43 protein-coding genes (1 of these 43 only partly in view) are annotated in these 44,560 nt (G+C 69.8%); 32 read left to right on the forward strand and 11 right to left on the reverse strand.

Features of this window, described 5'->3' with window-relative positions:
• The 3 genes from smc to ftsY all read left to right on the forward strand — a co-directional run.
• Positions 1-3,491: the 3' portion of a chromosome segregation protein SMC gene (gene smc, locus ACI3ET_RS06560; protein WP_405032183.1), read on the forward strand. The gene continues 109 nt to the left of window position 1, outside the view; 3,491 of the gene's 3,600 nt are visible here — the last part of the coding sequence; the start codon falls outside the window, past its left edge; it ends in the stop codon at positions 3,489-3,491.
• A 143-nt stretch (positions 3,492-3,634) separates the two neighbouring features.
• On the forward strand, positions 3,635-3,994 hold the full coding sequence (locus ACI3ET_RS06565; protein ID WP_405032184.1) for a hypothetical protein: 360 nt from the start codon (positions 3,635-3,637) through the stop codon (positions 3,992-3,994).
• Between the two features lie 110 nt (positions 3,995-4,104).
• The gene (gene ftsY, locus ACI3ET_RS06570) at positions 4,105-5,289 is read left to right on the forward strand and encodes a signal recognition particle-docking protein FtsY (protein ID WP_405032185.1); all 1,185 of its coding nucleotides are present in this window, start codon (positions 4,105-4,107) and stop codon (positions 5,287-5,289) included.
• Positions 5,290-5,294: 5 nt separating this feature from the next.
• Here ftsY and ACI3ET_RS06575 read toward each other — a convergent pair whose 3' ends face one another.
• The gene (locus ACI3ET_RS06575) at positions 5,295-6,215 is read right to left on the reverse strand and encodes an oxygenase MpaB family protein (RefSeq protein WP_405032186.1); all 921 of its coding nucleotides are present in this window, start codon (positions 6,213-6,215) and stop codon (positions 5,295-5,297) included.
• An 80-nt stretch (positions 6,216-6,295) separates the two neighbouring features.
• Between ACI3ET_RS06575 and ffh the strand changes: the two genes are divergently transcribed.
• On the forward strand, positions 6,296-7,951 hold the full coding sequence (gene ffh, locus ACI3ET_RS06580; protein ID WP_405032187.1) for a signal recognition particle protein: 1,656 nt from the start codon (positions 6,296-6,298) through the stop codon (positions 7,949-7,951).
• Positions 7,952-8,017: 66 nt separating this feature from the next.
• Here the strand turns inward: ffh and ACI3ET_RS06585 are convergent, their stop codons facing one another.
• Positions 8,018-8,704, reverse strand: a complete 687-nt coding sequence (locus ACI3ET_RS06585; protein WP_405032188.1) for a hypothetical protein — start codon at positions 8,702-8,704, stop codon at positions 8,018-8,020.
• Between the two features lie 97 nt (positions 8,705-8,801).
• Here ACI3ET_RS06585 and ACI3ET_RS06590 point away from each other — a divergent pair, with 97 nt between their 5' ends.
• Positions 8,802-9,905: an amidohydrolase family protein gene (locus tag ACI3ET_RS06590; protein ID WP_405032190.1), complete on the forward strand. Its 1,104-nt coding sequence runs from the start codon at positions 8,802-8,804 to the stop codon at positions 9,903-9,905.
• Between the two features lie 21 nt (positions 9,906-9,926).
• On the opposite strand, the gene ACI3ET_RS06595 is transcribed toward ACI3ET_RS06590, so the two are convergent.
• Together ACI3ET_RS06595 and aceA are read right to left on the reverse strand one after the other, a co-directional pair.
• Positions 9,927-11,522 carry a malate synthase A gene (locus tag ACI3ET_RS06595; protein ID WP_405032191.1) on the reverse strand — a complete coding sequence of 532 codons (1,596 nt, stop codon included), beginning with the start codon at positions 11,520-11,522 and terminating at the stop codon, positions 9,927-9,929.
• A 150-nt stretch (positions 11,523-11,672) separates the two neighbouring features.
• On the reverse strand, positions 11,673-12,983 hold the full coding sequence (aceA, locus tag ACI3ET_RS06600) for an isocitrate lyase (protein ID WP_405032230.1): 1,311 nt from the start codon (positions 12,981-12,983) through the stop codon (positions 11,673-11,675).
• A gap of 128 nt (positions 12,984-13,111) precedes the next feature.
• On the opposite strand from aceA, the gene ACI3ET_RS06605 reads away from it, so the two are divergent.
• The 5 genes from ACI3ET_RS06605 (at position 13,112) to trmD (ending at position 16,945) form a co-directional block, all read left to right on the forward strand.
• Positions 13,112-14,629 (forward strand): helix-turn-helix domain-containing protein, encoded by a 1,518-nt coding sequence (locus ACI3ET_RS06605; RefSeq protein ID WP_405032192.1) that lies wholly within the window; start codon positions 13,112-13,114, stop codon positions 14,627-14,629.
• A 174-nt stretch (positions 14,630-14,803) separates the two neighbouring features.
• On the forward strand, positions 14,804-15,346 hold the full coding sequence (rpsP, locus tag ACI3ET_RS06610; protein WP_405032193.1) for a 30S ribosomal protein S16: 543 nt from the start codon (positions 14,804-14,806) through the stop codon (positions 15,344-15,346).
• 2 nt (positions 15,347-15,348) lie between these two features.
• Complete coding sequence (locus ACI3ET_RS06615; RefSeq protein WP_405032194.1) at positions 15,349-15,591, forward strand: RNA-binding protein; 243 nt, start codon at positions 15,349-15,351, stop codon at positions 15,589-15,591.
• Positions 15,592-15,704: 113 nt separating this feature from the next.
• The gene (gene rimM / locus ACI3ET_RS06620; protein WP_405032195.1) at positions 15,705-16,229 is read left to right on the forward strand and encodes a ribosome maturation factor RimM; all 525 of its coding nucleotides are present in this window, start codon (positions 15,705-15,707) and stop codon (positions 16,227-16,229) included.
• A 2-nt stretch (positions 16,230-16,231) separates the two neighbouring features.
• Entirely contained in the window at positions 16,232-16,945 is a 714-nt protein-coding gene (gene trmD / locus ACI3ET_RS06625) for a tRNA (guanosine(37)-N1)-methyltransferase TrmD (protein ID WP_405032231.1), read from the forward strand.
• 7 nt (positions 16,946-16,952) lie between these two features.
• Here trmD and serB read toward each other — a convergent pair whose 3' ends face one another.
• Positions 16,953-17,831, reverse strand: coding sequence for a phosphoserine phosphatase SerB (serB, locus tag ACI3ET_RS06630; RefSeq protein ID WP_405032196.1), 879 nt, complete (start codon positions 17,829-17,831; stop codon positions 16,953-16,955).
• A 223-nt stretch (positions 17,832-18,054) separates the two neighbouring features.
• Here serB and rplS point away from each other — a divergent pair, with 223 nt between their 5' ends.
• From rplS to ACI3ET_RS06650, 4 genes are all read left to right on the forward strand, one after another.
• On the forward strand, positions 18,055-18,429 hold the full coding sequence (rplS, locus tag ACI3ET_RS06635) for a 50S ribosomal protein L19 (protein WP_405032197.1): 375 nt from the start codon (positions 18,055-18,057) through the stop codon (positions 18,427-18,429).
• A 133-nt stretch (positions 18,430-18,562) separates the two neighbouring features.
• Positions 18,563-19,342, forward strand: coding sequence for a signal peptidase I (gene lepB, locus ACI3ET_RS06640; RefSeq protein WP_405032198.1), 780 nt, complete (start codon positions 18,563-18,565; stop codon positions 19,340-19,342).
• The gene (locus tag ACI3ET_RS06645) at positions 19,339-20,058 is read left to right on the forward strand and encodes a ribonuclease HII (RefSeq protein ID WP_405032199.1); all 720 of its coding nucleotides are present in this window, start codon (positions 19,339-19,341) and stop codon (positions 20,056-20,058) included. Before lepB ends, ACI3ET_RS06645 begins: the two co-directional genes overlap by 4 nt.
• On the forward strand, positions 20,055-20,378 hold the full coding sequence (locus ACI3ET_RS06650; protein ID WP_405032200.1) for a DUF2469 domain-containing protein: 324 nt from the start codon (positions 20,055-20,057) through the stop codon (positions 20,376-20,378). The genes ACI3ET_RS06645 and ACI3ET_RS06650 overlap by 4 nt, the downstream gene beginning before the upstream one ends.
• 13 nt (positions 20,379-20,391) lie before the next feature.
• Here the strand turns inward: ACI3ET_RS06650 and ACI3ET_RS06655 are convergent, their stop codons facing one another.
• Positions 20,392-21,738, reverse strand: a complete 1,347-nt coding sequence (locus ACI3ET_RS06655) for a glycoside hydrolase family 15 protein (RefSeq protein WP_405032201.1) — start codon at positions 21,736-21,738, stop codon at positions 20,392-20,394.
• A gap of 584 nt (positions 21,739-22,322) precedes the next feature.
• Between ACI3ET_RS06655 and ACI3ET_RS06660 the strand changes: the two genes are divergently transcribed.
• Genes ACI3ET_RS06660 through ACI3ET_RS06670 form a run of 3 tightly spaced genes read left to right on the forward strand, consistent with a single transcriptional unit; the run spans position 22,323 to position 25,086 of the window.
• Entirely contained in the window at positions 22,323-22,703 is a 381-nt protein-coding gene (locus ACI3ET_RS06660) for a YraN family protein (RefSeq protein ID WP_405032202.1), read from the forward strand.
• The gene (locus ACI3ET_RS06665; protein ID WP_405032203.1) at positions 22,703-23,650 is read left to right on the forward strand and encodes an ATP-binding protein; all 948 of its coding nucleotides are present in this window, start codon (positions 22,703-22,705) and stop codon (positions 23,648-23,650) included. Before ACI3ET_RS06660 ends, ACI3ET_RS06665 begins: the two co-directional genes overlap by 1 nt.
• A gap of 5 nt (positions 23,651-23,655) precedes the next feature.
• The gene (locus ACI3ET_RS06670) at positions 23,656-25,086 is read left to right on the forward strand and encodes a recombinase family protein (RefSeq protein WP_405032204.1); all 1,431 of its coding nucleotides are present in this window, start codon (positions 23,656-23,658) and stop codon (positions 25,084-25,086) included.
• 505 nt (positions 25,087-25,591) lie between these two features.
• On the opposite strand, the gene ACI3ET_RS06675 is transcribed toward ACI3ET_RS06670, so the two are convergent.
• Positions 25,592-25,996, reverse strand: coding sequence for an NINE protein (locus ACI3ET_RS06675; RefSeq protein WP_405032205.1), 405 nt, complete (start codon positions 25,994-25,996; stop codon positions 25,592-25,594).
• Between the two features lie 1,974 nt (positions 25,997-27,970).
• On the opposite strand from ACI3ET_RS06675, the gene ACI3ET_RS06680 reads away from it, so the two are divergent.
• From ACI3ET_RS06680 to ACI3ET_RS06695, 4 genes are all read left to right on the forward strand, one after another.
• Entirely contained in the window at positions 27,971-28,177 is a 207-nt protein-coding gene (locus tag ACI3ET_RS06680; RefSeq protein WP_405032206.1) for a helix-turn-helix domain-containing protein, read from the forward strand.
• 515 nt (positions 28,178-28,692) lie between these two features.
• Positions 28,693-28,917 (forward strand): hypothetical protein, encoded by a 225-nt coding sequence (locus ACI3ET_RS06685; protein WP_405032207.1) that lies wholly within the window; start codon positions 28,693-28,695, stop codon positions 28,915-28,917.
• Between the two features lie 154 nt (positions 28,918-29,071).
• Positions 29,072-29,767, forward strand: coding sequence for a hypothetical protein (locus ACI3ET_RS06690; RefSeq protein WP_405032208.1), 696 nt, complete (start codon positions 29,072-29,074; stop codon positions 29,765-29,767).
• Between the two features lie 507 nt (positions 29,768-30,274).
• Positions 30,275-31,348, forward strand: a complete 1,074-nt coding sequence (locus ACI3ET_RS06695) for a hypothetical protein (RefSeq protein WP_405032209.1) — start codon at positions 30,275-30,277, stop codon at positions 31,346-31,348.
• Between the two features lie 82 nt (positions 31,349-31,430).
• Here the strand turns inward: ACI3ET_RS06695 and ACI3ET_RS06700 are convergent, their stop codons facing one another.
• Positions 31,431-31,832, reverse strand: a complete 402-nt coding sequence (locus ACI3ET_RS06700; protein ID WP_405032210.1) for a hypothetical protein — start codon at positions 31,830-31,832, stop codon at positions 31,431-31,433.
• A 419-nt stretch (positions 31,833-32,251) separates the two neighbouring features.
• Between ACI3ET_RS06700 and ACI3ET_RS06705 the strand changes: the two genes are divergently transcribed.
• The 9 genes from ACI3ET_RS06705 (at position 32,252) to ACI3ET_RS06745 (ending at position 39,533) form a co-directional block, all read left to right on the forward strand.
• Positions 32,252-32,638: a hypothetical protein gene (locus ACI3ET_RS06705; protein WP_405032211.1), complete on the forward strand. Its 387-nt coding sequence runs from the start codon at positions 32,252-32,254 to the stop codon at positions 32,636-32,638.
• Between the two features lie 164 nt (positions 32,639-32,802).
• Positions 32,803-33,234, forward strand: a complete 432-nt coding sequence (locus tag ACI3ET_RS06710) for a sigma factor-like helix-turn-helix DNA-binding protein (RefSeq protein ID WP_405032212.1) — start codon at positions 32,803-32,805, stop codon at positions 33,232-33,234.
• Between the two features lie 451 nt (positions 33,235-33,685).
• Positions 33,686-34,816, forward strand: a complete 1,131-nt coding sequence (locus tag ACI3ET_RS06715) for a hypothetical protein (protein WP_405032213.1) — start codon at positions 33,686-33,688, stop codon at positions 34,814-34,816.
• Positions 34,817-35,345: 529 nt separating this feature from the next.
• The gene (locus ACI3ET_RS06720; RefSeq protein WP_405032232.1) at positions 35,346-35,984 is read left to right on the forward strand and encodes a S1 family peptidase; all 639 of its coding nucleotides are present in this window, start codon (positions 35,346-35,348) and stop codon (positions 35,982-35,984) included.
• A 151-nt stretch (positions 35,985-36,135) separates the two neighbouring features.
• Positions 36,136-36,759 (forward strand): ATP-binding protein, encoded by a 624-nt coding sequence (locus tag ACI3ET_RS06725; protein WP_405032214.1) that lies wholly within the window; start codon positions 36,136-36,138, stop codon positions 36,757-36,759.
• A complete protein-coding gene (gene dprA, locus ACI3ET_RS06730; protein WP_405032215.1) occupies positions 36,756-37,874 on the forward strand; it encodes a DNA-processing protein DprA in 1,119 nt (372 codons plus the stop codon). Before ACI3ET_RS06725 ends, dprA begins: the two co-directional genes overlap by 4 nt.
• A complete protein-coding gene (locus ACI3ET_RS06735; RefSeq protein WP_405032216.1) occupies positions 37,871-38,431 on the forward strand; it encodes a M23 family metallopeptidase in 561 nt (186 codons plus the stop codon). The genes dprA and ACI3ET_RS06735 overlap by 4 nt, the downstream gene beginning before the upstream one ends.
• 23 nt (positions 38,432-38,454) lie before the next feature.
• A complete protein-coding gene (locus ACI3ET_RS06740) occupies positions 38,455-38,919 on the forward strand; it encodes an SRPBCC family protein (RefSeq protein ID WP_405032217.1) in 465 nt (154 codons plus the stop codon).
• Complete coding sequence (locus ACI3ET_RS06745; protein ID WP_405032218.1) at positions 38,916-39,533, forward strand: DinB family protein; 618 nt, start codon at positions 38,916-38,918, stop codon at positions 39,531-39,533. The genes ACI3ET_RS06740 and ACI3ET_RS06745 overlap by 4 nt, the downstream gene beginning before the upstream one ends.
• Positions 39,534-39,623: 90 nt before the next feature.
• Here ACI3ET_RS06745 and ACI3ET_RS06750 read toward each other — a convergent pair whose 3' ends face one another.
• From ACI3ET_RS06750 to ACI3ET_RS06760, 3 genes are read right to left on the reverse strand one after another with little or no spacing between them, the layout of a single operon-like run.
• Positions 39,624-40,547: a tyrosine recombinase XerC gene (locus tag ACI3ET_RS06750; protein WP_405032219.1), complete on the reverse strand. Its 924-nt coding sequence runs from the start codon at positions 40,545-40,547 to the stop codon at positions 39,624-39,626.
• A 4-nt stretch (positions 40,548-40,551) separates the two neighbouring features.
• A complete protein-coding gene (locus tag ACI3ET_RS06755) occupies positions 40,552-41,181 on the reverse strand; it encodes an RDD family protein (protein ID WP_405032221.1) in 630 nt (209 codons plus the stop codon).
• 13 nt (positions 41,182-41,194) lie between these two features.
• A complete protein-coding gene (locus tag ACI3ET_RS06760) occupies positions 41,195-42,358 on the reverse strand; it encodes a pyridoxal phosphate-dependent aminotransferase (protein WP_405032222.1) in 1,164 nt (387 codons plus the stop codon).
• Between the two features lie 263 nt (positions 42,359-42,621).
• Here ACI3ET_RS06760 and rpsB point away from each other — a divergent pair, with 263 nt between their 5' ends.
• Together rpsB and tsf are read left to right on the forward strand one after the other, a co-directional pair.
• On the forward strand, positions 42,622-43,617 hold the full coding sequence (gene rpsB, locus ACI3ET_RS06765; RefSeq protein WP_405032224.1) for a 30S ribosomal protein S2: 996 nt from the start codon (positions 42,622-42,624) through the stop codon (positions 43,615-43,617).
• A gap of 40 nt (positions 43,618-43,657) precedes the next feature.
• On the forward strand, positions 43,658-44,485 hold the full coding sequence (gene tsf, locus ACI3ET_RS06770; protein ID WP_405032225.1) for a translation elongation factor Ts: 828 nt from the start codon (positions 43,658-43,660) through the stop codon (positions 44,483-44,485).
• Positions 44,486-44,560: the final 75 nt, after the last annotated feature.

The following is a 44,560-nucleotide window of genomic DNA, read 5'->3' on the forward strand; positions in this document are numbered from 1 at the left end:
AGTCCAACGTCGTCGACGCGCTGGCCTGGGTGATGGGGGAGCAGGGCGCCAAGAGCCTGCGCGGCGGCAAGATGGAGGACGTCATCTTCGCCGGCACCTCGGGCCGGCCACCGCTGGGCCGCGCCGAGGTCTCGATGACGATCGACAACACCGACGGGGCGCTGCCGATCGACTACTCCGAGGTGACGATCACCCGGACGATGTTCCGCTCCGGGGGCTCGGAGTACGCCATCAACGGCACCTCGTGCCGGCTGCTCGACGTCCAGGAGCTGCTGTCCGACTCCGGGATCGGCCGGGAGATGCACGTCATCGTCGGGCAGGGTCAGCTCGACGCCGTGCTGCGGGCCACCCCCGAGGAGCGGCGGGGCTTCATCGAGGAGGCGGCCGGCGTCCTCAAGCACCGCAAGCGCAAGGAGCGGGCGCTGCGCAAGCTGGAGACGATGGAGGGCAACCTGACCAGGCTCTCCGACCTGACGACGGAGATCCGCCGTCAGCTGGGTCCGCTGGGACGCCAGGCGGAGACCGCGCGGCGGGCCGCCAGCATCCAGGCCGAGGTGCGGGACGCCCGCCTGCGCATCCTCGCGGACGACCTGGTCCAGCTGACCAGCGTCCTCGCGCAGGAGCTGGCCGACGAGCGGGCCCTCGTCGCCCGGCGCACGGCCGCACAGGCCTCCCTCACGGTGGCCGAGACCACCGTCGCCGAGCTCGAGCACGAGCGCGCGGAGGCGGCCCCCGCGCTCACCGAGGTCCAGGACAGGTGGTACACCCTGTCCTCGCTCATCGAACGGTTGCGCGCGCTGCGCGACCTGGCGGCCGAGCGGGTGCGCCTGCTCGGTGCCGAGGAGGAGGAGCTGCGGGCGGAGGAGTCCGGCGGCCGCGGTGGGGGACGGGACCCCGAGCAGCTGCGGGCGCAGGCCGAGCAGGTGCGGGCCGACGAGACAGCCCTGCTCGCCCGGGTCGCCGACCTCGCGCGCCGCCTGGCCGAGGTCGAGGAGGAGCGTGCAGCGGCGGAGGCCGCGCACGCGGAGGAGCAGGGGCGGCTGCAGCGGCTCGCCCGCGCAGCGGCCGACCGCCGTGAGGGGCTGGCGCGCCTGGCCGGCCAGGTGGCCGCGCGGCGCTCGCGGATCGAGGCCGGCGAGGGGGAGATCACGCGGCTGCAGGAGGTCGCCCGGGCGGTGCTGGGGCGCGCGGCCGCGGCGGAGCGGGAGTTTGCCGCGCTGGAGGCCACCGTCCTCGACGTCGAGCACGGCGAGGAGAGCCTCGACGCCGACCACGACTCGGCCGAGTCCGAGCGGGCGTCGGCCGAGGACGCGGTGGTGCGGGTCACCGAGCAGCTGCGCCTCGTGCAGGCCGAGCAGGCCCGCCTCCAGGCGACCGTCGAGGCGCTGTCGATGAGCCTGCGGCGGGGCGACGGCGCGAGCGCGCTGCTCTCGGCGGACGTCCCCGGGGTGCGGGGCACGCTCACCGGCCAGGTGCAGGTCGAGCCGGGCCGCGAGGCGGCCGTGGCGGCGGCGCTCGGCTGGGCGGGGGAGGCGCTGGTCGTCGAGGGGCTGGGCCAGGCCGGGGACGCGCTGGGGTGGCTGCGGGAGCAGGACCAGGGCCGTGCGGGCATGCTGGTGCCCGAGTCGGCGGTCGACACCGACCGTTCCGCGTGGCCGGACCTGCCGGGGTATGCCGTGTGGGCCGCGGACGTCGTCCGCACCGACGACGTGGCGCTGGGGAAGGCGGTGACCGGTCTGCTGGCCCGCGTCGCCCTCGTCGACGACGACCGCGCCGTCGAGCTGGTCCAGGCGCTGCCGGGCCTGACCGTGGTCACGGCCGACGGCGACGTCTACGGTCCGGGGTGGGTGCGGGGCGGGTCGTCCTCGGCCCCGAGCCTGCTCGAGCTGCAGTCGGCGCTGGACGGGGCCCGCGAGGGTGCCGTCACGGCGACGGCGCAGGCCGAGCGGCTGACCTTCGAGCTCGCTGCGGCGCGCACCACGCTGGAGCGGGCGACCGAGGCGGCCGACGCGACCCTGGACGCCCTCCATGACTCCGACGCCCGGATGACCGCGGTCGCCGAGCAGCTGGCGGCACTGGGCCAGGCCATGCGCTCCGCCCGCGCCGAGCACGAGCGCACCGCGGCCGCCATCGCGACCGCCGAGCAGGGGCTGGGGACCACCCGCGGCGAGCTCGCAGACCTCGAGCAGCGGCTGGCGGACGCTGAGGCCACCGCCTCCCAGTCCGGCGAGGACCAGGAGCCCGACACCACCGAGCGCGAGCGGCTGGCCGAGGCCGCCGCCCGCGCCCGGTCCGCCGAGACGGAGGCACGGCTGGCGCTGCGGACGCAGGAGGAGCGGGCCCGTGCCCTGACCGGCCGCGCCGAGGGCCTGGAGGCAGCGGCCCGCAACGAGCTTGCCGCACGGCAGCGGGCGGCTGCGCGTCGTGCCCGCCGCGCCGAGGAGAGGCGCACCTCCGAGGCCGTCGGCACCGGTGCCGTCTACCTGCTCGGGCGGGTCGAGAGCCTGCTCGCCGCCGCGACGGCGGAGCGTGAGCGGGCGCGCGCCGAGCAGACCGAGCGTGACCAGGCGCTGGCGGGCGCGCGAGCACGGAGCCAGACGCTGGCCGCCGAGCTGCGCGAGCTCACCGACTCGGTGCACGCCGACGAGATCGCCCGGGCAGAGCAGCGGCTGCGGATCGAGACGCTGCAGACACGGGCGCTCGAGGAGCTCGGGGTCGATCCGGAGACGCTGGTCGAGGAGTACGGCCCGCACCAGCCGGTGCCCCACGTGGCCGGACCGGGCGAGGCCGTCGACGACGCCGACTTCCCCGAACCGACGCCGTTCGTGCGCGAGGTCCAGGACAGGCGGCTGCGCTCCGCCGAGCGCAGCCTCGCCCAGCTCGGACGCGTCAACCCCCTGGCGCTGGAGGAGTTCGCGGCGCTGGAGGAACGGCACACCTTCCTCGTCGAGCAGGTCGAGGACCTGCGCCGCTCCAAGGCAGACCTCCTGGAGATCGTCAAGGAGGTGGACGAGCGGGTCGAGCGCGTCTTCGCGGAGGCCTTCCACGACACCGCGGCGCAGTTCGAGCGCGTCTTCTCCCGACTGTTCCCCGGCGGCGAGGGGCGGATCACCCTGACCGACCCGGGCAACATGCTGACCACGGGCATCGAGGTCGAGGCGCGGCCGCCCGGCAAGAAGATCAAGCGGCTCTCGCTGCTCTCCGGCGGCGAGCGGTCGCTCACGGCCGTCGCCCTCCTCGTCGCGATCTTCAAGGCCAGGCCGAGCCCGTTCTACATCATGGACGAGGTCGAGGCGGCGCTCGACGACACCAACCTCGGCCGTCTCATCACCCTTTTCGAGGAGCTGCGCGACTCCAGCCAGCTCATCGTCATCACCCACCAGAAGCGCACGATGGAGATCGCCGACGCCCTCTACGGCGTCTCGATGCAGGGCAACGGAGTCACGACCGTGGTGAGCCAGCGGGTCCGGGACGTCGCGCCGGCCGTCTGAGGCGTGCCGGTCGTGTGAGGGATCTCACCTCGGCGCTGTGACCGGCGGAGCCGCAGCCGCTCCCGCCCGAGCGCACCCGGGCGGGCGGGGCTCCCGGCGCGCCGAGTTCGTCGACGTGGGGGTGGGCAGGGGAGACTGGACGCATGCTCGCTCTTGTTCTCGCCCTGCTCTTCTGCTTCGTCGTCGGGGCCGGTGTCGTCGGCTACGTCGTCGTCGAGGCACGCCGGGAGGGACGCGGCGACTTCTGGACGCCGGAGGGCGAGGAGCTGATCGCCGGGGCGCGCCGGACCGGGGAGAAGGTCCGCACCCGGGGCGGGCAGCTCGGCCGCACCGCAGCCGGCCGCACAAAGGACCTGGCCTCCAGGCTGCCCGAGCGCGGTGCTGGCGCGGAGTCGCGGCCCGGGCCCGCAGAGGCCGACGTCGACGTGGAGGCCGACGACGCGCGCGAGGTGGACCCCGCCGGGACCGGTGGGCGAGAAGGCGACTTCCGCGCCGCGAGCTGACATCAGGCGTGGGCTGACGCCGGCCCGCGCCGAGGGGCCGACCGGCCCTGGGAGACCTGACGTCGCACCGTCACGGAGCGACGACCGACACCGTCTGGGAGACTGCCCGCGTGGGACCGATCGATGAGCTCTGGGAAATTCTGACCCTCGTCAGCGTGGTGGCCGTGGGTGGCCTGGCCATGCTCGTGGCCCTGGTCCGCGGACGGGGGGGTGCGACGAGGCAGGCCCCCCGTCCGCCTCAGCGGCCCTCCGACCGCGACCGCGACGGTGATGGCCGCACCGCCGGTGCCGACGAGGACGTCGCCGACCGCGGCGGCGGCGTGGCCGTCGACCTCGAGCCGGAGCCGATCACACCCACGCTGGAGCGACCGGAGTCCGCACGGGGGCGGCTCCAGCGGCTGCGTGCCCGGCTGGCCCGCTCCAACTCGGCGATGGGCAACGCCCTGCTCGCCCTGCTCTCCCGCGGCGGGCTGAGCGAGACCGACTGGGAGGACGTCGAGGACACCCTGCTCGCCTCCGACCTCGGCGTCGAGGCCACCGAGGAGCTCGTCTCCTCGCTGCGCACCCAGGTCAAGGTGGACGGCACGACCGACCCCGAGCAGGTCCGCAGCTGGCTGCACGAAGACCTCCTGCGCCTCGTCGACCCGTCGATGGACCGCAGGATCGCCGCCAGCCGCACCGGTGGGCACCCGGCCGTCATCCTCGTCGTCGGCGTCAACGGCACCGGCAAGACCACCTCCGTCGGCAAGCTCGGCCGGGTCCTCGTCGCCGAGGACAAGGACATCGTCTTCGGCGCCGCGGACACGTTCCGGGCCGCCGCCGCCGACCAGCTCCAGACCTGGGGCCAGCGGGTCGGGGTGCCCACGGTCCGCTCCGACCAGGAGGGTGCCGACCCCGCGTCGGTCGCCTACGACGCCGTCACGGCCGCGGTGGAGCTCGAGGCAGACGTCGTGATCATCGACACCGCAGGCCGACTGCACACCAAGCGCGGCCTCATGGACGAGCTCGGCAAGATCAAGCGCGTCGTCGAGAAGGTCGCCCCCGTCGGGGAGGTGCTGCTCGTCCTCGACGCGACCACCGGCCAGAACGGCATGCGTCAGGCCGAGGAGTTCGCCAAGGAGGTCGCCATCACCGGCATCGTGCTCACGAAGATGGACGGCACCGCCAAGGGCGGCATCGTGGTCAACGTGCAGCGCAAGCTCGGTGTCCCGGTCAAGCTGATCGGGCTCGGCGAGGGCCCGGACGACCTCGCGCCCTTCGACCCCGAGGCCTTCGTCAGCGCGATCATCGGCTGACGGGCTCAGCCGACCGCCGAGCTGCCCTCCGCGTTGCGCAGGTCGGTGGGGTCCGCCAGGGCCCACCCCACCGCGGCGGTGCCGAGCGCACCCAGCGGCCCGGCCGCATACCGCAGCAGGGGTTCCTCCAACGGGCCCAGCGGCGAGGGCAGGTGCAGGTCCAGCAGATCGCGCGCGTGGTCGGGGAGCATCTCCAGCGCACCCGCGACCAGCATCCAGAACCCGGGTCTGGCCACCCACGGCAGCGGCGGCTCCGCCAGGAGGAAGCGGGCGACGTCCCTGGCCCCCCGGCTCGTCTCCAGCTCGGGCTCGAAGGAGCGCAGCTGCGCGTGCAGGTCGGCGACCGTCCGCGGCGGGTCGGGAACACCGAGCTCGCCCGCCACCCAGGCGGTCTGGTCGACGTAGCGGTCGGCCTCGGCGTCGGTCAGCGGGGTGCGGGAGTAGCGCTGGTGGGCGGTCAGGAAGCTGTCGATCTCCGCCACGTGCACCCAGCGCAGCAGGTGCGGGTCGGTGGCGCTGTAGGGGCGGCCGTCGGCGGCGGTGCCGACCACCGTCATGTGCACCCGGTTGATGCGGTCGAGGATCCTCTGGGCCCCCTCGACCGGGCCGAACGTCGTCATCGCGAGGAACTCGCTCGTCCGCTGCAGCCGGCCCCACGGGTCACCCCGGAACCCGGAGTGCTCGCCGACGCCCGCCATCGCCAGCGGGTGCAGCGACTGCAGCAGGAGGGCGCGGACGCCACCGGCATACATCCCGGCGTGGCCGTGCACCCGGCAGATCGGGTCGTCGGCAGCGAACCGGCGTTCGCCGGGTGCGAGCCAGATCGCCCGTGCGCGCCGCTCGGCGTCCGGGCCGGCGACCCGTCGGCGCAGGGCCTCGTTGAGGCGACCGCGCGCCGCTGAGGAGAGTCGGTGCAGGGGCGTCACCGTCCCAGTATGGAGCGGCGCGGGTGGGTGTCCGTCGGCGGCGGGTGGGGGGCCCTCGGTCCGGCACGTATCCTTGCCGGGTGTTCACCAGCCTGTCCGACCGCCTCGCGCTGACGTTCAAGAACCTCAAGCGCAAGGGAACGGTCACCGAGTCCGACCTCAACGCGACGATCCGTGACATCCGGGTCGCGCTGCTCGACGCCGACGTGGCCCTGCCGGTGGTGAAGCACTTCACCACCCGGATCCGGGAGCGGGCCCTGGGCGTCGAGGTCCACGGCGCGCTCAACCCGGCCCAGCAGGTCGTCAAGATCGTCAACGAGGAGCTGGTCGCCATCCTCGGTGGCCAGACCCGGCGCCTCCGGCTGGCCAAGAACCCGCCGACGGTCATCATGCTCGCCGGCCTGCAGGGCTCGGGCAAGACGACCTTCGCCGGCAAGCTCGGGCACCTGCTCAAGAGCCAGGGCCACACGCCCCTGCTCGTGGCCGCCGACCTCCAGCGACCCAACGCGGTCACCCAGCTCGAGGTCGTCGCGCAGCGCGCCGGCGTCGCGGTCTTCGCGCCCGAGCGCGGCAACGTCTTCGGCCACGACGCGGCCCAGGAGACCGGAGAGGGCACCCGGTCCTTCGGCGACCCGGTCGACGTCGCGATCGACGGCGTCGAGGAGGCCCGCCGCAGGGGTCACGACGTCGTCATCATCGACACGGCCGGCCGGCTGGCGATCGACGTCGACCTCATGCGGCAGGCGAGCGACATCCGCATCGAGACCAACGCCGACGAGGTCCTCTTCGTCATGGACGCGATGATCGGCCAGGCGGCGGTGGAGACGGCCAAGGCCTTCGCCGACGGCGTGGGCATCACCGGCTCGGTGCTGACCAAGCTGGACGGCGACGCCCGCGGTGGTGCCGCGCTGTCGGTGGCCAGTGTGACCGGGCAGCCGATCCTCTACGCCTCCACGGGTGAGGGCGTCAAGGACGTGGAGCTGTTCCACCCGGACCGGATGGCCTCGCGCATCCTCGACATGGGTGACGTGCTGACCCTCATCGAGCAGGCCGAGAAGGCGTTCGACCAGGTGCAGGCGCGGGAGATGACGCGCAAGTTCCTCTCCGACGAGGACTTCACCTTCGACGACTTCCTCGAGCAGATGGCCGCCATCAAGCGGATGGGAAGCCTGAAGCAGATGCTCGGCATGATGCCCGGCATGCAGGGCATGCGTGCCCAGCTGGACTCCCTGGACGAGCGCGAGTTCGACCGGGTCGAGGCGATGGTGCGCTCGATGACCCCGTTCGAGCGCCACCACCCCAAGCTCATCAACGGTTCCCGGCGGGCACGCATCGCCCGCGGCTCGGGGGTGCAGGTCAGCGAGGTCAACCAGCTGCTCGAGCGCTTCGGCGAGGCGCAGAAGATGATGCGTCAGCTCAAGAAGGGCGGCGGGATCCCGGGCATGCCGGGGATGCCCGGGATGGGCGGGCCCGGCGCCGGCACGCGCGGCAAGCAGGTGGCGAAGAAGAAGGGGAAGTCGGGCAACCCCGCCAAGCGCGCCCAGCAGGAGCGGGAGGCGGTCGCCAAGGAGAGCGCCGCGCGGGAGGCCTCCCTCGACAGCGCGTTCGGCGCGGGGGCCCTCGGGCAGGGTGACGGTGCGCCGTCCGGGCAGGGTGACGACCTGTCGGGGCTCAAGCTGCCGCCCGGCTTCGAGAAGTTCCTGTCACCAGGTGAGGGAGACCAGAAGCGACCCTGACCGTCGAGCTCCACTGCACCGGGGTGCTGCCGCGCGGACGGGAGCTGCTCGCCGCTCGCCGACCGATCAGGGACGCTCCGGTCGCCACAGCTGCTCCGAGCCCACCGGCACGAAGCCGCGGCGCAGGAAGAACCGCAGCGACCGCGCGTTGCCCGGCGTGACGGAGGCAAGCAGGACCTCCCCGTCGGGCACCAGCGCCCGGACCCCCTCCAGCAGGGCGTCCGCGTGCCCGGCCTCGGCCTGGATGCCGATCTCTGGCAGCCCGGCGATGCCGCGCGAGAGGGTGACGAGCGAGTCGACCGCCGGGTCCGGCAGGCCGTAGACCCGCACGTCCTGGCGCCACTGGCGCGCGTGCTGCACGCGGTCGGAACGGGCCAGGTCGGGCCGCTCCACGAGCGTGCTCGGCCCACCCCACCCCGTGGACACGAGCAGGACGTCCAGCACGCCGATCTCCCCGCGGCCGGCCAGGGCCAGCGCCACCGCCGGTTCGTGGGCCCCTCCGAGCCCGTGGACGCCCAGGTCGAGGAGCTGCTGGTCGGTGACGTCGTCGCCCACGACGAGCACGGCGTGCCCGGTGAGCGCGACGGCCCCCTCGATGCCGACGCTCCACGGGCTCGAGCGGGAGAAGCTCCCGTCGGTGTCGGGGAAGCGTCCGTGAGCGGCGGCGCGGAGCACGGCCGCGAGGTCGACGCGCGGCACGGGACGGGCGTCGGCGAGGGTGGTCGCAGGGACGGGGGTCACGGGGTCGGGCACGGGCGTCCATGCTACGCGGGCCAGGCGCCCTCCCCGCCTGCGAGCACGGCGCCGGGTGCGCCCCGCTAGCCTGACGGCATACCCGCGAGGAGGCGAGATGAGCGCACCGGTGCTGCACGTCCGTGGTCAGGTCCTGACCGGTCCGGAGGAGGTGCTCGAGGAGATCTGGGTGATCGACGGTGTCGTCAGCCTCACCCCGCCGAGCTCCGGGGAGGTCGAGACCGTCGAGGGGTATGCCGTGCCCGGGCTCGTGGACGCGCACTGCCACGTGGGGCTCGAGGCCCACGGTGCCGTGGACGACGCGCGGGCCGAGGAGCACGCGCTGGCCGAGCGCGACGCGGGTGCCCTGCTGCTGCGCGACGCGGGCAGTCCTGCGGACACCCGCTGGGTGCAGGAGCGCGAGGACCTGCCGCGCCTGATCCGCGCGGGGCGGCACATCGCGAGGACCCGGCGCTACCTGAAGAACTTCGCGTGGGAGATCGAGCCCGAGGACCTGGTGGCGTACGTGCGGCAGGAGGCCCGCAACGGGGACGGATGGGTCAAGCTGGTCGGGGACTGGATCGACCGGGAGACCGGTGACCTGGGGATCTGCTGGCCGGTCGACGTCCTCACCGAGGCGATCGCCGCCGCGCACGAGGAGGGTGCACGGGTGACCGCGCACTGCTTCGGTGAGCAGTCGCTCGTCGACTTCGCCGCGGCCGGCACCGACTGCATCGAGCACGCGACGGGACTGGTCGACGAGACGATCGACACCTTCGCCGAGCAGCAGATCGCGATCGTGCCCACGCTGGTCAACATCGACAACTTCCCGGCCTTCGCCGACGCAGGTCGGGGCAAGTTCCCCACCTACGCCGACCACATGATGGTCCTCTACGAGCGCCGCTACGAGACGGTGGCCCGCGCCCGGGAGGCCGGCATCCCCGTCTACGTCGGCACCGACGCGGGCGGACAGCTGCCCCACGGGCTGGTCGCGCGGGAGGTGGAGGCCCTCACCAGGGCCGGGTTCAGCACGACCGAGGCGATCGGGGCGGCCAGCTGGGCGGCGCGGGAGTGGCTCGGGCGGCCGGGCATCGCGGAGGGCGAGTCGGCCGACCTCGTCGTCTACCGGGACGACCCGCGCGAGGACGTCCGCACGATGGCCGACCCGCACCGGGTGATCCTGCGTGGCGTGACCCGCCCCCACTCGGGCGCGCGCGGCTGAGGCGGAGCCACGGGGAGCGGCTCAGGCGGCGGGGTCGCCCTCGGCTGCTGCCGAGAGGTCCAGCGACATCAGGACCTCGTAGGCGCGCACCGACAGGAAGGGAGGCGGCTCGTCGGCGACGACCGAGTCGCGCAGCAGGTCCACGGCGTGCTGCAGCAGGTCCTCGCGGGCACCGCGCCGGCGCATCAGGGCGATCTCGTCCTCGAGCATCCGGTCCAGGAGGCGGGTGGACATGGTGGGTCCCTCGGCGAAGCGCTCGCCGTGGGTCATCCACTGCCACAGCTGCATCCGCGCCAGCTCCACGGTCCCGAAGTCCTCGATGTGGCCGGCGACGGTGAGCGTGCCCACGCCGCCGAGCCAGCCCGTGAGGTAGGCCAACGACGAGCGCAGTGCGGTGCGCATGCCGCTCAGCGTCGCGGTCCCCGGCAGCGTGCTGACGTCGCGCAGGGCGTGCGGGTCGATGGGGGGCTGCTGCTCCGGGTGCTCCCGGTCCCGCAGCCGGTCCTGTGCGCCGGAGCCGGCGAGGCGGTCGCGCTCCTCGAACGGCGCCCGGACGATCGGCACCAGGGCGGGATGCAGGGCCCACGCCCCGTCGAAGCCTTGCTTGGCCTCGCGGGCCTTGTCACGGTTGACCCGGGCGTGCGTCATCGCCACCGACTCGTCGAACGGGCCGCTGGCCGCCAGGGCGATCGGGCCGCCGATCGCCTGCACGCCGCGACGGTGGCAGGTGCGGACGATCAGGTCGGTGTAGGTGCGCAGGAACCTGGTGTTCATCGTGACGGCGTCCCGGTCGGGCAGCGCGTGGTCGGGACGGTGGCCGTAGGTCCGCAGGTGGGAGAACACGTAGTCCCATCGGCCCGCGGCCAGGCCGGTCACCCGCTCGCGCAGGGTGTGCAGGATCTCCTCGAGCTGGTAGGCCGCCTGCACGGTCTCGACGAGCACGCTCACCCGCGTGCAGCCCGCCGGCAGCCCGAGGGCGGCCTCGGCCCGGGACAGCAGGTCCTCCCACCAGCGCGCCTCCTGCCAGGTCTCGAGCTTGGGGAGGTAGAGGTACGGGCCGGTGCCGTTGTCGAGGAGGACCCGTCCGGCCCGCGCCAGGAAGACGACGACGTCGACCACCGACGCGCTGGCCGGCTGCCCGTCGACCTCGAGGTAGGCCTCGGGCAGGTGCAGGCCCCGGGGTCGCACCATGAGCGTCGGGACCCCTGGCTTCGCGTCGCCCGTGCGGGTGCTCGCGACCTCCTCGATGACCTGGTGGGCCACCTGCAGCCGCCCCGAGGTCGGCACCAGCATGTCCTCCAGGTCCGCGACCCAGACGTCGGCACCGGCGCTCAACGCGCCCTTGGCAGCCTCGGCGGTGGCCGGGGTCGCCAGCTCCACGAGCCGGTAGGTGAGGTCGGCCGGCGGGGGCGACACCCGCCAGCCGTCGTCCTCGCGCACCGACCGGGTCTCCTCCAGGGGGGCCAGCTCCCGGCCGGCGTGCACCTCACGGGCGAGCTCCTTGCGCGCCTGCAGCAGGGCAGCACGCTCCGCGCGCAGCTCCCGCTCGAGTCCGCGCAGCACAGCCAGGGCGTCGTCGTCCAGCAGGTGCTGCAGGTAGGTGTCCTGGCGGTCCATGGGGTGCTGTCCTCCTGTGCGAGCCGGTACCTGCAGGGTATGCCGTGCCGTGCCGTGGCGGCTGAGCGGATGGGGGCCGACGCACCCGGTGACCAGCCCGTGCGGGACCGGTCACCGGGTGTGCGTCGTGCGCGGGTCGGTGCGGACCCGTCAGTGCGTGAACTGCTCGGCCTCGGTGGACCCCGAGAGCGCGGTGGTCGAGGAGTCCGGGTTGACTGCGGTGCTCACTGCGTCGAAGTAGCCGGTGCCGACCTCGGTCTGGTGGCGCACGGCGGTGTAGCCGCGCTCCGCGTCGGCGAACTCGGCCTCCTGCAGCTCGACGTAGGCGCTCATGCCGTTGCGGGCGTAGCCGTGCGCCAGGTGGAACATGCCGTGGTTGAGCGAGTGGAAGCCGGCGAGGGTGATGAACTGGAAGGCGTAGCCCAGCTCGCCCAGCTTGTCCTGGAACTCGGCGATCTCGGTGTCGGACAGCGCGGCCTTCCAGTTGAAGGACGGCGAGCAGTTGTAGGCCAGCTTCTGGTCCGGGAAGTCCTTGTGCAGCTCCTCGGCGAACTCGCGGGCCAGGCCCAGGTCCGGGGTGCCGGTCTCGACCCAGATCAGGTCGGCGAAGGGGGCGTAGGCCTTCGCGCGGGCCAGCACGGGCTCGATGCCGTTGCGGACGCGGTAGAAGCCCTCGGAGGTGCGCTCCCCGGTCGTGAACTCCTGGTCGACGGCGTCGACGTCGCTGGTGAGCAGGTCGGCCGCCAGCGCGTCGGTGCGGGCGATGACCAGGGACGGGACGCCGAGCACGTCGGCCGCCAGGCGGGCGGAGCTGAGGGTCCGGACGTGCTGGGAGGTGGGGACGAGGACCTTGCCGCCCAGGTGACCGCACTTCTTCTCGGAGGCCAGCTGGTCCTCCCAGTGCACGCCGGCGGCGCCGGCCGCGATCATCGACTTCATCAGCTCGAAGACGTTGAGGGGGCCGCCGAAGCCCGCCTCGGCGTCGGCGACGATCGGGACGAAGTAGTCGGTGTCGGTGTCTCCTTCCATCCAGGCGATCTGGTCGGCGCGCTTGAGCGCGTTGTTGATCCGGCGGACGACGGCCGGGACGGAGTTGGCGGGGTAGAGGCTCTGGTCCGGGTAGGTCTCGCCGGCCAGGTTGGCGTCCGCGGCGACCTGCCAGCCGGAGAGGTAGATGGCCTCCAGCCCGCCCTTGACCATCTGGACCGCCTGGTTGCCGGTCAGCGCGCCGAGGGCGCGGGTGAACGGCTTCGTCTCGATGGCCTCCCACAAGCGCTCCGCGCCGCGACGGGCCAGGGTGTACTCCTCGACGACGGAACCCCGCAGCCGGACGACGTCCTCGGCGGAGTAGCGGCGCTCGATGCTCGCCCAGCGCGGGTTCTCCGCCCAGTCGCGCTCCAGGTCGAGGGCCATCCCGGCCGGCGTCATCTGGGACTGGTCGTGGTGCGAGGTGGTGGTCATCATCGATCCCCTTCGTGTGGTGGTGCAAGGTGGTGGTGCCCTGTTGTTGACAACTCTGTCGCGTCGTCGACACCCCTGACCCCGATCTAGGTTGTCAATAAACCTGGTTCTTTCGCTATTGTGCAAGCATGACGACTGTGCACGAACGGGTGCTGCCGTTCCGCCCCACCTCCCTCGACGACGGCGGCCACGACGGTGCCGCGTCCGGCGGAGGCGGGTCCGACCCGGTGGCGCTCGGGCGCCGTCTGCGCCATCACCGACGGGCGGCCGGACTGACACTGGCCGACGTGGCCACGCGGGCCGGGCTCTCGGCCTCGGCGCTGTCGCTGCTGGAGAACGGACGGCGGGAGACGAAGGTGTCGACGCTGACCGCGCTCGCCGGTGCGCTCGCCGTGGACGTCCAGCAGCTGCTCAGCCCCGGCGCACCCAGCCGCCGGGCCGCGCTGGAGGTGAGGTGGGAACGCGCGCAGCGGTCCCCCGGGTTCGAGACCCTCGGTATCCCCTCGGTCCGCGTGGGCCCCGGGCTGGCCGACGACGCGCTCGAGGCACTCGTCGGGCTCTACGAGTCGGTCGTCGGCCTGCAGCAGCACCGGACCGCCACGCCCGAGTACGCCCGTCTCGCCAACGCCGAGCTGCGCCGGCTGATGCGCGAGGCCGACAACTACTTCCCCCACATCGAGACGCTGGCCGCCGAGCTGGTGCGGGTCGTCGACCACTCCCACGGCCCAGTGACGCGGGAGGCCGTCAGCCGCATCGCCCGCCACGCCGGCTTCGAGATCGAGCAGGTGCCGGACCTGCCGGCCTCCACCCGCACCGTGACCGACCTGGAGCACCGCCGCATCTACGTCCCGGTCCGCGGCGGGCACGACCTCCGGGCCACCGCGCTGCAGGCGCTGGGCCACGTCGTCCTCGAGCACGAGCCGCCGCGCGACTACGCCGAGTTCCTGGCCCAGCGCGTGGAGATCAACTACTTCGCCGCGGCAGTGCTCCTGCCGGAGTCCAGCGCGGTGCCCTTCCTGCAGCGCGCCAAGACTGAGCGCGACATCGCCCTCGAGGACCTGCGCGACGCCTACGCCGTCTCCTACGAGACCGCCGCCCACCGCTTCTGCAACCTGGCCACCCGCCACCTCGACCTGCAGGTGCACTTCATGCGCACCAGCGCCGACGGCGTCATCTACAAGGCCTACGAGAACGACGGCGTCCGTTTCCCCATGGACGCCACCGGCGCCATCGAGGGCGCGCGCGTCTGCCGGGCCTGGACGGCTCGGGTCGTCTTCGAGCGTCCGCAGGGGGAGGTCTACCACCAGTACACGGACACCGGACGCGGCACCTTCTGGTGCACGGCTGTCGCCGAGCAGACCCCGGCCGGACGGTTCTCGGTCAGCATGGGCGTGCCCTTCAGCCAGGTCCGCTGGATGCGCGGCCGGGAGACCACCGAACGTCGGGTCTCGCGGTGCCCGGACCCGCGCTGCTGCACCCAGCCTCCGCCGGAGCTGGCGGCCCGCTGGCAGGGCCGGGTGTGGCCCAGCGCCCGGGCGCACTCGCACCTGCTGGCGGTCATGCCCCCCGGTGTCTTCCCCGGCGTCGACGACACCGAGGTGCTGCGGTTCGTGGCGGAGCACGCGGAGCCGGGCGGTCCGACCTGAGGCGGCGCTGCGTTGGGGGACCTCCCCGGCATCTGGCACACTATGACCTGTACCCGTCCGGCAGGGCCCTCTCACCTTGCCCGGACGCGTCCGCCCCGGATCGTGGTGCCGCGCGTGTTTCCCCACGCGGACACCAGGACCCGACCTGACCAAGAATGAGGAGACACCGCACTCGTGGCTGTCAAGATTCGCCTGAAGCGCATGGGCAAGATCCATGCACCGTACTACCGTGTCGTCGTGATGGACTCGCGCACCAAGCGCGACGGTCGCGCGATCGAGGAGATCGGCAAGTACCACCCGACCGAGGAGCCCTCGCTCATCGACATCGACTCCGAGCGCGCGCAGTACTGGCTCGGCGTCGGCGCGCAGCCGACCGAGCAGGTCGCCGCGCTGCTGAAGATCACCGGTGACTGGCAGAAGTACAAGGGTGAGCCGGGAACCGAGGGCACCCTGAGGGTCAAGGCCCCCAAGCCGGACAAGAAGTCTCTCTACGAGGCCGCCCTGGCCGCAGCCGACTCCGGCGACGCTGACGCCCCGGCGACCAAGCGCCGCGGCAAGAAGGCCGAGGAGACCCCGGCGGCACCCGCCGAGGCCGCTCCGGCCGCCGACACCGACTCCTCCGCCGCGTCCAGCGGGGGCGACGGGTCCGTCGACACGAAGGCCGCCGAGGTCACCGTGACCGAGCAGACCCCGGCCGAGCCGACCGACGAGGCCTGATCGTGCTCGAGGAGGCCCTGGAGCACCTGGTCAAGGGCATCGTCGAGCATGACGGCGACGTCGTCGTCCGCAGCAAGGGCGGCCGTCACGGTGACGTGCTCGAGGTCCGGGTCCACCCGGACGACCTCGGGCGCGTGATCGGTCGACGCGGCCGCACCGCCAGCGCCCTGCGCACGGTCGTCGGTGCGCTGGCCGGCGGCCAGAAGGTCCGCGTCGACATCGTCGACACCGACCGCCTGCGCTGACCCAGCACCACCCCCAGCACGGCCCGCCGGCGCACCCGCGCCCGGCGGGCCGTGCTGCGTCCCGCCCAGCGGCACGGCATACCCTCGAGACCACCACGACCCCCGGAGGACACATGGCAGAGGCCGGCTTCGTCGTCGCGCGGATCGGCAGACCGCACGGGCTGCGGGGCGAGGTGACCGTCCAGCTGCACACCGACGACCCCGAGGGACGGTTCGTCGCGGGGGAGCAGTTCGTCACCGAGCCCCCTGAGCGCGGACCCCTCACGCTGCGCAGCGTGCGGGTGCACCAGGGGGTCTATCTCCTCGCCTTCGACGGGCACCCGGACCGGGAGGCCGCCGAGGAGCTGCGCGGCACCCGCCTGCTCGTCGACGAGGAGCACGCCGACGAGGACGACGCCGAGGGCTGGCGCGAGGAGGACCTGCTCGGTTTCGACGTCGTGCTCGTCGACGGGACGCACCTGGGCTCGGTGTCCGGGCTGCACCTGCGCCCCGTGCAGGACCTGCTCGAGGTGCGCACCCCTCGCGGCGACGTGCTCGTCCCCTTCGTCGAGGAGCTCGTGCCCGAGGTCGACGAGGAGGCCCGCCGCGTCGTCGTCGACCCGCCTCCCGGGCTGGTGGAGCTGGGGGAGGAGCGGTGACGATGCGGATCGACGTCGTCACGATCTTCCCCGACTACCTCGCCCCCCTGGACCTCTCGCTCATCGGCCGGGCCCGGCGCGAGGGGCTCCTCGAGGTGCACGTCCACGACCTGCGTCACTGGACCCACGACCGGCACCGCACCGTTGACGACACGCCCTACGGGGGAGGGGCCGGCATGGTCATGCGCCCCGAGCCCTGGGGCGAGGCGCTGGACGAGGTGTGCGGGGCGCTGCCCGGTCGCACCCCGCACCTGGTCGTGCCCGGGCCCGGCGGCGACCTCTTCACCCAGGCCCGCGCGCGGCAGATGGCGACCGAAGACGACTGGCTCGTCTTCGTGTGCGGCCGCTACGAGGGGATCGACGAGCGGGTCCACGACGAGTTCTCCGCCCGCTACCCGCTCTCGGTCCTCAGCCTGGGGGACTACGTGCTCAACGGGGGCGAGGTCGCGGTGCTGGCGATGACCGAGGCCATCGCGCGCCTGGTGCCGGGCGTCATCGGCAACGTGGCGTCGCTGGTGGAGGAGTCCCACGAGGACGGCCTGCTCGAGTATCCCGTCTACACCAAGCCCCAGCAGTGGCGCGGCCACGAGGTGCCGCCGGTGCTGCTCTCCGGCCACCACGGGCAGATCGCCCGGTGGCGCCACGAGCAGCAGCTGGAGCGCACGGCCGCGCGTCGCCCCGACCTGCTCGCCGGGCGGGGGCCGCAGGGGGACTGAGCGTCGTTCAGGGCCGGACGATCTCGTCCTGCGCGTATCCCTGCAGGTAGAGCACGGCGGTGAGGTCGCCGTGGTTGACGCGGACATCGGTCTGCTCGGCGACGACCGGCTTGGCGTGCAGGGCCACCCCGGTGCCTGCCAGCCGCAGCATGTCGAGGTCGTTGGCGCCGTCCCCGACCGCGACCGCGTCCGCCGGGGTGAGTCCCAGGCGAGCGGTGACCTCGCGCAGCGCCGCGACCTTGGCCTCGCGCCCGACGACCGGCTCGACCACCCGCCCCGTGAAGTGCTCGCCGTCGACCTCCAGGGTGTTCGCGCGGTGCTCGTCGAAGCCCAGCCGCCCCGCCACGGCGCGGGTGAACGGGGTGAACCCCCCCGAGACGAGCGCGGCATAGCCGCCGTAGGCCCGCATCGTCGCGACCAGCTCGGCACCTCCGGGGGTCATCGTGATCCGCTCGGACAGCACCGTGTCCACCACCGAGGTCGGCAGCCCCGCCAGGAGAGCGACGCGGGCGTGGAGCGCCTCGGCGAAGTCGAGCTCGCCGTTCATCGCGCGAGCGGTGATCTGGGCTACGCGCTCGCCGACGCCGGCCTGCGCGGCCAGCTCGTCGATGCACTCCTGCTGGACCATGGTGGAGTCCATGTCGGCCAGCAGCACCTGCTTGCGCCGACCGGCTGCGGGCTGCACGACGAGGTCGACCCCCTCCCGCTGCCACCGCTCCCAGGCCTGCCACCGGTCGACGGGCACAACGGGCAGCTCCACCTCCAGCGCCACCCCGGGCGCGAGCCAGCGCGCGGGGCCCAGGGGCCAGGACCGGGAGACCTCCTGGACCGCGGCGTCGGTCAGGTCGGCCCGAGCGGGGGCGGCCAGCAGCGTCAGCACGTGCACGGCCCGATGGTAAGCCGTCGAGTTGGTCGCGCCGTGCGCGGTCTGGCAGGATGGGTCTTTGCGTCCCGACACCCCGTCACGACCTCACGCCCCTGCCACAGGGGGAGCCGCGTGAGAGACCCGGAGCCGCGCGACGACATACCGATCACGGCGTCCCTGCCCCCAGCGGGTGGGGACCGAACCGCTCTGGATGACCTGTGGCAGCCACGAGCAGGAGACCACCATGCACAAGCTCGACGAGCTCAACGCACCGAACATGCGGACCGACATCCCGGCCTTCCGAGCCGGTGACACCATCAACGTCCACGTCAAGGTCATCGAGGGCACGCGCTCCCGCATCCAGATCTTCAAGGGCGTCGTCATCCGCCGCCACGGCGGTGGCATCGGTGAGACCTACACCGTCCGCAAGGTGTCCTTCGGCGTCGGCGTGGAGCGCACCTTCCCGCTGCACTCGCCCAACGTCGAGAAGGTCGAAGTCGTCTCGCGCGGTGCCGTCCGCCGCGCCAAGCTCTACTACCTGCGCGACCTGCGCGGCAAGGCGGCGAAGATCCGCGAGCGTCGCGACGCCGTGCCGCCCAAGACCGCCGGCAAGGCCTGAACCCGCCGCACCCACACCACGATCCCCCGTCGGCCCGACCCGGCGGGGGATCGCTGGTCTACCAGCCTCCGGCGCTAGGGTCGGGCAGACCCGTCGCGCAGGGGCCGGGACCATGACGAGAAGGACGGCACAGGTGAGTGACCCGAGCAGGGACGACGTGCTGGACGACGGGGCGGGACCCGGTCGTCGACGCGGTCCGGAGGGCGGGGCCCGGGAGCCGGGACCGTCCCACCGCGGCGGGTTCCTGCACGCCGTGCGGGAGGTCGCCGTCATCGCCGTGACCGCCCTGGTGATCTCGTTCGTGATCAAGACCTTCATCGCCCAGGCCTTCTGGATTCCCTCAGGCAGCATGGAGGAGACCCTCGTCTACGGCGACCGCGTGATGGTCAGCAAGATCCAGGCTGGGCCGATGGAGGTCGAGCGCGGGGACATCGCGGTCTTCGAGGACCCGGGTGGGTGGCTTCCCGCCATGTCCGAGCCCGACCGGGGGCGGGCCCTGAACACGGTGATGGACGTCCTGCAGTTCGTGGGGGTCGCGCCGACGGCCGAGGGCAACCACCTCATCAAGCGGGTGGTCGGCGTCGGCGGGGACACCGTCGCCTGCTGCGACGACGAGGGGCGGCTGACCGTCAACGACCAGGCTCTCGACGAGCCCTACCTCTTCCCCGGGGACGTGCCGAGCACCGTCGAGTTCGAGGTCACCGTGCCGGACGACTCCGTCTGGGTCATGGGCGACCACCGGTCCAACTCCCGCGACTCGCGCGCCAACGACGACGGCACGGGACAGACGGGGTCCGTGCCGCGCGACAACGTGGTGGGCCAGGCGTTCGTGCTCCTCTTCCCCCTCGACCACCTCACCTGGTTCCAGACCCCGTCCACCTACGCCGACATCCCGGAGGGGGGTCGGCGGTGACGGCCACGACCCGGGTCCGGCGCGCGGCGAGCGGTCCGCGCTCGACCGCCCCGAGCCTGCGGGTGGAGCGCGCCCTCCAGCGCGAGGGGTATGCCGTGCTCGTCGGGATGGACGAGGTCGGGCGTGGGGCGCTGGCCGGACCGGTCACCGTCGGCGTCGTGGCGATCGACGCCGCCTGCAGCACCGCGCCGCAGGGCGTCCGGGACTCCAAGCTGCTGGCCCCGGCCGCCCGGGAGCGGCTCGTCCCCCGCATCCGCCGGTGGTGCCTCGGGCACGGGGTCGGGCACGCGTCGCCCGCCGAGATCGACGACGTCGGGATCATGGTCGCGCTGCGGCTCGCGGGCGAGCGGGCGCTGGTGCAGCTGGGCCTCGACCCTGACCTGGTCCTTCTCGACGGCAACCACGACTGGCTGACCGACCCCTCACGCGTGGGGCTGCTCGGCCTGCTCGAGGGGGGGCCGTGGACGCCGCCCGTCCGCACGATGGTCAAGGCAGACCTGCGGTGCTCGTCCGTCGCCGCGGCCTCGGTGCTGGCCAAGGTGGAGCGGGACGCGATGATGGTGGAGCTGGCACCGCAGCACCCGGCATACCGTTGGGAGCAGAACAAGGGCTACGCCGCGCCCGAGCACCAGGAGGCCCTCCGGGACCTGGGCCCGAGCGAGCACCACCGCCGCAGCTGGCGGCTGGGCGGCACCGACGAAGGGAGCGCGCCTTGAGCGCCGAGGACCTGGAGAAGTACGAGACCGACATGGAGCTCGCGCTCTACCGCGAGTACCGCGACGTCGTCGGGCTGTTCTCCCACGTCGTCGAGACCGAGCGCCGCTTCTACCTCGCCAACGAGGTCGACGTGCAGGTGCGCACCGGCGGCGGGGAGACGTGGTTCGAGGTGACGATGGCCGACGCGTGGGTGTGGGACGTCTACCGCCCGGCACGGTTCGTCAAGAAGGCCCGGGTGATCACCTTCAAGGACGTCAACGTGGAGGAGCTCGCCAAGAGCGACCTGGAGGTCCCCAAGGATGCTCGGTTCGGTCGCTGAGGTCCGCCGGGTCTCAGGTCGTCGGAGTCCGACCGGACAGTGTGAATGCCGTCGAGGACACCACGGCGCAGGTCCAGGCCAGGGGCGCCACGGCCGCCGGTGCGCCGTTGCCGAGCACCTTCTCGGGCAGGCTGCCCCCCGGTGTCCGGTGCTCGTCCAGCCAGTCGAGGATCTCGCCGGCCCTCTCCGACCTGCCGAGCTCGGCCCAGGCCTGGGCGAACAGGGCCGTCTCGGGTGTCCAGCTGATGTGCTCGTCCTTCCACCCGGCGCCGGGGGCGACCCCGCCGGCGGGCCGGCTCATCGCGTCCCACGCCGCCCCGAGGACGGTTGCGACGTCAGCCTCCAGGCCGGTCACGTAGGGGGGCAGGAGGAAGGTGATCGCCGCGTCGTGGCCGCCGCCGCGCACGTACCTCTGGAAGCCCCGACGCCCGAACTCCCTGCGGACCGTGGCCAGCAGCCGGTCCGCGCGGTCACCGGCCGCACCGGCCTCGGGACAGAGCTCCTCGCCGAGCCGGGAGGCCGACTGGAGACCGAGGAGCGTGAGGGCCGCGACACCCAGCGTCGTCCGGCGCTCCGGCACCTCCCAGTAGTCCGGGGTGGCCGTGGGCAGCCCCCGCCCGCCGTCCAGGTCCCGGTAGACGGCGCGCAGCGCCCGGGCTGCCGCCTCGCGCGTGACCGAGAGGATCTCGGGCCGCCGCTCCGGGAGTGCGGCGCAGCTCTCGTGGACGGCCCAGAGGAACCACCCCACTCCGTCGGCCTGGACCGACCGGTCGTCGGGCACGCCGCCGGCGAGCGTGTACCGCGCCTCGAAGTGCCCGTCGGACCGCTGGGCTGCCGCGAGGAAGCGCAGGCTCGAGACGACATCGTCGCCCCGGCCCAGGCGGGCCAGGACCCGGCAGACGTGGGCGGTGTCCCGGGGCCAGACGTAGCGCCACCGGTCGGTCCAGGCGGCCACCGGAGCGGCCAGCCCGTGGGAGAGCACGTTGAGGTCGAGCACGGCAGCGGAGACCATCTCGTGCCACCGGGGGAGGACCAGCGGGGTCGTGGCGGCGAGGAGCGCGACCTCCGCGAGCAGGATCTCCTCCACGCCCCGCGCCCCCGGCCGCACCCGCGAGGTGCTGCCGGGGGGGCTCCGGTGGTCCGGGGCGAGCAGCACCCTGGTGCCCGAGGAGTCGAAGGCCACCCCGGAGGAGTAGAGGGGGATCTTCTCCTCCCCGGTCTCGGCGGTCCGCCACGCGGCACCGCCCGCCAGGAGACCGACCGAGGTCGTCCCGAGCAGCAGCAGCGTGCGTCGCGCGACACCGGACTGCCGGTCTGCGCCGCTCCCGCGGGGCGGGTCCTCGGCGGGCGGGGGGATCATCTGGCCGGTGCTCTTTCGGGCGGGCAAGGACGGCGTCGCGGGTCTCGTCGGACGCGACCGGCGGCGGCCAGAGAGGATCCCTGGTGCCCGCCACTCTAGGGCCGGTCGCCCGCGTGGCCGCTCCAGCGGGGGGCGTCCGGTCGACAGGCGACCCCCGGCCGGGATCGCCGGCCGGGGGTCGCCCGAGTGCTGACCGGAGGGGGAGCGGTCAGCCGGAGGTGCCGTCGGTCAGAGACCGCGGCACTGGTCCTTGGTGCCCGCACGAGGTTGCCGGCGCAAGTCGGTGCCGGCCCGTCGCTCGTGCACTGCGAGGGAGGCAGAGGGCCTGCGGACGAACATCGTGGTTCCTCTCGTGCGGCGACCCTCGGTGGTCGCAGTGGGAAGAGTCTCCCGCTGCCGGATGAGGTGACCGTGAGAGGACGGTGAGACGACTCACATCTTCGCGCCGTCGGCCCGCTGTCCACATCCCGCCCTCGCCCCCGTGCGGCGTCCACAGCCCCGGCCACGTTCCTTGCCCCCGCAGGACACCCGGCATGGGATGGGAGCAGCCGCGGGAGCCGCGGCAGGGACCTCCAGGAGGGGCGATGAGCGGTAGCGGTATGGCGTGGCGCGAGGCGAGGTCGGTCGGTGACCGGGGCGAGGACCTTGCGTGCGCCCACCTGGAGGGCCTGGGGTGGGCGGTGGTCGACCGCAACTGGCGCTGCCGGCAGGGGGAGATCGACGTGGTCGCCCGCGACGTGGGCGGCCAGCTGGTCTTCTGCGAGGTCAAGACCCGACGGTCGACCCGGTGCGGCCACCCCGTCGAGGCGGTCGGGCACGACAAGGCGCGCCGACTCCGGACCCTGGCCTGGGCGTGGCTGGCGGCCCACCAGGAGAAGGGCGCCGACTTCCGGATCGACGTCATCGGGGTGCTGTGCCCGGCCGACGGGCCCGCCCGCCTGGAGCACCTCGAGGCGGTGGCCTGATGGGCTTTGCCCGTACCCGCGCGGTGACACTGGCGGGGGTGGAGGGGCATCTGGTGACGGTCGAGGTGCAGGGCGCCTCGGGCCTGCCGGCCTTCGTGATGAGCGGACTGGCTGACAGCGCCTGCCGGCAGGCACCCGACAGGGTGCGTCCCGCGTTGCGCAACCTTGGGGTGACCCTTCCCGCGCAGCGGTGGACGGTCAACCTGTCGCCGGCCGGCCTGCCCAAGGTCGGCAGCGGCCTGGACCTCGCCATCGCCACGGCTCTCATGGCCTCCGAGGACGCCGTCGACCCACGCCTGGTCGACCCGGTCGCGCACGTCGGCGAGGTCGCGCTCGACGGGGCCGTCCGCCCGGTCCCCGGCGTCCTGCCGATGGTCGTGGCCGCCGCTGCGGCGGGAGTGCGGGAGGTGCTGGTGGCCGCGGCCAATGCCGCCGAGGCGTCGCTGGTCAGCGGCGTCGAGGTGCACGCCGTCCGGACCCTGTCCGAGGTGAGGGAATTCTACCGGGCTCGGGCCGGCGGTGGGTGCCTGCGCCTGGTGGCGCCGCTGGTCGACGACCCCGAGCCCGAGCGTGTGCCCGACCTCTCGGAGGTCGTCGGGCAGGCGCACGCGCGGGCCGCCCTGGAGGTGGCCGCGGCCGGTGGCCACCACCTCCTGCTTGTCGGGCCGCCGGGGGCCGGCAAGACGATGCTGGCCGAACGGCTGCCCGGCGTGCTTCCGACCCTGGGCGAGGAGGACGCCCTCGCGGTCACGGCCATCCACTCGGTCCTGGGGACGCTGCCTCGGGGGAACTCCCTGGTGACCAGGGCGCCGTTCGTCGCCCCGCACCACAGCGCCTCGATGGCGGCGGTCATCGGGGGCGGGTCGGGGGCCGTGCGCCCGGGCGCGGTGTCCAGGGCACACCGAGGGGTGCTGTTCATGAACAGCACTACCTTGCACGTATACTAGCGCGCATGAGCACACCAACCTCCCCACCACGACGAGCAGTCGTCTACGTGCGCCAGTCCCGCGACGATGCGGGGACAGGTGCCGCAGTGGCTCGCCAGGAGGAAGCCTGCCGAGCACTGGCCCTCGCCCGAGGGTGGGAGGTCGAGGCGATCTTCTCTGACAACCACGTCTCCGCCACCTCAGGCAAGGAGCGTCCCGCGTGGCGTCAACTACTGCAATCGGTAGAGCGCGGAGACGTTGACGTGATCCTCGCATGGCGACTGGACCGGGTGACCCGTTCCATCCTTGACCTAGAAGAATTGGTCAAACTCTCCATCACTGAGGGAGTCGGGGTTGTCACCGCTGAGGGTGATATCGACCTGACCACAGACTCAGGGAAGATGGTCGGCCGCATCCTTGCCGCCGTGGCGGCTGGTGAGGTCGAGCGCAAGTCAGAACGTCAGAGGTTGGCAAATCAGCAGCGCGTGTCCCAGGGGAGGCGGCGCTGGTCCCATCGTCCTTTCGGTTTTTTGAAAGAGACAGGGGAACACCACCCGACGGAGGCTGACGCGTTACGCGAGGCTTACCGGCGTATCGCACGAGGACAAAGACTTGCAGAGGTTCGGGACTACCTGCATTCACTGGACCTGAGCACCACTGCCGGTAACCCTTGGTCTGTCCAGTCTTTGCGTAACCTGATCCTTGACCCCCGCAACAAGGGGATTATCCGCTACCAGGGCAAGGAGGCCGGGGCGGGAGATTGGGAACCAATCGTGACTGACGACGAATGGGCCAACGCTGTGGCAGTGCTGAGAGCGAAGCGCACCAACAAGCCGAGAGCCACCCCATCGGATGCCCTGCTGGTCACCGTGGCGAAGTGTGGTGGATGCGGTGGCCGTGTTTTCACCGAGCAGAGGAAAACGTCTGAACACCGTTCGTACACATGCCAGAAAGGCTGTATCCACCTCCCTCAGCAATGGGTTGACGGTAGGGTCTTCCTTGCACTCGCAGACTTTCTAAGTGACCCCGACCAAGCAGAACAATGGCGCGGGAGTGTCGCCAGGGATACCAGAGAGCTCCAGGAGGCGCGTGCGAAGCACAGCGCCCTCAGGGACAGGCTCACGGTCATGGGACAGGACTACGCAGACGGGTTGTTGGAGCGGGAGACGATGCTCTCGGCCACGACGCAACTGCGGGAGCAGATTGCCACCATCGAGGCTGACCTGTTGAGACTAGAGGCCGAGTCAGGCATCAATGGCGCTATTGACGTCGAGTACCTTGCCGAGCAGTTAGAGACTGCGCCCATCGGGGAATCGCGGGAGAGCGTCCGCAGACTCACCGACAGCATCGTCCTGCATCGCAGGGGGAAAGGTTCACGCGAGGGATTGTCAGACAGGTTAGTAGAGGTCACATTCAGGACAGGCAACGACGCCGCCACGGAGGGAGAGACGGCATGACCGAGCAACATAGCGGTAGGCCGAATTTCACACACGAGGCACAGGCTCAGAATCATCCTGCCTGACGCGACTGCGGACGATTGGGTAACCGATACCCGCATACCACTGCGCCCGTCAACACAGGCAGTGTAGAGAGCAGTTCTTAGGTGCATGCACGCACCAAGCACAACAAAGCCCCTAACCTCAGCGGTCTGAGATGTCAGGGGCTTTGCTGTCTACCACATTCGGGACCGTGGTCCCGTTCCGTGTAGGTCAGCCCTGATGGCAGAGCATGACCCATCCGGCTAGGTAGCGCCGGATCGCTGAGGCTCGGTCACGGCTGAGCCTCGTGCCTGTGGATCATAGCGATCGGGTCGATCAGCACCAACAGGAGGGATGTAGTCATCGTCCCCACCATGCACTGACCTGATCGTCTGGTCTCTCGCCAGCGCGTCAGGCCGCAATCCGTACGTCCAGCCCCGGCAGGAACCGGTAGTCGTGACCCTTTAGGGAAGCCGCGTGCGCCCTAGACGCCGTGTCGGGCACGGACCTCGTTGGTGACCTTCGCGTTGTACCGCTCCACCGAACGTGCAAGGAAGAGGGCGTCCACAATGAAGTAGAGGCCCGAGGCCATCCAGAGGAGGATGACGGCAACCCCTGCCGCCGCGTCGTCCTCTTCCGTTCCACCGAAGAAGCCGAGCACGGAACGCCAGATAACAAACCATAGGATCAGCGGGATGATGGCGATATACCACTGTTTGACATACCAGCGGTCGGCACCGAAGCCCCAGAGGAAGAACCAGAGCAGGTAGGCCATCGGCTTGGACTTGTGCTTCTGCCCAGCCTCGATGTCCGCAGACGTCTTCCGAGTGTAGTACAGAGCTTCGTTGCCATAAGCAGGACCAGACGGTGGTGGCGGCGGGTAACTCATCACATCATTCTCGCTCTCTCAGCCCCCACTCTCGTAGGGATCGCGGGTGCCAGGGCTTCGAACCTTGGTCGGCGGCCTGCCGCCTCTCCTCCCCCCCAGACGATTGGTGCTACCAATCTTTACCACACCCGTGCACCGGCGCGCTGCCCCTTGGACGTACATGCGGTTCGCGCAAGGGGGACAGGACTCTACGGTCAATAGGAAGGTCTGGCCCCGCGCGGCACGGGTGGTGAGTTCTCTCCAGAGGCTGGGGCAGTCATGCTCTGCGGAGTCATCGTGCGTCCGCTCCCTGCATGGTCTGGTCTACGGAGTCGAGCAGCGCACCATTGCGCGTCAGGAACCGTGCACACCGCTCTCGGATCGTCAGCTCCCAGGGCCAGTGCGTCGCGTGCAACCCCCCATGCAACCCCAGCGGACCCCTGCGTGTCCACGTGCCTACGTGCCTACGTTCGTGCGTCGAGCCGGATCACTGAGTGAGGCGAGCGCGAGTCGATGAATGACGCCACGTCGAGCGCTTCGCTGTTGCCTGCCCCTTGTCCCTTCCCATCGCCCTTGCCCTACCTCTTGCCGTTGCCCCGTTGCCCCCTCGCACGTTGCCGGATGCCAGTGGCGAGGGTGGCAGCGGTGGAGTGAGTGCCTTTGTCCATCGGCAGTGGTGTGCGTCCCTTGTCCTGCCCCCTCTGTCCCTTGCCCTGCCGCACCCCTGGGGGTATGACCCCCTAGCTCACGCATCCTCTCACCGCCATGTGACAGCCTCTCGAATCCCGCGCAGATTCCAAGGCCATTTGTCCACAAGTTGTACACAGCCCCTGGGGGTCATTTCCGCAGGTCAGGGCTGGTCGCGCCATCCATGACACTCGTCACACTTCACCAAGGGGCCCGAACGGACCCTTGCTTCTGGTGCCTTCCATATATGAGGTCGTGAGTCCCCGGTCATGGCACCTACCGGCCAGGGGCGCTGATGGGCGCGGAGAGGCGAACTCCAAGAGCAGTGTGACCTTGGTCTTACTATGCGTTTCGGCACTGACAAACGTCCGTTTTTGGTGACTTCTATACATGTAGGGCTCATGAGTCCTACGTCCCGCGTCCCCCGTCCCGCAGACGGGGCTGAGACGCTGCGGTCGAGCCACTGCCTCGCTGGTGACTCTCGTCACACTTCACCAGAAGACCGCAACTTATCCGTGTTTTTCCCGACTGCTATATATGTAAGGCTTGGTGAGTCCTAGGGGCCATGCACCTGCGGGGCCATAAGGGCACAGGTCGGCGTGGAGGGCTTCCCGGGGGATGTGACCTTGGTCTCACTTCGCGTTTCGGCACTGACAAACCCTCGTTTTCCCATCTTCTATATATGTAGGGCTTGTGAGTCCTAGGTCATGCCGGATGCCCTTGGGGTCGAGCTGCCCCCGTGTGCGGTGACTCTCGTCACACTTCACCAGACGACCCGAACAAACCCTCGTTTTTCCCCGCTTCTATATATGTAAGGCTTCAGCACCTTGTCCGCAGCAGTGCAGGCGCTAAGTCTAAGGACGACAAGACTTCTGGTCGGGACTTTCTCCCCCCCAGCCAGAGGACAGGCTTACGTGAGCCTGTAGCAGCATGGTTGGGATGCCGAGTGATCGGCACCTCCGCTGGGTTGTTGGTTTGGAAAGGGAGTCACGGGGTTTGACCAAGAAGTGCCGGGGCATGTCCAGCGTGCCCCGTAGAACCTGTCTGCACCCTCACCACGGTTTCATCCCCGTGGACTGCGGTGGGGTATCAGGACAGTGGATAGCACCTTGCTCAGAACAACCTCGTGACTCCCTTTCTCTCCTCTTAGAGAGTGCACCACACATACGCACCATCTCAGAGCCACCAGGGCATCGGGTCCTCTGGTGGCTTCTCTCATTTGCCCTAACCCATGAATAACTCTTGCTTCCTAGCAGTGACAGGCACGGCACCTCCGTGGCTAACCGAACACACAGAACAGGACACACGATGAACAGTGTTACCACCATTGACGGCTACTACACCAGTCTGGAAGTAGCTCAGATGATGGGGATTGCTATGGGCACTTTCTACAACGCACGGCACGCGGGTAAGGAGCTCCCTCCCACCGTCATGCTTGCCCGTCAGCACTTCTATCCCAGGGCCTCAACTGACGCATGGGTCGAGAAGTACCTCGCTGACAAGGAGTCCCGGTGAGCAGGGCACGCAGGATCATCGAGCAGGTCGAGAGACGGCACCAGGAGGCCGAGGCAGACCCTGCCGCACAGTCGCAGGTGCTCGATCCCGAGGCCGTGGCCGAGCGGGACCGCATGGAGGCATTCCTTGTCGCCAGGGCAGTACGTCAGGGTGCCAGGTCGCTTCCCGCCAATGATCTGGACGAAGTAGCAGCCGTCGTGCCTAGACGCAGACGCTAAGAGCCTCACGACCAACCCACCAACAACTAGGAGATAGTCAATGAGTCAGACCCTTTACTACAAGACCAACGACGAGCCGGTCGTCATCATGCGTAGGTGCCCATCGTGTCAGCGATACCTGCCCAACGATATCGAGCACTTCGCCAACAATGCGTGGGAGGCACGCAGCCACGTCACGCGGCAGGTGTGCCGAGACTGTTTCCCAGCCTTTCTCGCCGAGCATGAGCGGTCCCAGCAGGCACGACGCAACGAACGCAGCCGAGAGGGCGCACAACGTCGTGGCGAACGGAGCGGGAAGTGAGTAGCACTATCGGCTGGGCAGAGGTCAGCGAGGCACTTTCCACGCTAGAGGAACGCATCGGCACGCTGGAAGTCAGGATGACAGGCATCCGTCAGTCAGCGGATGACTTCGAGTCTCAGATTCGCAACGTGGAAAAGATGCTCAGGGCAAATGGTGTGACCATCGTCGTCAACGGAAAAGTGGACACGATCCTCGTTGGCCGGGATGGTGAGGCAGCGTGAAGGTACCGGTGGAGCACTGTTTTCACATCGGAGCAGAAATGAACTACTACCCAGAACAACAGCACGACAGTGGCGGAAGCACGCGCCCTGGGTAATGGCATTACCATCGTGGGGCAGCTTCAGGGCAGCCCCCAGTACACTGAGGCAAACACCAATGGCGAACACCGGAACTAAGCGCACCAGCAAGAAGAACGTCGTGATCGAGTCTGTCTTCAACGTAAGAGAGTCCCGAGGATTGACGACCAACGAAAAGAGCTTCCTGTGGGCTGTGACTTCTCGTGGAGTGTGCAGCACGACACGGGCAAGGCTCATGGGCGACACGGGACTGAGCGACGGCACGGTAACCAACGTGGTGAAGAGCCTCAGCGAGAAGGGGCTGGTCGAGGTTCACCGTGGCGGGTGGGCCAATGGCAGGAGAGCAACCACATGGTATGTCGTGGATGATGCGGCATTGGCCGACTGGTGCGAGCGCACTAAGGACGTGTGGACTGGCGACGACGTGCAAGAGGGCGCAGACCCTGGTGAGGAGTTGGCTCGTCTCCTGAGCGAACTACCAGAGTCGGCTCATCTCCTGAGCGAGTCCACTCAGGACGTGAGCGAGTCGGCTCATCTCCTGAGCGAGTACGCTCATCTCCTGAGCCATAAGGGAACAGGGAAGGTAACAGATAAGGTAACCCCTAAGGAGACAAGCCTTGTCCCTAAGGAAGAGCCTCAGGTCTGGACCGATGCTGAGTTGGACAAGGCTCTACCTTGGGCAGTGGCAAACAGCGAGGCAGGCAAGAAGCTGTCACCTGTCCAAGCCTCTGCACTGGCAAGAGAGTGTGGCAAGGCACCTGCCTTTGGCTCGTGAACGCCGAGCCTCAGCGTAAGGGGGGTCAATAGACCCTAGGAAGGGGGGTCGAGAGACCCCACTACCTGCCCTTACTACCAAAGGCACCTAGCCTACAGTCCGGAGCGGAACGGTATCCCCTCTCGCTGACGCTTCGGGGAACCGTGACCGGAGCGGCACCCTAGTGCCTTGCCTAGTGTCTATTCCCTTAGCCTCTTGCCGGTGACTAGTCCCTGTTGGCGCGGAGCGCCCCCTATCCCCTACTCACTTCTGCCAATGCCTAGTGCCTATCCTCTTGCCGCCGTCTGAGTCGGAGTCACCTCCGCTATCGCGGCTGTCGCCGCTCTGCTCCGGTGCAGCCGAACCCTAGTTATCGCTCAGTCTGCCGCTGAAACTCGGATCCGATCTGCCGCTGAACTAAGTCCTAATCCGCCAGGGACTCTCACTCTGCCACTGGCACCATTCGGGGTGCCGTCAGGCAACCCCGTGAACGACCAATCAACAACCCCAACCCAAGGAGATTCCATAATGGCTTCTGCCAAGACCAAGACCAACATTCCCGCTTCCATCGCCACCGTTACCCACGACAAGGCCACTGCCGAGCGCGATGCTCTGGCTGAGACTTTCGCTGAGGCACGTACCGCCGAGGCCGATGCCCTCGCCTTGGTCGAGCAGTCCACGGAGGCTTACGAGCACCTGGAGACGCGCCTGCGTTCCGGCGACCTGGAAGTCAGTGCCGACGACCTTATGTCGGCACGACTGGAGATTGACCGCGCCGAGGTTATCCACAAGGGCGCAGCCTCCCGTGCCAACGTGGCCGAGCGTCAGCTCTCTCGCAAGGCGGTCCCGACCCTCGCCATTCTCGTGGCCGAAACCCTCAGCCGTGACGATCTTCTCTCCCGTATCGAATGGGCCGCTATCGAGCGTCGTGGTGGTGGTGGAAACCTGGAAGGGACCGAGCACCGGGTAGGTCTGGTCTACCAGTCCGAGAACGTGACGATCCGTGATTCGGTTGCATCGGGGGTTGTCGTCCTGAGCGTTCACCACGACCCCCTGACGAAGAAGCTTGACCAGTGGGACATCCGGACGGCACTACAGCGTGACGGGCGGATCACCGTCACCGGCGTTGAGTCCAGCGCCAGCACCGACCGGCACCAGACGCACCGGGTCGGCGTCGGTCACGCCGTCGTGGAGGCGGTCCCCACCCTCTCCAAGATGCCCTCTGAGACGTCCTACGGTGGCCCTCGCAACCTCCGTGCCGTCCCCGCCCTCGGTGCCCGTGTCGAGTCCCAGAAGCTCCCCAACGGGGCATGGGTTCCCGTGACGAGCACCAGCACCCCGCAGCGCGTGGACAACGACGTGTGGGAGGTCACCGGCAAGTGCCGGGTCACTGCCAATGTCGAGATGGAGAACCAGAGCGACATCGACCCACTGACCGGTGCCCTTGTCGCCGCCATTGTGGCCGAGGGCAACCCGGAGCGTCCTGCCTACGGGTCGCTGGGAGTGTGCGTCAAGTCCGAGGTCACCGAGGTTGCGCCGCTGGGCCGGAACGGGCGTCTTATCTCCGTGTCGCAGACGTACCACTTCCGCACCAAGGGCTGACCTGACGGGCCGTAGCGCCACACCGCAGCACATCGGCAAGGGGCAGGGACCGACTCATTCGTGGGTTGGTCCCTGCCCCTTGTCATGCCCTGACCCATGACGGGGCACAGAGCACCACCAACACCGACATACGCAACCAGCGGAGATACGCAACATGAGCACCGAAACGATCACCGAAGCCAAAGCCTTTGACGAGCAGGCCCAGGAGTGCAGGAACCAGGGACTCTGTTCCTTGTGCGCTGCATACCTCACTTACTACGGCAAGCCCCGCCCCTGCACTATTTGCAGTGCGGTCATTACCGATGACGGCAGGGCTATTCTGCGATTCGTCCAGACGTGGAGCGACTACTCGATAAGGGCTGACCTTGACTCCGCCGTAAGTGCCTGTATCACTCTTGACGATGCCAAGATGATAAAAGGCTACTCCAAGCTCCGTCTCAACGGCAAGGCATTCAAGCCCCGAAAAGACCGGGCCAACAATCACCGTTCCATCCCTGCCGATGCCCTGACATCCCTTGCAGCCGGTGCAGAGCCGACAGACCGCACCTGCGTGCGATGTGGTGAACCGTTCACCGGGAAGGGTCGAGCCACCTACTGCGGTGAGGCTTGCAGCCGAGCAGCACGACGCACGCGAGAGCAGTCCCGACGCACCAAGTAGGGAGTTGCGCCGCTCCCACCAGCGTCGATGCAAAGACAACGCTGTGACCAGCACAGATGCTCCCGATACTTTCCGTTTTCGAGGCAAGTGGCACATTCTCCCACCTGCCCCTATTTCGCCGATCTATCGGGAGCATCTTCGCAGGTCAAGGACTTGCCCAACAGGGCCATATCGCAGGTAGGGCAGGTCGATTCTAGTCCTTGCCCGAGCACCAGTCAGACCATCCGAGAGGAAACCACCCACACATGACGAGCACCACGACGACTGCGCCCAAGGTCAATGCCTACACCTACGCCACCGACCTGCCTGACGACGACGAGCTGACCGAGGAAGCCCCCTGGGAGGGTGGCCCCTTTCGGGGATGGTGGTACCCCGAGACAGCCGCAGCGGAGATGGGGATTTCTGTCGAGGTTCTGGAGTGGCGACGAGCGAACCGCATGGAGCTGATCTGGACCCGTTGGCAAGAGGTCTACATCTACGGTGCATGGTGGATCGAGGGCCGAGAGGTCAAGCGTGCCAGGGCCAGGAGAATGCTTGCCGAGAAGCAAGCCCGGTGGGACCAGATGCCGCCTGAGACAAAGGCGAAAGCCATGGCGAGGGCCGAGCGGAGGGCCATGCGCTCCGGGGGATGACTTGCGGGGGCAGTGTCAGACATGCTATTCTTCTCCCCCTGCCCAAGCACTCGCCGTCTCGGCGCGACTCTGAGCGGGTCAACTTCACGCATGACACCACCAACAGGCCAGTCCTCGCATCACGGGGGTTGGCCTGACCTGTACCCACCGCCAGAGAGGACACCATGCCAGAGGACTGCCTGACCTACAGCCGGGACGACACAGAGGCACTACTACACACGCTGTGGACGAACTCACCCCGCAGCACACCCCGTCAGCCGGACCCGCAGCTACGCAGATTCAAGCCCACGCGCGATCCAAGGCGCACCTGCGACTTCTGGGACCACCGTGCCGACATCTCGCGTGCGTGGCAGATTGCACCCCTCACCGACCGGCAGAGGCAGGCCCTTGTGCTCCGCTCTGGAATGGGACTGACCATGAAGCAGACCGGAGAGCTCCTGGGAGGCATCACGGCATCGTCGGTGAGTGCTCTTGTGGACCGTGGCTTGGTGGCACTCATGACTGTGCTCAATCGGCACGCAGGCGATGCGTCATTGAGCGAGGCGGAGGCTGTGGTCGAGCGTGTCAGCGTCCCGAGGCTTGTCGCTGTGTCCTGAGCGGCGTAGCGGTCTTTCCCGCTCCCCTGAGCAGCGGACGGCCTCTGAGAGGCGGCGCGATGTTGCCGATTCGAGGAGACATTGCCGATGGGGTGTGCCACTGTCTCCCCGCCGGCTAAGGCCGGTGCAGGGAGTGTGCGAGTCGTCGGGTTAACCCCCATCGGCCTTGACAGACCCCCGCCCTGCGGTGTGGCTCTCCTGGGAGATCCCCCCTGCCTTCCAGGAGGGCCGCACAGCACTACGTCCCCCGAGGTGGGCAGGTGCATGAAGCGCACGAGCTGCCCCACAACTGTGGCGGGGCCAGCTCGCCTTCCTGACCTACCGACACCTGGGAAGCTGGAGGGTAGGCAGCGCTGGACGATTCCTAGGCAGCGCCGGAGGCACCAGCGCACGCGCTGCCTTGGGCCTCCCCTACGCGGGTAGGTGGGCGCTTGGCTGTATGGTCCTGCGCATGGCCGACAACGGGGACGTCGAGTTCGTAACGCTGCACTTCACCGGCGGGCGCTACGAGACGGGCTCCGGCCATGCACCCGGATACCCCCTAGAAATCGCCCACGAGCTGCAGCGGTACCAGCAAATTCTGGTCATGATCGCTCGCCACTTGGTCCGCCAGGAGCGAGGTGAAACCGCTCGTCTGCCCAGGGGGTTCGCCGACGCGGTCAGGTTGCGATTCACGGAAGTTCGGTCAGGCAGCACTGAAGTCGTTATCACGCCAGAGCTGTCAGAAAATGAAGCCAGTGGGTTGTTCTCGGCCTCCCTGCAATTGCTCCATCGGTCTGAAGAGTTCCTTGAGCACCAGCTTAAGAATTTAGAGGTTCAGCACGGCTTCTCTGAGGGAATTCCGTATGATATCGCCAGAAACATCGGCAATTGGGGTTCGAGCTGGAGCCCCACTGAGGAGTTGTATCTAAAACGCGGGGGCAAGCTCCACGCCAAGTACAATCAGGAGCTTCGATCCTACGCCAGGAAGAAGGATAGGGTGGAAGCGGAGGAGGTCCTGCAAGGTCGAGTCATCGGCGCATCGTCCGGGGGCAACTCGCTAGAAATACGGGTAGATGACCTCGGACGATCCTTCTCTGCAAAATTCGATGACATGGAAACTTGGGATCACGGTGCTCAGGCCATGGGTTATCAGGATCGCGCCCCGCTGGTGAACGTCTCTGTTACGACGGAGCGGGACAGACTAGGATTGCTCCAAAGCGTTCCGAAAGTGCACAGTTTGGAGTTGGCACTGCCTGATTCCGTGAATGACCGTATACGCGAGATAAGAGAGATCGAAGCAGGTTGGCTTGAAGGTCGTGGTGATGCCGCTTCAGACGAAGCCCTCGCAATGGCAGAGCTGGCAATCGTGGAGATTCTCCAGGAATCGAAGACCGCTCCCTACATATACATCACGCCCTCAGGGTTTATACAACTGGAGTGGAGGCGTGGCGAGTTCGAATACGAACTCATCTGCGATGGCCAAGCGTACTACCTGGACAGTTGGAGTCGGTCTGGCGAGGTTGAAGAGCCACCAGCCCAGGTGCTGCTAGATCGCGGCAAGCTGCAAACGGCACTCAGGAAAGGAGCACACTTTGAGTGAGCAGAACTCGGGGGGCAGCGCTGGGAATAAGCCAAGACCCTTGTCTCAACCGTCTGAGTTGGCATGGCGCAACTGCCACGTGGGATGGGTACAGGATGGGCGACCCACGAGCCAACTTTATAGGCCGATGGGAAGGGAGGCGAAGGACTACGAGTTGTCTGGAGCACGTCAAGCCCGCGTTACGGCGGAAGAGCACGGCGTGGAGTACTTGCGGTTGGGGAATCAGACTGCTGGCGTATGGGCCATCAGCGTCTCAGAAGCTCACCATGAGGACCTTACTCTCTGGCACGACGAATTCTCGACCACGCGTCCCGATCCCTGCCCGAAAGGCCACGTCTTTCTAGACATGAAATGGCTTATGGAGTCCAACAGCCGCACGTTGAAGAGGATCAGTGGCAGGCTCCGGGACCAGGCCGTGGAGCGGGGGTGTCAGTGGCGTCCAGAAGCCATAACAAAAAGCAAGATCGCGTAGCGGTAAACACAGGAAGGGGGTGATGCTGTGATCCCAGCGGAAGTGCTTTGCAGAGTAGTGCGCCTCACTACTGAAGCGGGAAAACGGGGCACCGGGTTCATTGTGGACTATAGCAACGGCAAGGCCATAGTTACCGCGAAGCACTTGTGTAACGGTGAACGCGAGGAGGTCTTACACTTCCATCAGGCCTGGGGTTCTCACGCACCCACGACGGGTCTCTTGGATCGAGTAGGACCTCTAGATGCCCCTGGCGATGTCGCCGCGTTTGACCTGCCTGAGTCGCTCTGGCCGGAATGGTACGGCGGGCGTGTCCCGACATCCAGTTCTGGGCTGATCGTCTCCCAGGACTGTTTCATCTTGGGTTATCCCTATGACCTGTCGACTGAGCTTGGAAGTGGGCAGGAGGCACCTCTTGTGAAGAAGGGCATACTCGCGGGTGGGTTGAGCGCAGGCGGGGTAGCTACCTGGTGCATTGATATCCATGCCAACCCGGGGTTCTCCGGTGGCCCACTCATCTGTCCACTTCCCGGCAAGAATGGGTCCTTCGTTTACGCGGGGGTAGTAATCGGTTCGATGCTGGTACCCGCCGTGGAGCCAAAGGAGCAGCAACCCGAACCACTCTTGATTCCATCTGGGCTCTCGCAGTGCGTTGACGTCAAGGCGCTAGGGGTCCTCGGGATCACGGAAACGGTCTAGGTCCACTTTCCGGCAGCGTGAGTGATGGCGGCACTCTGGGCAGCACTCAGCGTTGTGTGGTGCCCTTGCTACGAACTCTTGTTATACGCGTTTCCGCAGTCAAGGCAGCGACCCCAGGCAAGACTGGGGTAGGGTTCCGTATACGTGTGGCGTGGTTCGGTTGATGGACGAGGCGCCGGAGTTCCGCCGGGACGTCCTCGACGGGATGCGCCAGCCCCTGGAGTCCGGGGAGGTCGTCATCGCCCGCTCCGACCGGCACGTGCGGCTGCCCGCCCGGTTCCAGCTCGTCCTCGCCGCCAATCCCTGCCCCTGCGGGAGCGGCGGGGGGCTGTGCACGTGCCCGCCCCGTCGCCGGGCCGGCTACTTCGGTCGGCTCTCCGGTCCGCTCCTCGACCGGATCGACCTCAAGGTCGGCGTGAGCGCGGTCGCCCGGGCCGACCTGGCGCTCGGACCGGGAGAGTGCACGGCCGCGGTGGCCGAACGTGTCGCCCGGGCGCGCGAGCGGCAGCGCGCCCGGTGGCGCGAGACACCCTGGTCGCTCAACGCCGAGGTGCCGGGGTCCGTGCTCCGGCACGACCGGTTCCAGCTGCCGAGGGCAGACCGCCGACCGCTCGACGAGGCGCTCGACCGCGGGACCCTGACCCTACGGGGTCTCGACCGGTGCCTCCGCGTGGCATGGACGCTGAGCGACCTCGCGGACCTGCAGCGACCGGGCCGGGCCCAGGTGCGGCACGCCCTGCACCTGCGCGAGCCGGGCGGGGTGAAGGTCGCATGAGTCCCCGCACCGCGGGTGTCCGGGACGAGCGGGGGGCGCGCACGCTCCTGTCGCGCATCGCTGAGCCCTACGACGACCGGATCCAGCAGCTCGTCGCCGAGCACGGCGTCGCGGACCTCGTCGGCTATGCCGAGCGTGACGGGCGCACCCCGGAGGGGGTCAGCCTGGAGCGGTTGTCCTCCCGGCTCATCCGCTCCCGCCACATCGATGACGAGCAGGTGTGCCGGGCGCTCGGTCTGCGTGTCCTCGTCCCCGGCGACGAGGAGTGGCCGGAGCAGCTGCACGAGCTCGCGGCCCCGCCCTGGTGCCTGTGGGCACGCGGGCCGCTGCGCCTGGACGAGGTCGCCGAGCGCGGGGTCGCGGTCGTCGGCGCCCGGGCGAGCAGCGCCTACGGCGACGAGGTGGCGGCCCGCCTGGGAGCCGACCTCGTCGAGCGCGGCTTCCCCGTCGTGTCGGGGGCGGCCTACGGCATCGACGCGGCCGCGCACCGGGGCGCGCTGGTGGTGGACGGTGACACGGTCGCCGTCCTCGCCGGTGGGGTGGACGTCCCCTACCCCCGGGCCAACACAGAGCTCCTGGCCCGGATCGGCCGGGACGGCGCGGTGGTGAGCGAGACCCCGCCCGGTGGTGCACCCGCCCGCATGCGGTTCCTCGCGCGAAACCGTCTGATCGCGGCGCTGTCGGTCGGCACCGTCGTCGTGGAGGCGGGCCTGCGCTCCGGGGCGCGGACGACGGCCAGGGCGGCCCGCGATCTGGGCCGTCACCTGATGGCCGTCCCGGGACCGGTGACCAGCGTGATGTCGGCCGGCTGCCACGAGGAGATCCGGATGGGAGCGAGCCTCGTCACCGACGCGGCAGAGGTGGTCGAGCTCGTCGGGCGCATGGGGATCGACCTCGCGCCCGTCAAGCGGGGTGCCAGCCGTGACGAGGACGACCTCGACCCGGAGAGCAAGCGCGTCTGGCAGTGGCTGCGGCCCCGGCGGTCGGCCAGCGTCGACGAGCTCATGGTGCGCTCCGGCCTCGGGCTCGGCGAGGTGCTGAGCGCGCTGTCCGATCTCGAGGAGCGGCACATGGCCGAGCAGCTGCTCGACGGTTGGAAGCGGACCCAGCGATGAGCCGCCGGTACCGCGTTCCGACCCGGCTGGCCGTCGGGCTGCTCACCCTGCTGCTGACCGTGCCCCACCCGTCGCCGGAGGCGGCGCCGGTCCTCAGCGCGGCCCCACCACCCGCTGCCGACCCGGACGACCGTGCCGTGGTGACCCTGTGGGGGTGGCCCTTGGCCGGGACACCGGACGTCGCACATGGCTTCGACCCTCCGGCACAGCGATGGCTGCCCGGTCACCGGGGCATCGACCTGGTGGGGGTGGCGGGTGAGAACGTGCTGGCCGTGGATGCGGGGGTCGTCACCTACAGCGGACAGATCGCGGGCGTGGGGATCGTGTCCGTGACCCATCCGAGCGGCCTGCGCAGCACCTACCAGCCTGTGGCCGACCGCCTTCCGCGGGCGGCACGGGTCGGTAGGGGCGAGCGGCTGGGCTCGCTCGACGTCGGTGGGCACTGCGTGCTGGCCGACTGTCTGCACCTGGGTGCCGTCCGAGGTCACGACCGTTACGTGGACCCCACACCCCTCCTCCTCGGCGTCCGCCTGCGCCTCCTGCCCTTCCGACGATGAGGGGGTGGTGCTTGCATGGCTCCATGAACAGCACCGATCCAGAGGAGCGCGTGGTGTCCGCCTCCCGCGAGGTCTCCGCACCCGCGCACGTCGTCTTCGAGCTCGTCGCGGACCCCGCGCATCAGCCCCGGTGGGACGGCAACGACAACCTGCGCGCCGCGGATGCGGGCCAGCGGGTCAGGAGAGTGGGCACCGTCTTCACCACCCGCCTCACCTCGGGGGCCGTCCGGGAGAACCACGTCGTGGAGTTCCAGGAAGGTCGGCTCCTCGCCTGGTGTCCTGCAGAGCCGGGGCAGCGGCCTCCCGGGCACCTGTGGCGGTGGGCGCTGGTACCGGTGGGTGAGCGGCTCACCCGGGTCGTGCACACCTACGACTGGACCGAGCTCACCGACGAGGGCCGGTTCGACCGGGCCCGGGCGACCACCTCCGAGCGGCTGGGCGCATCACTCGCCCTGCTCGCCGCACTGGCCGAGGAGGCCCAGGGATGACCTCCGGCCACGACCCTCGCCGCCACCAGGCCGGAGGGGGTGGCTCGGCAGGCCTCGTGCACCACCTTCACGAGCAGCTGGACTGGCACTGGAGGACCCGGGCGCGCCCCCGGCTCGACGGGCTGACCGACGATGAGTACCTCTGGGAGCCGGCCGTCGGCAGCTGGAACCTCCGTCGGCGCGAGGTTGACGCTCCCGGGACGGTCACGGTGCGGGCCGGCGCGGGCGGGTGGCTGCTCGACTTCGGATACCCGGAGCCGTCTCCCGCCCCGGTGACCTCGATCGCCTGGCGGCTCGGGCACGTGGTCGTGGGTGTCCTCGCGATGCGCTCGCACTCCCACTTCGACGCGCCGCCCGCCGACTACGAGACCTGGACCTACGCCGCCACTGCTGCCGAGGCGCTGCACCAGCTCGACGACGCCTACGCACACTGGTCGGCGGGGGTCGCCGCGCTCGCCGCTGAGGAGCTGTGGCAGCCGGTCGGGCCCGCCGAGGGACCCTGGGCGGAGCAGCCGATGATCACCCTGGTGCTGCACATCAACCGCGAGACCATCCACCACCTCGCCGAGGTCGCACTGCTCCGGGACCTGTGGGCCCACCAGTCCACCGGCTGACGCTGACCGGCACGACGTGTCGCGAGGTGCTCGCTCCCGCCCGCGTGCGGGTGGTCGCGCGGGACGGCACCGCGGAGCGACCGGTCTGCGCTAGGCGCGGGGATGGGCCTGCTGGTACGCCGTGCGCAGCCGCTCGACCGAGACGTGGGTGTAGATCTGGGTGGTCGCCAGGCTGCTGTGCCCGAGGAGCTCCTGCACAGTGCGCAGGTCGGCCCCACCCTCGAGGAGGTGGGTGGCGGCACTGTGACGGAGCCCGTGCGGGGCCATGTCGGGGGTGTCCGGCAGGTGGGACAGCAGGGCGTGCAGCGCCGAGCGGACCTGCCGCTGGTCCACCCGACGACCCCGCCGGCCCAGGAACAGGGCCGGCCCCGAGTCCGGGGTGGCCAGCAGCGGGCGCGCCGTGTCCCGCCAGCTGACGAGCGCGTCGGCGGCCGGCTCGCCGAAGGGCACGACCCGCTGCTTGTTGCCCTTGCCCAGCACCCGTGCGGTGCGCGCGTCGAGGTCGACGTCGTCCACGTCCAGCCCCGTCAGCTCGCCGACCCGCATGCCCGAGGCGTAGAGCAGCTCGAGCATCGCCCGGTTCCGCACGTGCACCGGGTCGGCGTCGTCGGAGGCGACCGCGGCCAGGGACATGAGCGTGCCCGCCTGGTCCTGCCGCAGCACGGCCGGCAGGTGCTTGTCCCGTCCGGGGGCGACCAGACGCAGCGACGGGTCGCTCGCCACGTGGCCCGTGCGCGTGGCCCACCGGAAGAAGGTCCGGGCTGCGGCCGCCCGCCGGGAGACGGTGGATCGTGCGGCGCCACCACTCCCTTGAGCGCCGAGCCAGGACCGGAGGTCGGCCAGCCTGACGTCGGCGAGGGTCCCTACCCCGGACACGGCCAGGTGCCCGGCGAGAGCCCGCACATCGCCCAGGTAGGCCCGGGCGGTGTGCACCGACCGACCCTTCTCGATCACGAGGTGCTCCTCGAAGGCGGCCAGCAGGTCCTCGGGGACCTCGTCGGGCGGACTCACCACGCTCTCACCCCCGCGCTCCCTCGGACGGGGCCGGGGGCACCGCCTGGTCGTCGACGCTCTGGTCGTCGACGGTCACCCGCGTCCCGGCCAACCGGTCGTGCAGACCCTGACCACCGGTCAGTGCCGGGACCGCCACGAGCGCGAGCAGGACCAGCGACGCCACGTCGAGCACCACGGCTGCCGTGAGCTGCAGGTCGAGGATGGCCCGGGACACCGCCAGGTGCGCCAGCTGCCAGGGCAGGACCTTGACCAGGTTGCGGGTCCACACCGCGGACGCGGACGGTCGCCCGCCACCGGCGGCGCTGACGACGAGGTGCGCCCACCGCTTCCCGAGAGTCGCGCGGTGGCGCGATGACTCGCTGAGAGCCAGGTACAGCAGGAACGGCACCACCGTGGCCAGCGTGACGGCGACGTCGCCCACGGCGAGCTCGGTCCAGGTGGGTCGGGACGGGGCGGGCGCGCCCTCCCACAGCCCCCCGAGCCACGCCCCGAGCGTGAGCAGGAGGAGCCAGGCGCCGATGACCAGCCAGTCGCCCAGCCACGACCGCACGCGGGCGCCAGAAGAGGGCCGGGTGGCGCGCGCGCCGGCCCCGGTCATCGAGGACGGTGGGGACGAGGGGAGGGGAGGCGGCATACCCCTCAGGGTGTCAGGCTGGCCCCAGCGCGCGGAGGCGGCGCGCCGCCTCGCGGAGCACCTCCTCCTTCTTGCAGAACGCGAAGCGCACCAGCGAGGCCACCGGCTCCTTGTCGTGGCAGAACACCGAGACCGGGACGCCGACCACGCCCAGCTCCTCGGGCATCCGTCGGCAGAAGTCGACGGCGTCACTCACCCCGTGGCCGGCGAGGTCGGCGATGACGAAGTAGGTGCCCTGGCTCGGGGAGACCGGGACCCCCACCGAACCGAGCGCCTCCACCAACAGGTCGCGCTTGCCCTGCAGCTCGGCGGCGAAGCCGGTGAAGAACTCGTCCGGCATCCGCAGCCCGTGGGCCACGGCCGGCTGCACGTGTGTCACGCCGACGAAGGTGAGGAACTGCTTGACCGCGGCGACGGCGTCCACCGCCTCGGCCGGCCCGGTGACCCAGCCCGTCTTCCAGCCGGTGAGCGAGAAGGTCTTGCCGACCGAGGAGATGGTCAGGGTGCGCTCGGCCATCCCGGGAAGGGTCGAGATCGGCACGTGGACGAGCCCGTCGAACACCAGGTGCTCGTAGACCTCGTCGGAGACGACCCACAGGTCGTGCTCGCGGGCCACCTGCGCCAGCCCCTCCAGCTCCTCGCGGGAGAACACCTTCCCGGTCGGGTTGTGGGGGGTGTTGACCATCAGCACGCGGGTCCGGTCGGTGACGGCCGCCCGCACCTCGTCCAGGTCCAGGCGCAGGTCGGGGAAGCGGAGGGGGACGGACCGGAGGCGCCCACCGGCCAGCGCGACGCTCGCGTCGTAGGAGTCGTAGCTCGGCTCGATGACGACGACCTCGTCCCCGGGCTCGACGAGCGCGAGGAGCGCGGCGGCGATGGCCTCGGTGGCCCCGACCGTCACCAGCACCTGCGTGTCCGGGTCGAGGGGTATGCCGTAGAAGCGCTGCTGGTGCTCCGCGACCGCGGTGCGCAGCTCCGGAAGACCTCGGGCCGGGGCGTACTGGTTGAGCCCGCCGCGCACCCCCTCGGCCGCGATCTCCCGCATCCGCGCGGGGCCGTCGGTGTCCGGGAAGCCCTGCCCCAGGTTGACGGCGTCGAACTGCAGCGCCCGCTGGGTCATCTCCGCGAAGACGGTGGTGCCGAAGGGCTGCATACGGGCGACGAGCGGGGAGGTCATGCCGCCACCGTAACCACCCCGGTCCGGGCGACGGCCTCTGCTCCCCACGGATTCGTGGGGCGGGTCTGGTCTGGCCTACGATGGAAGGACGTGTGGTGTGCCCTGCCCTCTCGCAGAGCGAGGCCCCACGCGAATTCGCGCCCGGGCGCGGTCGAGCGGTGCTCGACGGCGACTCTCGCGGTCCCGACGCCAACCTGGCGGCGGGTGGGAGCGTCCCCGGGCCAGGACACCAACTGCACCTCGAACAGAAAGCGAGACACGGCATGGCCGTCGTCACCATGCGCCAGCTCCTCGAGAGCGGCGTCCACTTCGGGCACCAGACCCGCCGGTGGAACCCCAAGATGAAGCGCTTCATCATGACCGAGCGCAACGGCATCTACATCATCGACCTGCAGCAGTCGCTGACCTACCTCAACGAGGCCTACGACTACGTCAAGCAGACCGTCGCCCACGGCGGTGCCATCCTCTTCGTCGGCACCAAGAAGCAGGCCCAGGAGGCCATCGCCGAGCAGGCGACCCGCGTCGGCATGCCGTACGTCAACCACCGCTGGCTCGGTGGCATGCTCACCAACTTCCAGACCGTCTCCAAGCGCCTCACGCGCATGAAGGAGCTCGAGGAGATCGACTTCGACGACGTGGCCGGCAGCAGCCACACGAAGAAGGAGCTCCTCATGATGCGTCGTGAGTTCGAGAAGCTGAGCAAGACGCTCGGCGGTATCCGCGACATGCAGAAGGTGCCCTCGGCCATCTGGGTCGTCGACACCAAGAAGGAGCACCTCGCGGTCACCGAGGCCCGCAAGCTGGGCCTGCCGGTCATCGCGATCCTCGACACCAACTGCGACCCCGACGAGGTCGACTACAAGATCCCGGGCAACGACGACGCCATCCGGTCGGTCACCCTGCTGACCCGCGTGGTCGCCGACGCCGTCGCGGAGGGGCTCATGGCCCGTTCCGGCGGCGGCTCCTCCGAGGACTCCGCGGCGAACGAGCCGATGGCCGAGTGGGAGCGCGAGCTGCTCGCCGGCGCCGAGGCCCCGGCTGCCGACGCCGCCCCGGTTACCGAGGAGACGCCGGTCGCCGAGGAGACGCCGGTCGCCGAGGAGACCCCGGTCGCCGAGGAGACCCCGGCTGCCGAGGAGACCCCGGCTGCCGAGGAGACGCCGGTCGCCGAGGAGACGCCGGTCGCCGAGGAGACCCCGGTCGCCGAGGAGACCCCGGCCGCCGAGGAGACCCCGGCCGCCGAGCCCACCGAGTCCTGATCAACCGCAGTCCCACAGCTGAAGGAGCGAAACCGCACTCATGGCGAACTACACCGCCGCTGACATCAAGGCCCTGCGCGAGTCCACCGGGGCCGGCATGATGGACGTCAAGAAGGCTCTTGACGAGGCTGACGGCGACACCAACAAGGCCACCGAGATCCTGCGCGTCAAGGGTCTGAAGGGCGTCACCAAGCGCGAGGGCCGCTCGGCCTCCAACGGCCTGGTGCGCGCGCAGGTCGAGGAGGGCGTCGGCACGCTCGTCGAGGTCAACTGCGAGACCGACTTCGTGGCCAAGGGCCCGAAGTTCGGTGAGCTCTCCGACCAGCTGCTGGCCCAGGCCGTGGCCGTCAGCGCGACCAGCGCAGAGGAGCTGCTGGCCTCCGACCTGGACGGGCGCACCGTCCAGGTGGTCGTCGACGAGGCCAACGCGGCCATCGGCGAGAAGATCGAGGTCCGTCGCGTCGCCCGCCTCGAGGGTCCTCAGGTGGTCTCCTACCTGCACAAGACCAACCCCGACCTGCCCCCGCAGATCGGTGTCCTGGTCGCCACCGAGGGCGGCGACGTGCAGACCGCGCGCGACATCGCCATGCACGTCGCGGCCTTCTCGCCGTCCGTGCTGACCCGTGCCGAGATCGACGCGGACACCGTCGCCAGCGAGCGTCGCATCGCCGAGGAGACCGCCCGCGAGGAGGGCAAGCCCGAGCAGGCGCTGCCCAAGATCGTCGAGGGTCGGGTGAACGGGTTCTTCAAGGAGAACGTGCTCCTCGACCAGGCCTTCGCCAAGGACAACAAGAAGACCGTGGCCCAGGTGGCCAAGGAGGCCGGGGCGACCGTCCTCGGCTTCGCCCGGTTCAAGGTCGGCGTCTGACACCACGCAGGCACCCCCGAGGAGGGGCCGCCCCCCTTCTCTGGTTTGGGGCCTCCTCCCGTCCGGGGGACGAAC

The sequence above is a fragment of the Ornithinimicrobium jinqii genome (assembly GCF_045032595.1).
GTDB lineage: Bacteria > Actinomycetota > Actinomycetes > Actinomycetales > Dermatophilaceae > Ornithinicoccus.

Excerpts from the sequence above, each read along its gene's own strand:
- ACI3ET_RS06760 (WP_405032222.1), bottom strand. The coding sequence starts at position 42,358 with ATGACCTCCCCGCTCGTCGCCCGTATGCAGCCCTTCGGCACCACCGTC.
- ACI3ET_RS06680 (WP_405032206.1), top strand. The coding sequence starts at position 27,971 with ATGAACAGTGTTACCACCATTGACGGCTACTACACCAGTCTGGAAGTA.
- rplS (WP_405032197.1), top strand. The coding sequence starts at position 18,055 with ATGCACAAGCTCGACGAGCTCAACGCACCGAACATGCGGACCGACATC.
- ACI3ET_RS06740 (WP_405032217.1), top strand. The coding sequence starts at position 38,455 with ATGAACAGCACCGATCCAGAGGAGCGCGTGGTGTCCGCCTCCCGCGAG.
- ACI3ET_RS06655 (WP_405032201.1), bottom strand. The coding sequence starts at position 21,738 with ATGATCCCCCCGCCCGCCGAGGACCCGCCCCGCGGGAGCGGCGCAGAC.
- aceA (WP_405032230.1), bottom strand. The coding sequence starts at position 12,983 with ATGACCACCACCTCGCACCACGACCAGTCCCAGATGACGCCGGCCGGG.
- ACI3ET_RS06670 (WP_405032204.1), top strand. The coding sequence starts at position 23,656 with ATGAGCACACCAACCTCCCCACCACGACGAGCAGTCGTCTACGTGCGC.
- ACI3ET_RS06745 (WP_405032218.1), top strand. The coding sequence starts at position 38,916 with ATGACCTCCGGCCACGACCCTCGCCGCCACCAGGCCGGAGGGGGTGGC.
- rpsB (WP_405032224.1), top strand. The coding sequence starts at position 42,622 with ATGGCCGTCGTCACCATGCGCCAGCTCCTCGAGAGCGGCGTCCACTTC.
- ACI3ET_RS06690 (WP_405032208.1), top strand. The coding sequence starts at position 29,072 with ATGGCGAACACCGGAACTAAGCGCACCAGCAAGAAGAACGTCGTGATC.
- ACI3ET_RS06675 (WP_405032205.1), bottom strand. The coding sequence starts at position 25,996 with ATGAGTTACCCGCCGCCACCACCGTCTGGTCCTGCTTATGGCAACGAA.
- ACI3ET_RS06660 (WP_405032202.1), top strand. The coding sequence starts at position 22,323 with ATGAGCGGTAGCGGTATGGCGTGGCGCGAGGCGAGGTCGGTCGGTGAC.
- ACI3ET_RS06695 (WP_405032209.1), top strand. The coding sequence starts at position 30,275 with ATGGCTTCTGCCAAGACCAAGACCAACATTCCCGCTTCCATCGCCACC.
- trmD (WP_405032231.1), top strand. The coding sequence starts at position 16,232 with ATGCGGATCGACGTCGTCACGATCTTCCCCGACTACCTCGCCCCCCTG.
- ACI3ET_RS06715 (WP_405032213.1), top strand. The coding sequence starts at position 33,686 with ATGGCCGACAACGGGGACGTCGAGTTCGTAACGCTGCACTTCACCGGC.
- ACI3ET_RS06705 (WP_405032211.1), top strand. The coding sequence starts at position 32,252 with ATGACGAGCACCACGACGACTGCGCCCAAGGTCAATGCCTACACCTAC.
- ACI3ET_RS06595 (WP_405032191.1), bottom strand. The coding sequence starts at position 11,522 with ATGGACCGCCAGGACACCTACCTGCAGCACCTGCTGGACGACGACGCC.
- dprA (WP_405032215.1), top strand. The coding sequence starts at position 36,756 with ATGAGTCCCCGCACCGCGGGTGTCCGGGACGAGCGGGGGGCGCGCACG.
- ACI3ET_RS06710 (WP_405032212.1), top strand. The coding sequence starts at position 32,803 with ATGCCAGAGGACTGCCTGACCTACAGCCGGGACGACACAGAGGCACTA.
- ACI3ET_RS06735 (WP_405032216.1), top strand. The coding sequence starts at position 37,871 with ATGAGCCGCCGGTACCGCGTTCCGACCCGGCTGGCCGTCGGGCTGCTC.
- ACI3ET_RS06590 (WP_405032190.1), top strand. The coding sequence starts at position 8,802 with ATGAGCGCACCGGTGCTGCACGTCCGTGGTCAGGTCCTGACCGGTCCG.
- ACI3ET_RS06565 (WP_405032184.1), top strand. The coding sequence starts at position 3,635 with ATGCTCGCTCTTGTTCTCGCCCTGCTCTTCTGCTTCGTCGTCGGGGCC.
- ACI3ET_RS06605 (WP_405032192.1), top strand. The coding sequence starts at position 13,112 with ATGACGACTGTGCACGAACGGGTGCTGCCGTTCCGCCCCACCTCCCTC.
- ACI3ET_RS06755 (WP_405032221.1), bottom strand. The coding sequence starts at position 41,181 with ATGCCGCCTCCCCTCCCCTCGTCCCCACCGTCCTCGATGACCGGGGCC.
- tsf (WP_405032225.1), top strand. The coding sequence starts at position 43,658 with ATGGCGAACTACACCGCCGCTGACATCAAGGCCCTGCGCGAGTCCACC.
- ACI3ET_RS06665 (WP_405032203.1), top strand. The coding sequence starts at position 22,703 with ATGGGCTTTGCCCGTACCCGCGCGGTGACACTGGCGGGGGTGGAGGGG.
- rimM (WP_405032195.1), top strand. The coding sequence starts at position 15,705 with ATGGCAGAGGCCGGCTTCGTCGTCGCGCGGATCGGCAGACCGCACGGG.